Here is a 54420-nt window from a genome sequence, read left to right on the forward strand (position 1 = left end):
CCCGCGGAGCGGGTACCTGAGCGCTGCGCGCTCAGGAGAGAAACGGCCTCGCGGCGCTCGGCCGAGGCGCCTTCGGCGCCTGCCCCTCCGCTTCGCTCCAGGGCAGTGAACCGCCTCGCTGCGCTCGGCGGGCTCGGCTTCGCCGAGCTGGGGCCGGCCCTTCGGGCCGGGGTCCTGCGCTTCGCTTCGGACGGCCCGGGTTACGCTGCGCTCCACCCGGGCCGGGCCCGCTGCGCGGGCCTGGAACTCCCGTACTGCGCACGGGAGGTGACCCCGTTTCACGGGGTCCTGGCCTTCGGCCCGTTCAGGGTGTCCGCTTCGCTGCCACCCTGGTCCTTGCGGCTCCGCCTCCAGGACAAGGCCCGCTGACGCGGGCCCTGCCAGCAGTGACGCAGAGCCTAGAGCACGTGTACTTGTGAGGCCTGTGGCCCCCTGGGGCCCTGAATGATCTCGAACTCGACCCGATCTCCCTCCTGCAAGGCCCTGAACCCGTTGCCTTGGACGTCCACGTGGTGCACGAAGACATCCGGGCCACCACCGTCCTGCTCGATGAAGCCGTACCCCTTCACCGAGTAGAACGACTTGACGCTGCCCTGAGCCATCCCTGTTCCTCTCCTGCGTCCACAAGCTGATCGCCGCGGTACGCGCCGATCCTCCCCTTGCCCAGGGGAGGGAAACCCGGACAACAGATCTTGAACCCGACTGGGGGAACGAGAGGATGGAGCGGTACAGTCATCAGTATGCACCCGTTGAGATGTAGTGTGTAGCATACCGAGAATCTGGACACCACCGTCCGGCGGGCTTCCCGCCTCTCCGAATTTCGTGGAGTTGTCGAATGCAGAACACCGATGGAATTGTACTGCGGCCGCATTTCCTGCGACCGGAATTTATTAGAGCTGATGGTATTTGGTCTCAGTGCATGGATCGACGTCAGCGTTGTGAAGGTCAGTCAAGGAGGATGCCTGACACGCCAGTTATCCAGAGTTGCACCCGTTGGCGCTGGTGCTGTGGTAAACGCGCGCGTTTGAAGACAGAAGGGGAAGATGCTTCTGACCTGCGGAGATGCTGGGCTAAGAGGCAAAAAACCCCCGGATCAGCGGCAAAAAACCGCCGCTTAGGGAGAGGTACCCGAGCGGGAGACTCGACACGCTCCTGCTGGGGTCGCGAAGTTGGAGGCGGTTTCTCGGAGGCTGTCCTGTAGGTTTCCGTTGTAACCGGCGGTTCGTCGGAGCTAACCGGCGAAAAAGTGCCTCTTAGCGGGGCGATGGGAGCAGTACATGCCCACACGCAGAGGCCGCCTGGCCCTCGTCGACACCGGCACCGGCGAGGTGGTGGAGCCGAAGCCGAGGACGCCTCACCAGTTCGATGGCCAGGGGTACACCCTGCAGTCCAAGGGCGACGAGGTGCCGCTCTACTCCCTCGGACTCACCGCTGCGGAGTGGGCGGCGATCGACTGGCTTCGGGAGCACGACGCCGCGCACGCGTACGTGAAGGTGACTCCGGACGACTTGGCCGCGGACATCCTGTGCAACCCGACCACGGCTCGGAAGTCGCTGTCCAGGCTGGTGAAGTTGGGACTGGTGCTCAAGCCGAGTCCGCGCGCGTCCGCGTACCAGCTGACTCCGCGGCGATACTGGGAAGGAGCGGGAAGCACGCAGGCCACGGCCACCAAGCGGCTTGATCCTCCTCGTGTCACCCCAGATGAGAAGGCGACCGTCCGGGTCGCCGAGAAGACGGCGGCCCAGCGAGAGCGTTCGGCCGATGCACAACCGAGGCCCCCTCGGCCTCGCCGAGCTGCAGGAGAGGTGGAGTCCCGATGAGCGTGCTGGCATTCGACCCCGAGCGAGACCTGGCCTCGCCTCCGCTCTACTCCCTCAACCTGTCCGGCGGACAGCGCAGCGTCCTGGCCTGGATAGAGGACCACGGTGGCCTCTTCAGCGCCATCGAGGTGCCCGTCACGGGGGTCGCGGCGGACTGCGGTAGTTCCGAGTCCACCGTCTACGACGCGGTGAACAGGCTCACGGGCCTCGGCCTCCTGGTCCGGCACGAGAACGGGCTGTACCGCATCAACGCCCGCTACTTCTTCGCCACGAACCCCGACGTCCGCCGGCTTCTCGCCACCGCGCTCTCCGACCCGCCAGTCACCCCCGACGGGCGCGCCCGCGCCCCGCGCAAGGTCGGCAACACCGAAGCACGCCGCCGCCGTGTCATCAGGCCCGTGGAGTAGAAGCCTCACTGGCTGCACGTCATCCCTTTCCTCGAGGAAAAGTCGGCGGCGCTGTTCCCGAATTCGGGAACAGCGCCGTTCGCCTGTCTCGACGTCTTGTTCCAGAACTCTGGAACAAGACGCAGGGCGTGTACGAGTCTTGATCAATCTACGGGATTCGCCCCCGTGATAAGTGCGGTATCCGAATCGTGCCATCGCACGGCGAACCCCTCCGCGTGTTGGATCAGGCCATTCGTGCGAATGGGGCGTCTTCGGGAGGCGGGGCGGGTGTCAGCTGAGCTCGAACGAACTCGCCCGGTTAAAGCAACCGACCTGGGTAAGGTCCCAGTGCTTGTGGATCCACTGGTCCCCGCACTCACCTTGGTAATTGATGTCGGACGAGAACCAGACGTCGCAATGGGCGCCGGTCTGGGTCGACACCGAGCTGACCCGGTCGTTCCACCCGCTCGGCATGGACGCGAACCTGAAGTCCTTGTCGCCCAGGGTGGCCGTGCAGTCGCGGGAGACGTAGACGTCGTAGGTCGCGCCCGCTGAGTTGTAGTTGACCCAGTCGTAGAACCTCACCGCCCACACGGAGGCGGCGCCGGCGTACTCGTCAGCCTGCTCCAGGGTGGCGAAGCACCTCGGGGCGCTGCCGTCCAGGACCACCGAGCAGTGCTGGTTGGCGGCGGTCAGGTCGGCCGAACCGGGTTGGGCGGCTTCCGAGGTACCGACAGCCCACAGGCTCGTCGCCACTGTCAGACAGAACGTCATCCCGATCTTCGTCACCGCTCGGCGAATGCGCATCAAGGGCTCCTCTTCTCGTGAGATCAGGCCGGGTGTGCGAATAGTGCGTTTGGTTTTCCCTCGATCGAACCGGCTTAGTCTGGCAGCTCCAGGACACGCTCCTACGCCCTTTGCATAAGAACGACGTGAATCCTCTTCTTGCGCGCGATTTACTTCCGTGTTAGCACTCCAGCAGTTTTTCGGTATCTGGCCAGGCCGAAACACTGCTGGAGTGCAGGGCCTCGAAGACCCCGCCGCCGCGCCACTGGCGGAAGCGGTTGCGCACGGTGGGCCAGGCGCCGAACTCGGCTGGCATTTCCCGCCACTGCGCACCCGCGCGAGACAGCCAGATCACGCCCTCGAACTGCGCGCGCAGCCTTGCGGGATACGGCCCGTACTCGCCGATCGGCAGTTAAAACTCGACGTACTCTCGTCAGCTGTCTCCGCGTCATGCACTAGGAATTACCGGGTCCGCCCCTACCACCAGGGCGAATCCCACAAATTGATCAAGACTCGATACACACCCTAGAGCGAGCGCCGGGGCCGGCCCCAGGGGACTTACGTGAGCGTCTGCGACGAAGTCCAGCGGCCGCACCAGAACGGTGAGAAGTGGCTCCGACAAGCATTCGACTGCCGGGCTGGGAGGTGGCCCGCCCACAAGCGCAGCCAGCAAGCACCTCCAGCGTGGGCTCGCTGGCCGCCGCGCTAGTGCCCTACCTGTTCCAGAGCCGGTGAGTTCACCGGCGAACTCACCGGAAACCTCCCCACCGCAGGTCACCGCGAGGGCCAAAGAGGATGCCGGGCGGCGGCCGGGGTGAGCGGCCTGGGCCGCTGCTCCGGGATGTCGGGCGGGGCGCGAGACTGTTTGGGTGAGTGAGCAGCGTCGCCCCCTGGGATCCGGACCCCACCTGACCCCCGCACCGGACGGGCCGATGCGGCGCGGCCGTCTCGCCGCCGAACTCGCCGCCCCCGGCCCGGCGGTGCCCCCAGACGAGGAACAGGCGCCAGAGGCGGCCCTGAGGCCGCAGCGGCGGGTACTCGGCCCGGGTGGCACCGCAAGCGCCTAAGAGGGGCCGGCACCAGCGCCGGCCGGGCCGCCGCCCTGGACGATCACGACGCGGACAGGGCGCAGGCTCGCGCCGAGCGCGGCCGCGGTGAGGCCGTTCTGGATGGGGTCGCCCAGGGCTGGCACCGCATAGGTGACGGCCGCGACGGTGGCCGAGACGGCGGTGGCGCCGAGCGCCAGGAGCAGCGGTGCCCGGGCCGGGTCCTCCCTCTACGGGTGTGGCCGAGGCGGCCAGCCAGCGGACTTCGTCACTCCAGCGCCGTGGCGGCGTCGCGCCGCCGAAGGTCTTGCACCGCCAAGGCCACACCCCGGCCATCGGACAACAAGCCCCAGAGCCCGAGCGGGACAACAAGCCACCGCCACGCGGTATCGAAGCGCGTGACCACGGCGACTATGAAGATGAGCTGGATGACACAGAGCGCCAGGTTGCCCAGCAGGCGCAACGCCGGATGCAGTCTCTTGTGTGGCACCACTTGGTACCAGGTCTTCTTCTCCACTTTCCCACCCCTCATTCAGCCCACAGGCGACCCTCGCCGCCGGGGTACTGCCCTACGTGTCCCGGCGCCGGTGACCTCACCGGTTTCCTCCCCACCGCAGGTCAGGGCGTTGCGGTGAGGACGTCCAGCCGTCGCGAGAGCGGCTGGACCCTTGAGTCCGTCGGCCCCGGTATTCCGACGGAATACCGGGGCCGGGGCGGCCCGGTCGTACTGCCCCAGAGCGCTCTGGGCACCGGCCCTGGCCCGCGCGCCCATGTCGGCGCGGACTGCGCACGAACCTAGCCTGTCCCCGCAGCCGCTCACGCCGCGTGCAAGCCTCCCGAGGCACTGGCCGGCGGCCCGCCGCCCAACGGCGCGGAGCAGTACGGTTTTGCGTTCCTGCGGCCGTACAGTGCGAGCGGTCTGACCTGCGGAAACCTTTGAGTTAAGGTCCCCGGCTGTTTTGGCGCGAGACTGTGCGGGTGGATGATCAGCGTCGCCCTCTGGGCACCGGCCCCCGCCAAGCCCCCGCCCCAGACGGGCCGGCCCGCCGTGGCCGTCTGGCGGCCGAACTCGCCGACCCCACCCCGGAGGTACCCGCGGCCGGGGAACCGGCGCCAGAAGCCGCCGTACGGCCGCCGCTGCGGATCCTCGGCACTGGCAGCGCCCGCACCTAGGCGGGGCCGTCACCGGCCGGGCCGCCGTCCTGGACGACGACCACGCGGACGGGGCGCAGGCTCGCGGCGACCGTGACTGCGGCGAGCCCGGTCTGGATGGAGTCGCCCAGGGCCGGCACCGCGTACGCGACGGCCGCGACGGCGCCCGCCAAGGCGAGGTAGCCCAGGGCCAGGAGCAGCGGGGCGAACCAGCGCCGGGTGGACGGCTGCTGCGGCTGGGAGTCGATCGGGAGCGTGGTCATGACGGTGGTGTCCTTCCGGAGTGCTGCGGGATTTCCGCATGGCGGCACCGTGCTGGACCACGCACCAAGCAGCGCAACCCCCAACGGCCCACCCATCAAGACCCCGAACCCCGAGCCCATTCAAGGAACCGCAGCCCCTCCAGCAAAACCGGCCCTACCCCAGACCGCGCAGCCATTCAATAGCCAGCGCCAGCACACCAGCCCCGCCCGCCCCGACCCTCAACCACCCACACCCCCATAAAGAAAGTCCGGGCAATCACCAGCCGGAACAGGGGGTCTGAACAGGCACAACACGCCCGTACCGCCAGTGCACCTTCCCCCCATAGTTCCCCGGACACTTCCCCCCACCTGTCCCCTGATCCCTCCCCCGATACTTCCCCCCACGTGTACCCGCGCCGCCAAGACTGCGGACGGCGCCAACCGCCCGTCATTCCGGGCAGACAGGCTTGCCCGCCCCCGGCCGGGGACCAAGGGCGGGAGGCTTGCCCGCCCCCGCTCCGCGCGGCAGGTCTCTCTGCGTGCTGTCCGACGAGTTCCCGGTCGAGGTCGCGCCTCTGGTCGCACTCCCGGTCGCGTCTCTGGTCCCGCCTCTGGTCGCACTCCAGGTCGCATCTCTAGTCGCATCGGGCGATGCCCCTGGCGCGTACGAGTGCCGAGGTCAGCCCGGCGTTTCGGTCGAGTACCGGGCGCCGACTACTTCCTGGAGGGGCAGGGGCACTCGCCGCGGCCACAGCGGCTGAACCGGCCCGGGCCCGCCGGTCCCAGCGCCCCGCTGTTGCCCGACTTGGTGAGGTACTCGGCCCGGTGTCGCGCCGACAGACCGCCCCGCACGACAGGAGCCAGGCGACAGCTCGCGGTCGGTCTATTCGGCAGCCAACTGGCCGCTGCTCGACGCGCAGAGTTGGGGCGGCCCGGTGGTACTACCCCCGGTCGAAGCGGGCACCGGGCGTCGCCCGCGCACGCCATATCGGCGCGGGCTGCAACCGACCCTAGCCGCCCACCGGGACACGGCCCGTCGGCGGATGGAGGCTGGTCCTGGCACCTGACACCTGACACTGACACCGCCGCGCGCGGTGACCGCTCACCCCAGACCCGGCGGTGGAAGGCCCGCAAGGGCGCGAGCTCGTCAGGTGTCAGGACCCGAGAACGCCCCGGGAGCTCGGGGGGAAGGACCCCCGGGGCGGTATGCATCCCAGCCCGCCCAACGAGCGAACACGCCACCAGTTCCGCCCCGGCCGCCAGCGCCTTGTGTGCACGAGCACGTGTGCACGCATTTCGCGCGCGAGACGCGACCGCCCGCCAACGTCCCCAGGGGGACACACCTCAGGAGATGTCCGACCGTGGCGATCGCGTTCTCAACGGGGTTACCCAGGGATGGCGCCACGTACGTGGCAGCGGCGACGGTCAGGGCGAGGTAGCCGGCGGTCAAGAGGCTGGGCAGTTCGCTGTTTGGTGAGGGATCGGGTCCATCGTTTGGTGAGGGATCGCTCGCGTATAAGGAATGACCTATGACTGACTGACCTGATGATGAGCGAGTTTCGTCCCCCGCCGTAGGCGAAGTGCGGGTAGTCAAGGCGCTTAGCTGGCCGCACGGTTCTGGGCGTGCTGGGGGATGTCCCGACAGTTCGCGCGGACGAAGCCGGCCCCACCTGCAACAGGACGCCACAGACGGCCCACTGAGCGCCTTTTAGGAGGCTCCTCGATCAGGGGGGCCGAAGTGTCTCGAGAGGCGCTCAGCGGCGCGCACAGGCGGCTAGAACGGTGCTTCCACTGACTGCTGGGCACCGGTGCTCGGCCAGGCGCCGACGGGGCGGGCCGCGACAGCGGCCAGATCCGCGGCTTTGGCCTCTCGATGGCGTTCGGCCCGCCACGCGATCATGTGGCGGCGGAGCTCGTCGTCCAGGGCCGTTCCGTACATCCCCTTCGAGACCAGGGCGGCTCGTGCGCGCTGCTCTTCCGCTGCTTGGCGGCCCCGGCCGGCTGCTAGGGCATAGCCAGCGGCACCGTGGCGAGGTCCGGGGACGTCGGCGACGGTTTGTGCCGCAAGGGCCATCTCGGGGTGTTCAGCAGCCGTCTGTTCGCGCAGACGGGCGGTCTCCTCGGCCTCGGCTGCCCGGGCTGCCCGGATACGGTCCTGCTGCTCGTTCTGTGCGACCGCGTCGTCATACACGGCGTCAATCTCCGCCTGGTGGCGCTCTACAGCCGCAAGGTGCTCGCGATCCCTGGCCTCGGACAGGTCCGCGGTGTACCGGGCCGCCTGGGCCGTGCCGATGCGCTCGGCGGCCCGGTACCCGCACTGCTCGCACTCGGCCCCAGTGTCGAGAACGCCGAGCTCGCAGTTCGGCAGGCTGCAGTCCTGCTCGGTCAGAAGGCGGGCCAGGTAGCCGACGGGACGCCGGACCCGGTCCGACCCGGAGTAGCCCTCAGCTGCCCGGAGAGCAGCACCGGACCGGTGCCATTTCAGGTCGATCCGGGCCTGTGCGTGGGCGGGAGTCCGCGGGTACATCGAGAAGGCCGTGGGCCGGGCGTCGGCGCAGTGGCCCAGGAGCTCGCGCACCGCCCGCCGGACCGTCTTGATCCGGGACGCCGGAGACCCCAGCACCCCCAGGCTGTCCAGCATCGCGTACACCTCCTCCTCCCCCGCGACCGGAACCAGCTCACCGAGTTGCTGCGGCCCCCGCCGCCGAGACTCCTTGCTGGCGACTTCCTGCTGGATCGCGGCGGAGCCGCCCTGCGCTGCCGGAGTCTGGGCGCCCGAGCTCGAGCGCGCACCCGCACGTGTAAAACCACCCGCGCCTTGGCCTACGGCCGATCCACCAGGCTTTTCGGGTTCTGGATCAGGGTTATAGACAGGGCTATAGACATTGGGCAGCACGGGTGCTGCCACCCCAGCAGCACCCGTGCTGCTACCCCTAGCAGCACGGGTGCTGCTACCCCCCCTCTCTTCCGGGGACGGCTCGGCCGGGGCTGACGTCTGTACCTGATCGCCGGATTCGCTGCCCCCCGCGCCGCTGGACGCCCGCTCCGCGCGCAGCTTCTTCGTGTTGACGCCCTTGGCCACGCCGCCCTTGCGGACCTCGCCGGCCTCGCGCTTGGCCGCCCTGCGCTCGTAGATGAGCTGCTTGGCCATGTCCGCGGCGAGTACCCCTGCCGGGAGCGGATCGGTCCACTCGCCCTGGCCCGCGTACATCAGTGGCGCGTCGTGCAGCTCGTAGACGTTGGCGTCGTGCAGCTCGGGGTTGTCCGGGTTCTTGCGCTCGCGCACGGTCCACAGCCCCGCGACCTCGCCCTCGAACAGGGTGCGGTCCAGGGTGGACAGGGAGCAGCCGAGCTGTCGGGCAAGCTCGGGGCGGTACGGCCGGCCCCGGCGGGTGTCACGGGTACCGGTGTCGGCGTACGAGACCAAGATCCCGTAGAGGGTCCGGCAGTTCGTCGAGTACCGCGGATCACACATCCACTGGTTGCACGACTGGCCGAACGGCAGGTTTCCGCCGCGCCGTACCTCGGGGTACAGGCTCATCGCGCGCCCCCGGCCGAGATCAGGCCATCGGAGGCGAGGCGCTGCTGTGCCAGGGCGCGGCAGTGGTAAAGAACATGCAGGTCAAGCACGGGAAGGTCTCCCCTGGGAGGGGAGTCGTGGACGGCAGTGTGACCAGATAGGGCCCAGAGATGGTGGCCTCTGGATGAGAGCCCGCCTATCCTGGGTACTGGTGACCACGCGGGCCTAGGCCCACGGGCATCACCCCCGGCGAGGTCACCTCACCGGACAACGACTCGGATCTGTGATGAGTGGCGAGTCGAGCTGTATTGAGGCCGTTCCTGTTGGCGCAGGGGCGGCCTTCAGCGTTTCTAGGGGCTGGCTGTCGATGTCATGACGTCAGGATGTTGCTGTGCAAGTCCTTGGAGGAGTTGGCTGTAGGTCCGTCGTCGTACCCCACTGGGTTCGGCGCGGTCGGTTTCCCAGCGAGCTACCTGTACGCGCCCAACACCGAGGGCAGCTGCAACCTGGGCCTGGGTAAGGCCGGCAGCGCGCCGTAGCGCGCCGCGCGCGTTGCTGGCTGGCAGCCAAGTGGCTTGGGACAGCAGTTCATCCACCGCAGCTAGCGGGTCCTGGGCTGTCTTCACTGCGCACCTCCAACATCGACTTGGTCAAAAAGATACACACCGGCTACGTCACTCGTGCGGCGTTCTGCTTCCGCGTGTCGTGTCTCTATAGGGGGAGGTTGTCGTAGGAGAGGTGTAGACGGTCAGCTGGGGCGACAGCGCGGAGCACCTCGAGCGGCTTCCCGGAGGAGTCGAGCGTGAGGCGGGTAAGCGTGAGCACGGCGACGCGACCGCCGATGCGCAGCTGTGCAGCTTCATCCTCGGTCGGCATTCTGGCGCTGACCGTCTCTGTGGCGGATGCGGGGCGGTGGCCTGAGGCGGTGAGCGCTCCGTAGACACCGCCCATGATCTTTCCGGTGCTGTCGAGGCCGGCTTGTTCGGCCACAGCGCCTGGGTACCAGGCGTGCTGAAGCTGGACCACGTCGGTCGGCCGGATCAGGGCGTGACGGAAGCGATAGACCAGCGCATCCCCCTCGGACAGGCTCAAGAGTGCCGCCGTCTCAGCGTCTGCTTGGACCCGTTCTACCGATACGAGTTCCATGTATCCGTCGAGGCCCTGAGCGGCCGTCGCCGTTTCCCAGGGGCCCTGCGCGCCACCGGGCGAAAGGACCTGTCCGTAGCGACTCAGGGGGATCTGAACCGGGGCCTGCGAGCGCACGACCGTGCCTGCGCGCTTCGAAGAGAACAGCAGTCCCTCGTCGGCGAGCACGGAGACCGCCTTGGTGACGGTCGCCTTTGACACGCCGTACGCGGACATGAGCTCGGCGTTCGTCGGAATCTTCTCGCCCTCGGACCACTCCCCCGCGCGGATGCGCTGGCGAAGGTCGGCGGAGATGTCTCCCGAACTGGTCATGTGCGTCACCTCCTGCGGTCGGCCCCGGCGGGGCTACAGCCCCACCTTATCGCCTAGTCGTTATTGACAACGCGCGCCCGTCCCGGCATTCTCATTAATGCCTAGGCAATAACGTCGGGGTTCGCCCCGGCTCTGCCTCGGTTGAAGTACCCGCCTGCAAAAGCAGGTGCCCGGTTGGTGCTGACACACCAACCGGGCGGCGGGCGCGGGGCTGGAACCCCGTGCCCGCTGTCGGGTGGTCCCTCTGAGAGGACGCCGACATGGCGATGGTGACAGAGGTAATGCGCAGGTGGCGGGTTCAGCGCGGTGTGCGTTGCGCCGTGGTGCGGACCCGGACGGTTTTGCCGTCCCGGTGCCGTACCGCGGCGCTGATTACGCCCATCTCGGCGGTGTCGGAGGCCCTCGCCCCGGGTGGGGACGAACTGCGTGTCCGCGCGGGCCTGCGTGCGCTGGGAGTTGAGCTGTGAGCCGGGCGGGCGGGATTCCCCCGCTTCCGCCGGGATGGACCCCGGCGCGGCCGGCCGACTGGCTGGACCGGCTGTGGGCGTACGAGGACCTGGCCCCCGCTCCGGTGACGCGCCGGCTCCGCGAACTGGGCGTCGAACCCGACGCCTTCACCGAGCACCCGCACTGCGCCGGCCAGACGGACCTCTTCTTTCCCGCCCCCGGCATGCAGGTCATGACGCCGTACGAGGAGCGGGGCGCGCTGCGGATCTGCTACGCCTGCCCGGTCCGTGACTGGTGCTTGGCCGACGACCTCGACCGCGCCGAGTCGGTGTACGACGTCATCGGCGTACGCGGCGGCATGATCCAGTCCGCCCGGCGCGCGCTCTACCGGATGCTGCACCGGAGGCCGGCATGAGCACCACCAACATCCCCCCGGTGCCCGCCGAACCTCCCACGGTCCACCTGGAGCAGGAGCAGCCGGAGCACCAGGAGCAGCAGGAGGAGACCGCCCCCGGCCGGGCCACGGTCTTCATGGACAACATCACCACCGCGATCACCGCCTCCTCCCCGGAGAAGAAGCGGCGGAAGAAGACCCCGAAGAAGGTTGCGGCTCTTCAGGCGGACCGGGTGCGCCGGTTCCGGCGGTGGGTGCTGCTGACCGGCGTCTCCGGCTATCTCGGCTGGTGCGCACACCTGCCCCAGGCTGCTGCCTCCCTGGACGCTCCCCTGCCCGTTCAGGTCTTCGGCCTCTTCATGGCCTGGGGGCTGGATCTGCGGATGCGCGGCTGGGGTGCGGTGACGGTATCCCAGGTGCGCGGCCCGTTCGCGCTGGCCCTGGTCGTCGTCACCCGCATGCCGTTCGCTTCGCTGCTGCTGGTCACCGGCCAGCTCATCCCCGCCCACTCCTGAGAGGAGCACCCCGTGTTCGGAACCATCGGCACCGGCGGCGCGATCCTGCTGATCATCGTCGCACTCGTCGTCTACAAGAAGGGCGGGGGGAAGTTCAAGCCGGTCAAGGACCACACCGTCGTCTACTGGGCGTTCGCCCTGGGGCTGCTCTCCGCGAGTGCTGGTGAGTCGTTCCGGCAGGTGGGCACCGTGTCCGAGACGATCAGCCAGGCCGTCACCTCCCAGTCCTCCACCGTCGGGTTGATCGGCGCCGGTGCCGTCGCGCTGCTGCTGCTGCTGGTCGCCTTCGGGTTCAAGCCCGCCATGGCCAAAGACCTGATCGTCGGGGTGTCCCTGCCCGGTGCCCTGTCGGCGGCCGGGGGCGTGCTGGCCCTGCCCGTCACCATCTGCGGAAGCCTCCTGCGCGGACTGGTCGGCTGATGCGCTACCTCGAGGGGGTCAGCCTGGAGGCGTTCGGCCGGGGGAACCGGCGGATGCTGGCCCCGGTGTTGGCGTGGGCGAAGGAGCCGGTGCCCGTGCCGGTGCCGGAGGCCGGTGCCGAGGGGCCCAAGGCGGCCGAGGCGGCCGAGGGGGAGAAGCCCGTCAAGGGCGCCCCCGCCGGGAAGCCGGAGAAGACGCCGAAGATGCGCCGGAGGGTGGGTGTTCGCCACCTCGGCTACGCCGCCGGCGGCGCGTTCTTCCTGTGGCCGGTGGTTGGGGGATGGGTGCCGACCGTGCTGACCACGGTCCCGGCCGTGTGGGTCGTGGTCGCCCTGGTCGCCGGTCAGCAGGGCGAGGACGACCCGGGCGCCGAGGGCGACGGCGACCAGGAGCAGCCGCAGGACGCCGAGACGGCCGAGGCCGACCGGGGTACGGCGCTGCTGCTGCACGTGGTGGGCGCGCTGGCTGAGGCGGAAGGCGCCGGGAGGGCCGGGGTGCACCTGGACGTGGTGCTGGACTCCGCGGCCGCCGCCGGCCTGCTGCCGCAGGGCACGGAGCTGAGCGTGCTCCGTACCTGGGTGGAGGGCTGCGGCCTGCCGGTAGAGCCCAAGTTGGGCATGCGGATCGAGGGCAAGCCGGTGACCCGGGTGGGGCTGCGCGTGGACGCGGCCACCACCGCCCTCGGGATGGCCCCCGCGGCCCTGCTCGCGGCCCGCTCCCAGGCCCCCGTCCAGACCCGGGGGGAGACCCCCGCGGCGGCCGCTGCGGCCCCCGCCCGGGTGCCCGCTCAGGCGGTTGGGGAGTGGGCCGCCGAGGCGGCCGCCCACACCCCCGCCGAGGCCCCCGCACCGGCCCCCGCCAGCACCCCCGCACCGGCCCTCCTGCGGCTCATCCCCGGGGGTCTGTAGCCCCTTCCGGAGCCTCTCCCCTGGGGTCTTCCCAGGGAGGGGCCCAGGGAGCCCGTCAGCCCGGCCTATCGCCGCTGTGACCTGCGGTTCTATCGGCCGCCCTAACAGCCCCTGACGGCCCCCCTTACGGCCGTCCAGACACCCAAGACCCCGGATCCCGAGAGGGGTTCGGACCCACCCCGGGCCACCTACCAAGCACCCCGGGACCACCCCAGAAGGAGTACCTAATGATCATCGCTACCAAGGTCGCCGGAACCGTCCTCGCCGCCGCGCTCGGCACCGGAGCCGCCGTCACCGCCCTGCCCGAGAGGGCGCCGGCGCCCGGCTACGTCCACTACGAGGGCGCGACCGTTGACCTCACCCCGACGCCGGGCACGGGCGGCCTGCTCCTCCGCGCCGAGGACGGCACGACCATCCTCGGCGCCATGGGCACCGAGGACGAGGCCAGCATCCAGGGATGCCACCCCTCGGACCCCGAGCTGGTCTGGGTCCGGCAGATCACCACCGGCACCCACAGCGGCGGCTGGGGCGCGTCCGCCGGATACGTCCGGCACCGCTTCGCCGACGTCGACGGCATCTTCCCCTGCGGCGGCTGACGCTCCGACCAACAAAAGTGCCCGTCCCGGGCCACCTACCAAGCAACCCCGGGACGGGCGACCACCCCAGAAGAGATGGAGCCCACATCATGGCATTCCACCTGAAGATCTCCCAGGGCGGCTGGGTGAAGTCCGAGCCCAAGCCGACCCCGGCCGCGGACAAGGACAGCAGCGGCAGCCGGCTGTGGGACCGGCGGTGAGCCGGGCAACGGCGCCCCGCTGCCACGGCAAGCGGATGAAAGCCGACAATGGCGCCCGCCAGTACGTGTGCGCGCGCTGCGGTGGCTGGACGATCCGCCTGCTCGCCCTGGCTACGGAGGTACTGCGGTGAGGCGGCTGTTGGGCGTGATCGCGCACCTGTGGCAGTGCTCCAAGTGCGGCGCCTGGGTTGAGACCCCGACCTGGGGCAGCAACTGCGGGGCCTGCTGATGAGCAAGCCCCTGCCGCTCCGGCCGACCCCGCATGAACGTGACGGACGTACCGAGTCGAAGCCGCCGCCGTCCCGGCCGCACCCGAAGACCGGGTCCTGACCCTGCACATCAGCTGCGGAAGAGCACCCCTGTTGGGGCATCGCCACCGCCAACCCCTTACTCACTGCCCCGGGCGGGTCACCACGGCCGCCCGGGGCCCGCTGGAAGGACTTCCTGATGACCCCAATCGACATCGAGACCCTCACCCCCGCCGACCTGAACAGGATGGCCGCCGAGTTCGAGGCCGCGGCCGTCCAGGCGGACGAGGCCGCACGCGATGGCCTCGCCGCCGCCTCCGACCCCGACGAGTCGCCGGCCGCCCGCGCGCTGGCACGCCGCTGCGTCGCGATCGCCCGCCGGCACGCCGCCGACTACAGGGCCGAAGCCGCCATCCTGCGCTCCGGCCACATCCCCGACTCCTGGGCCTGACTCCGCCCCTGAACTGCACCACCCCGCACGCTCCGGTGGGCAGCCAGGCACCATGGGGCATCGCCACCGCAGCACCAGCAGGACTCCGGGCGGGACTCCGGTCCCGCCCGGCCACCCACGAGCAAGGAGAGAAATGACGACCACCATCGCGACGGGAACCGTCCCGCCCCAAGGGGCAGGCCCAGCCGCACCGGTGACTCCTCCGCCCACCACGGAGCCCGCTCCGGTCGCACCGGACGCCGCTCCGGTGACCGGGAAGACGGCTCCGCCCGCCGCTGAAGCTGCTCCGGGGGCGCCTCGGGCGTGGTCCGCGAAGGCGATGCGCGCACTGGTCGTCGCCGCGGTGGTGTGCGGCGTGGTGATCGCCGGCATCGGGTTCGTCGGCTCGTACGACGCACTGCGCGGCCTCGCCGAGCGGCGGGGATTCGGGACGTTCTCCTACGTGTTCCCCATCGGCATCGACGCCGGCATCGTCGCCATGTACGCCATTGACCTGATCATGGTGTCTCGCCGGATGCCCAAGCCGATGCTGCGCTGGATCGCCCACGTGCTGACCGTGGCGACCATCGTGTTCAACGCCAACGCGGGCCAGAAGACACCGGCCGAGGACCCCCTCGCCGCCGCCATGCACGGCGTACTGCCCGTCCTGTTCGTGGCCGTGGTCGAGGCCGCCCGCCACCTGATCATCAAGACCAACCGCCTAAACATGGCAGCCGAGTCGGACCGTGTCCCGCTGCACCGGTGGCTGCTCGCCCCCTGGCCGACCTGGACCCTGTACCGGCGCATGAAGCTCTGGGAAATCCCCTCGTACGCGCAGATGGTGACCCTGGAACGGGACCGCACCGTCTACAAGGCCTGGCTCCAGCACAAGCACGGACGGAGCTGGAAGAAGAAGGCCGGCGCCGAGGCACTGCTCCCCTTCACCATGGCTTCCTACGGCCTGAGCGTGGAACAGTCCCTCGCGCTGCCCCAGGAGCAGAAGGAAGCCGAGGCCGCACGGAAGGCCGCGGAACGGGAACGCGAGGCCGAGGCCGCCGAGCGCGAGGAGCAGCTCAAGCTCACCGCGGAGGAGCGCAACGCTGCTGCCCGGGTGCGACGCCTGGAGATCGCCGCGCAGGTGACCACGGCGGAGCACCGGATCACGGCGGAGACCACCGTGGCGGGAGCGGAGTCCCGCACCGCGGAGGCGACCGCGCAGGCGCAGGCCGAGGTCGCCCGCGCGACCGCGGAGGCCGAGGCGGAGGCCGCCGCGCACACCGCCCGGCTTACGGCGGAGGCAACCCGCCGACAGGCGGAGCGCGCCGCGACGGCGGCGGAGCGCACCGCGGAGCGCGAAGCCGAGGCCGAGCAGAGCGCCGCCGAGGTCGAGGCCGTTGCCCGCGCCGAGGAGGCCCAGCGCCGTGCGGCGGAGGACCGCCGGAAGACCGCGGCCGCGACGGCGGAGGCCGAGGCAAAGGAGCGGAGCGCGGCCGAGGAACGGCGGAGGACGGCGGAGGCCGACCGCGAGGCGGCGGCACACCGGGCCCGGACCCGGCAGGCTGAGGAGCAGGCGGCGGAAGCCGAGCGCCGGACGGCGGAGCACCGCGCGGCCGAGCAGAAGGCCGAGCTGGCCGCGCAGGAAGCCGAGGATATGGCCCGCCTGTCCCCGCGTGAGCGAGCGGAGCGGAAGGTGGCCCGGATGATCCTGGCCGCCGGCGGTGACATGTCGATGGTCCCGCTCGCGGCCGTCGAGGCCGAGCTGAACGTGGGCCGCACCGTCGCCGGCGAGCGGCGCCAGGCCGCCGCCGACCTGATCGCCTCCGGCTACACCGGCTGACGGCGAAGGCCACCACGTGAGTGATCGACGCAGCAGCGATGCCCGGGGCGCTGATATCGCCCCGGGCATCGCCCGTTTCTACCCCACCAAGAGGTGGATCATGAAAAGCATCCTGTACGCGGAGCAGAACAAGAAGGGGGACTGATGGGCATCGTCGGGGACAGCCTGGACCGGGCCGGCCAGGCCCACGCCACCCGCCCCATCCCCAAGAGTGCAGGCGCCCAGATGCGCTACCTGGTCAAGCAGCACAAGGGCGCCACCAAGCAGGTCGCCTCCCTGCTCGGCATCTCGCAGCGCACCGTCGAGCGGTACGTGAAGGACCAGATCAAGACGCCCAAGCAGGCGCTCGCGGTCCGGATGGAGACCGAGGTCCGGCGCCGCTGGCAGCCCCTGGTCCGCAAGCGAGCCCGGGAGAAGGCGGCGAAGCAGACCGGGCTGGTGATCGAGACGAGGGCGCGGTTCGGGTTCACCGCGGCTCCCGGCACGACGGACGACGGACGGATGCGCAGGATCACCCAGCACCTCCCACCCGAGTTCGCCGGCCGCCTCCTGGCCGCCCAGGACGCCGGGGCCGCCGAGGCCGAGCTGCAGCAGATCGCCGCCGAGGGGCTGCAGGAGGTCTACTTCAAGGACGGCGGCGGCCGCGCGGACGGGCTACTCGTCGAGTTCACGGACATCGACTACGTCGAGTTCAACCTTTGATCATGGAGAAGGGCCGCTACCCGGTAGCGGCCCTTCTCCATGATCAAAGCTCTACAGCTGGCCCTTGGGCTGGGTGGCCAGGACCTGGAGCAGCAGGTTCTTCAGCTCCTCCTGGCCCTTCTCCACACGGTTCAGGGACGCGGTGTGGTTGGCGAGCGCGACGGTGTGCTCGGTCTGCTGGTCGATCACACGCTGCAGCTTCTCGTTGATGATGCGGGCCATCTCCTGGCCGATCACGTCTTCGGGCATCAGGGACGTCCCCCCTCGTCGTCGGTGTCTGTCCAGTGTGACTCATCCAGCCCGCTCTCCGGGTCCCCTCCGTGGCGGGCCCGGACGAGCAGCTACTTGCCCTTGGGCTTGGGCTTGCGGTCGGAGTGGGCTGCGATCCCGCCTGAGACGTTGTTTGGGCTCTTCTGGGTGCCGATGCTGCTGGAGCGCCCGGCGCCGCTGCCGCGTTCTCCGTGGGCGCTGATCCCGCGCATGACGCCCGTCGCGGCGGAGGCGGAGCCGGGGCCGGCGACCGCGCGGGTGGCGCCGCTGGCGACCCGTCCGGCCGTCCTGGCGACCTTCACGGCGTCTCCGACACCGGGGATCTTGAACATGAGGAAGACGGCGGCGCCGAGCGCGACGACGGTGATGCCCAGGCCGGTGGTGACCTTGCTGTTGTCGGGGCCGGTTTCCAGGGCTGCGGCGAGCCCGATGACGATCACGATGACCGGCTCGACGGCGATCAGGGCGAACATGACGCCGGCCCACTTGCGGGTGTGGCCCCACCAGTCCCGGTCGACGAGACCGGCGTAGATGACCACGGAGAACAGCGCGCCGACGTAGAGGGCGAGCGCCCGGATCACCAGGAGCAGCCACAGGGCCCCGCACAGGGCGATCGTGGCGAGGGAGACGAAGAACAGGACCAGCGGGCCGCCGCCGATCTTCCCGGCTTCGAGGTCGGCGCCCAGGCTGTCGAACAGGCCATTGGGGTTGCTGCCGAGCGCGGTGACGAGGACGTCGGTCACTGCGGAGGCGGCGCCAATGATCGTGTAGAGGACGAGGGGCGTGAAGGCGCTCGCGGCCACGGCGATCCACAGCAGGCCGACCGCCTCGGACATCGCGGTGGTCATCGGCACGCCGCGGATCGCCCTCTTGGCGACGGCGAAGAGCCAGAGCACCAGGACCAGGATCGTGGAGGCCGCGAAGACGATCGCGTACTGCTGCAGGAAGGACTTGTTCGTCAGGTCGACGGAGTCGCGGTTGCCGACGATCGCGCCGAGCTGCTGGGAGGTCCAGTGCGCGGCTTTGGCCGTCGACTTGGCCAGCGCGGTCAGCGGATCGAGATCACCGCCGACTGGGTCGATGGGAGCGACCACCCCGCCGGGGAGCGTCGTTCCGGTTCCCCCCTCGCCGGGCTTGCAGATGTCCGCGACGGGGCCCGTGATGTTGTCGCAGGGGTCGTCGAACAGCATCAGGCCCCCACGGTGGCGTTGGTGGTGGACATCAGGGTTCCCCCTCGGATGGTGACGGTCAGTGCAGGGTGCGGCGGGCGTTGCGGAGGTTGGTGGCGGCGGTGACTGCGGCCTGGCCGGCCAGATGGAGGGCGGCCGCGGACTGCCGGGTTGCCGGGGCGCGCGGGTCGAGGGCGGCGGACATCTGCTGGAGCGTGGTGGCCATCGCGTCGGCCAGGCGCACCAGGTCCTCGGCGGTCTGGCGGACGGCGTGCGGGTGGGCCCACTCGGCCCGGCCCGTTCGTACGTCCGCGACGAGCCGGTCGAGTGAGTCGGCCGCGACCCGGGCGTACTGAGCGGGATTGTGCGTCACAAGCCCTCCAGAGGGGGGTGTCGAATTGACCTACCTGGCCTGTCATAGCAGGTCACGACCTGTTTTCTGTCCTGCCGAAGTCCGGTTGGTCGGCAGGACGTTCGGCAGGTCGGCAGGGTGCTGGGCAGGCTGGTTGGTAGGCCATGACAGGAGCGTGGCAGGTCGTGGGCAGGTCACGACAGGGCGTCTCGGATATCCGTGAGGCGGTATCCCGTCGGGCGGCCGGGCAACTCGTCGATGCGCTGGCTGGTGATGGTGATCCCTGCGGCCTTCAGCTCGGTCTTGATCCGGCGGCCGGCAGCCGCGAGCCGGTCCCTGCGCTCCCGCCCGTCCCATTGCCTCCAGACCGCCGGGTCGACGGTGGCCAGGTGCTCGGTGATCTGCTCAACGGACATGGCAGCCGGGTTACTTTGCGTAGCGAACGCGGTGAGGATCTGCTCGACGATCCGCGCGAGCGGCTTCGTGGTCGCCTGCGTGGCCGGTCCGTTCACAGCGGGCCAGGACAGGACCGGCAGGCCGGCGGCGACGCGTTCCCGGGCGCGTTGGACTGCGACGTCCGCTGTGAGGTGGCTGACGTAGCGCAGGATCGGCTCCCGGTGGCGGGGCGTGATGCAGTAGTACTGACCGGCGTCGGCGATCTCCCACTCCCCGGGGGAGGGCACCAGCAGGTGCGGCAGCCAGCCCTTGGCGACAGCGTCGTTCTGGCCGACGACGAGCGGGACATCGGCCTGTCGGCAGGACATCAGGATCCGGATGCCCAGCGCGTCGCCGATCGCGTCGCCCATGACATCGGTGGTGGCGTCCGTGGTGCAGATGACCAGCGTCACGCGGGACTTGCGGGCCACCCGCAGTAGCTCGATGGCGGTGGCCTTCCCACGGTCGCTCAGCTCGGGGAACTCGTCCACGAACGCGATCACGGCCGGCGTCGCCGAGCTGACGGTCATGTTGTCCTCGGTGGGGCCAAGAGCCGCGATGCGGGCCTCGGCCAGCGCCTTCAGGTAGGCGAGTTCGTCCTCGGCGTCCTGCCGCGTGAGTGCGCTGCGCACGGCGACTGATGCCAGGGGGCCGAGTCCTCGGCCCATGGGGTCGATGTCGACCACGACGGCGTCGAAGCAGGCGCTGGCGTAGTCGGCGAGCGCGCGGACCATCGCGCTCTTGCCACCGCCGGTCCGGGCGACGATCAGGGCGCTCTGCCCGGCCAGCACGATCGGCGTGTGTTCCCCGTCGATCGAGACTCCGATGGAGAAGGGGTCGGTGATCGAGCAGGACCGCGGTGCCCGCACCGGATAGGCCGGCGGGTTGGCGAAGGGATCGCGGGTCAGGATCTGGATGTTGACGAGGGCGGCGTCGTTCGGGTCCACGGCTCGGGCCAGGACCCTGGACGTGCCCACCCGCAGGGTGGTGGCCACGTTCTTCAGCGTGCCGATCAGCTGCCCGGCGGTGCCGGATTCCAGAACGACCGGGACGTTCCACCCGTAGGCCGTCTCCTCCGGTACGTGTACCTCGGCGACCCTCGCCTTCTCCTTGAGCAGGGCCAGGCGCACCGCCTCGCGGGCTTGGCGCGGGTCCCGGCCGGCTTCCCGGATCGGGAACGGCTGCGGCTCGGGGTCAGCGGCGAGCTCGGTGTGCGCCGGCACGTTGGGCGGGATGAACAGCAGCTTCGGCACGGGCGGGCGGCGGGGCTTGAGGCCCCGGCCCGCCGAGGCTGCGGCGATGGCGAATACCGCGGCGGCGAGGAGCACCAGGACCAGCGCGGTGGTCACCGAGGCCCACCACAGGCCGACCCAGGCGGCGCCCAGGCCCAGGATCCAGGCTGCGGCCGCCTTGTGCCGGTGCGAGCGGACGTGGCCCCGACCGATGTGCAGTTGGGAGGGGGTGATCTCCAGGTGCCGGAACTCCTGCTGGCCCATGCGCATCTGGAGGCTGGCCCACTGCATCATCTTGTACGAGATCATCGGGGAAGCGCCCCCGCCGCCGCCGTACATCCCGCCACCGCTGCGGCCCTGGCGGTGGCGCGTGCGCTCCCGGTTGATCTGCATGATCTGCGCCTGCCGCGCGTACTTCTGCTGTTCTTTCAGCAGGCCGATGTTCTGCTGCACCTCGGCCCGGTTCCGCTGCTGGAACCTCTGCCAGGTCCTGAACTGATCATTGAGGACGTAGTGCGCGACGTGGGTGTCGGTCCAGTCCTCGGTACGCCACCAGCGACCCCATTCCGCGCGCAGGTGCGCCGCCCCCGCGCCGAACCCCCCACCGGTGCTGCCTGCTCTCGCCACTGCTCTCAGTCCCCAGTACTCAGATCGTGTTGATCAGGATGTCGCCAAACGTGTTGCCGCTGGTGCGGATCAGCCCGAGGGCCATTCCGATGAGGCCGGCGGAGGCGCCCAGCCACACACCGACCAGCGCACCGCGGATCACGGGCTCCTTGAGGTCGTACCTGCCGGACTTGATCAGGCCCAGGTACAGGGCGAGGAGGCACAGGCCGACGATCGCGCCGGAGACGCCGACCCTCTCGCCTCCGGTCATCGGCGGGTGAGAGCCGGCCGCGGCAACCGCGCCCGTAGCGCCCTCCAGGGCGAAGCGGCCCACGCCGTCGCCGAGGGCGGCGGCGGTGCCGCCCATCACGCCGAGGATCCCGCCGCCCAGGAGCAGCAGGGCAGCGATCGCGACCCCCGCGAAGAAGTGAATCTTGGGGGTGGGGTCCCCACCCTTCCACCGACCGATTTGGTAGAAGAGGCAGACGAGGCCGAGTGCGACCGCGCCGATGCCGCCGGCGGCGGCCCCCGTGGTGTTCATCGTGCTCACGCTCCAGTGATCCAGTTGAGGGCCGCGCGCCCACCGACGCGCAGCAGGGCGATGACGAAGCTCCACGCCGCGATGGCGACGAGCAGGCGCAACAGGTAGCCGACGTAGGGGGCCTTCCAGGCCCGAACGGTCAGGTGGGCCACGCCGCGGAAGAGCGAGGCGAAAAGCTCGGCGAGGACGTTGCCGAGCGGCAGGACCATCACGGCCAGGCCGAAGAGGGCGAACAGCAGCACCCAGCCCAGCGGGGCGAAGATGCCGTTCTCGGTGACCGAGCGGGTCATCCCGTCGACGGCGCTCTGCCCACGCCAGGTCGCCAGTAGCGCGAAGAACACAGCCGGCACGTTGTACTTCAGGCCCAGCCAGCTGAGGTCGAGTCCCCGCCAGCCCTCCTCGGCCGGGGTCGGAGGCGGGCCGGGCGGGGCGGGCAGGTGGGCGGCGACCGCCTCACCGATCTGCGCCCCGATCTCCCAGGCCGTCTCCCGCGCCTCCTGGCCCTCGCCTGCCCAGGTGTCCTGCCACTCCTGGCGGACGTCCGGGTAGCGCCACCAGTCCGTCGTGGCCGGGTCCTGGCCCGGGTCGGCCGATTCGGGCTCGGGCTGGTAGGCGGGGCGCGGCGGCGGGATCTTCGGCGCGGGCGGGTACGGCGCGGACCCGTCCACCGGATCCCATGCGCCCTGGCCGTCACTCATGCGTCCCCCTGACCTCACCCAATCCGCCGAATCTACGTCCCCACCGGGAGGCCGACACGGCACTTGCGCAGGTCAACAGGCCTTCACCGGACACTGATTCGCGGCAGACCGGGCGAAACCAGAACGGATCGGCCAGAGGAGTTGGCCGGATGACGTCAGGTCGTGAGGTTGACCAGCAGCGGTGCCGCCCGCTCCCCCGTGACGGAGTCGAGTGAGAGGACCGCGTGCCCGGGCGGCACCGCGTGGGCGAGGTCGGAGGCCGACCACCGCTCACGCTCCACCTGCCGCACGGTCACCGCGTCCGTGGTGACGGCCTTTCCGGTGACCAGCTTGCGGAAGGAGTGGATCGCCCGGGTCAGCGGCTGATCGGCGAACACGGTCCGGTGGGTGACGTCGCGGGTCTCCACCCACTCGGTGCCCCAGGCCTCGGCGAACCGCTTCCCGTCCCACGTGGTGACCCCCGCGAACGCCATCCGGCAGCCGACCGCCCCCAGCAGCGGCGTCCGCAGCGCCTCCGGCACCTCGTCCAGGCTCCGAAGCGTGAGCAGCACGCCAGCGTTCGCCGAGCGCAGCCGCTGGACGCCCCGCAGCGTGCCGGGGGTCACCGTGTGCGAGGCGTCGTCGAAGGCGAGGAACGCGAACAGCGAACGGTCCCTGCGGGCCACGGCAGAGGCGTTGAACTGGGCGAGCAGCAGCCGGGCCAGCATCCGCGACGCGTCCGCGTGAGAACGCTCGGGAAGGTCGATCCGGACGCGCAGCGGGTGCTCCAGCGCGGCCATCGAGAACGGCCGCCCGGCCCCCGTGGTGTCGAAGAACGACGCGAAGGCCGGCCGGTCCAGCAACGCCACCCGGTCCGCGAGAACGTGGCCGGGGTCGCCAGAGCCGCCGTGCTGGCGCACCCGGGCATCCAGCTCACGCAGCATCGCCTGCGCCCCGGCCGCCTCCAGCGCCCGCCGGAGCGCGTCGAGCGGCGCCTTCAGCTGCTCCAGGAGCTCCCGCAGCTCGGGCACCGCGGGGAAACGCCCGTACGCCGCGCGGAACGGCCCCAGCAGCTGCGCCAGGGCGGTCGCGGCCCGGCGCACGTCCATGCCGGTGAGGTCGCCGACGAAGGCCTCCGCGAGGAGGGTGGCGGCCTCGTCCGCGTCGTTGGCCCCGCCGTACAGGTCCAGGTCGTAGACGGAGGCCGGGTCGCCGATCCGCACGACCACGTCGAACGCGGCATCCGGCCCGAGCCGGGCGTCCGCCGAGGCCACCGCGACGACCGCGGCCTGCCCCGCCAGGGCCTGCAGGGCGAGCGACTCCACGACCGGGCGCACGAGCCGGCCGGTCTTGCCGGCGCCGGACGGGCCGACCGCGAGCATCGAGGTGCCGAGCACACGCGGGTCGAGGGCGAACCGAGTGCCGCGGCGCGCGTAGGGGGTGCGCACGCCAGAATCGACGGTACCCAGGAGCACCTGACGCTCCAGGAGATCGTGCCGGGCCGCCCGCACGGGAAGGTCCCGAGCGCCAGACGGATGCAGGCAGGCACCGGCGCCCTTGCCGCGCACGGACGCGTCGAAGGGGCCCAGCCGGGTCGAGTCGGTGCGCGCGTTGTCCCATGCCCGGCGGATCCGGACGAAGTCCACGTCGTTCATGCGCCCGTCCCCGGCCTCGCGCACCAGGAGCTCGGCCACCTCACCGAGTCCGGCGGCCCGCAGCTGCGGCCAGGCCGCCACGTCCTCGGACTCCCCGACGGCTGCGGCCGGGACGGGTGCCACGGCGCCGGGGGCGGGGCGCCGTGCGATCCGGCGCAGCAGTTCGGGCCACCGGCCGAGCCGGCCGAACCCGACCACCAAGATGGTGATGACGATGCCGTACCAGATCCACCCGGCCACCACGAAGGGCGTCGTTCCCCGCCAGGAGTCGGGGGTGAACATCAGCAGCGGCCAGATCCAGAAGGTGCCGAGGTAGCCGTTCCATAGCATCGACCACAGCATCAGCCCCGCCACCAGCGAGATCAGCGCTCCGCTGACCAGTTGCCGGGTGGGGGTCACCTCGGGCTCCTCGGCTGCCCGCGGTACGTGCCCGTACCGCCACACCCCGACCTCGGCGGCGGGCCGGGGCACCCGCAGCCAGTCGGCGAGCGTGGGACTGGCGCCCGGCGCGCGGGACGGCGGGGGAACCGACGTACCGCTTGGTGGGGGCGAGGCCGGCCTCGGTGGCGGTCCCGCCGGTCGCGGAACCTGATGCGAAGTGTCGTGAATGCCGTCGGCGTCCATAGCCCCCCTGCCCGTTGCTGTGCAGCCGCTCAATCTAGTGCCGCCTCCCCCGCGTTCGGCTCGCCGTGTGGCGAGAGGGCATCTTCAGGACCATGCCTGGAGGTCAGCTCTTGCGCTGGGCCCACCGCAGCAGCCGCACTCGGATCGGCGGTGCGCCCTCAACCTGGTGAAAGTCGCCTTCGCGGTCGGCGCCACGCCGAGGAGGGAGAGTGTCGCAGCTAGTCCCGGTGCCCAACTCCGCTTCTTTGTATGAGAGGAAGAGCCTGTCCCCGGTGGCTGCTGCGCCCGCCGCCATCTCTGGGCAGACGGCCATACCAGGACACCGGACGATCTTCTGACAAGCTGGCCCAGATCCGAGTAACCGCGACTCAGCGGTGAAACCACGGAAGGGCACCACATGAGCACCACCTTGAGAACCGCCGAGAGCGCTGAGGACACCGGCGACCGGCCCAAGGTCGTCATCGTCATTCAGCAGAAGGGCGGCACCGGCAAGACCACCATCGCCATCAACGTGGCGGCCTGTGCTGGTCGGTCGGCGGTCCTGCCGCAGCAGAAGTCCGACGACGAGGAGCCCCCCTCGCCGGTCGTCGCCACTGGCATCGACGTCCAGGGCAGCATCGAGAAGTGGTGTGCCCGGGTTCGCGAGGCGAAGCTCCCCTTCGACTACCTCGTTACCAAGGGCAAGACCGGCATCCTGCCGCTGATAGTGCAGGACCCCACCCGCCGCAGGATCATCGCGGACACCCCCGGCTTCATGGACGTCGACCCTGACGCCGAGTGGGACGCCGATCCGCTGGGGGACAGCCGTACGGCCGATGCCCTGCGCGAGCTCCTGTCCATCGCCGACCTCGCCCTCGTCCCGATCACGCCGTCCCGGATCACCTGGGACGAGGCCGAGTTCACGATCGAGCGGATCCTCAAGCCCAGGAAGATCCCGTTCCTCGTCGTGATCAACATGCACGACCCGGGCAAGGACAAGTCGGAGAAGCAGCTCGGCAAACTCAAGACGTGGATCGACGAGCGCCAGTACCCGCGCGTCGCTGATCCCATCCGCCGGTACACGATCCATGAGCACGCTCATGAGAACGGCACCCTGGTCACCGAGTACAAGATGTCCGGCACGGCGCTCAACGCCCGAGAGGACTTCATGAAGGTGGCCCTGACGATGGAGCAGATGCTCTGATGGGACAGCAGATCAATCTGCCCGGCGGGCCCCAGGGCCCTGGCAAGCCGCACACCGCGCTTCAGTTGGCCCGCTCAATCGGTGTTCCTCCGGCCCGGGCCGTCACCGACAACCCGAAGCTGATCGCACAAGAGCAGCAGAAGCTCACCGCCTGTGAAGCGGCCCTGGAGAACCTGCGGATCGCCTTTTTCGCGGCCGGCAAGGCGTTGCAGGTGATCCGCGACGCGAAGCTCTACCGGGAGAGCCACACCACGTTCGAGGAATACACGCTGGAGCGGTGGGACATCACACCGCAGTACGCGGGCAAGCTGATCCGCTGTTGGCGCGTCGCCGAGATCGCATTCGAACAGGCGGCGGGAGGTTCGAACGATCTAGAAACTAAAGTTTCTAAAAAGCTCGGTTTCACCCACGCCTGGGAACTCGTCGTCCTGGCCGAGAAGCACAGCGTGGAAGCGGCGGCCGCCCTGTACCTGGCCCTGCTGAATAAGAGCCGCAAGGTGACGGCGGAGCTCGTCGCGGCCGCCGTTGAAGCGATGCCCGATGGTGTCGTGGGACACCCGCGCAAGCTGGAGGCGTTCGTCGAGCGGTTCGTGCAGGACTGGGCGCCCCAGGCGAAGGCTGCGGCCCTGGACCCGGCCAAGGCGGTTCTCGCGCTACGGAAAGCGACGACCACGTTCGGCCCGGACGTGGTGCGGGCCGCGCTGGAACACGATCCCCGAGCGACCCGCCAAGCAGCCCGGGACCTGATCCTGTCGCTGTCGGAGTCGGCGGGCTTGGCCGTCATCGTCGAGGATCTGGACGAGAGTGCCGATGCGGTACCCGGCCCTCGCCTCGTGCAGGAGACCCCCGCCGCCTAGCGGGCGCAACGCACGGCATTGCCCCCTTCACCAGGCATCTGATGAGGGGGGCAACGTCATATCAGGTGAGTAGGGCCGTCACCTTGCCGGTGCGTACTGGGTGTGCGCGATAAAGGCGGCGAACGCAGTCGGGCCGAGTTGGACGATCGGGCCGTCAGGCCTCTTCGAGTCCCGGACGGCGATGCCGTCCTGGCCGACGGTCGCGAGGGGCGCGACCTCCACGCACTGGCTCTCGTTCGCCCCCGAGTAGCTCGACTTCCGCCAGGGCAGTGAGGCCCTGGCGTCCGGGTTGAGCGTCGTCATGCGTTCAGCCTTTCGATGTGGTGCTCCAGCAGGTCCCGGGACTGGTCTGCGGGGAGTGCGGCCTCGGCGGTCTCCTCGAACGCCGCTCGCAGGAACGCGACGTCGCCGGTGTCCTCGCTGTGGCTGCCTCCGGTGGGTGTGTCGATGGAAGCGACCGGCAGCCACGGGTGCCCGAAGTCCAGGATCGTGTACGCGCCGTTGGCGGCGAGCGCCGGGTGGGCCGACAGGGGAAGAACCTGCACCACGACGTTCTCCCGTGCGGACAACTCCAACAGGTGGCGCACCTGGTCCCGCATCACCAGCGGCCCGTCACCGACCTCCGCGTGGAGCGCGGACTCGGGCACCAGCGCGTGAAGGGTGGCCGGAGGAGCGGTCCGCGTCAACACCTGCTGGCGTCCCATCCGCAGCGCCACCAGGAGCTCCATGCGGTCAGGGCCGACGTCTTTGACCGACCGGGCCAGCAGTGCCCGCGCGTAGCCGGGTGCCTGAAGCAGTCCCGGCACGATCACCGGGTGGAGCATGCGGATCTCGACCGCGTCGGCTTCCAGCTCCGTGTAGTCGAGGTAGCTCTGGCCGACCAGGCCGCCGTAGGGGGCCCACCAGCCGGTGCCCGGCGGTATGGCCGCCGCGGCGGCCACGGCTTCCACCGCCTTCTCGTCCGTCACCCCGTACGCGGTCGCGAGCCGCCGTACGTCCTCGGCCGGCACCCGGTAGACCCCGCGCTCAAGGCGGGACAGGCGGGTGAAGTCCACCCCGGCCCGCCCTGCGGCTTCCCGTAGTTGCAGGTCGGCATCCTCGCGCCAGCGCCGCAGTGCGGCCGCAACACGACGCACCTTGACCGTTGTTGTTGCGCGCTTCTGCGTCATGAACGCACCTTCCCACGTCACCGACGTGTGCTCCAGGGGAACAGATTTTCCTGTGGCCACGAATTGGGTGCTCCTTGTTGCGGTCATGGAGCAACAAGGAGCACTCTAGGCGGGCAGTCGGTGAATGCTCATCAGAACCGGCATGCATGATCACGCTCAGTCGTGTCCATCCCCGGCCTGAAAGCCGAAGCCCATGACCCTTGCGCGCCCCATCACCCACGCCACTGGCCTGCCCGCCTACACGGAGACCTTCCCGGCGCTCCCCGAGTCGGTCCGCAAGGCCCGCCGTCTGGTCGTGCTCGCTGTTGCCGCGTGGGGCCTGGGACACCTCGCTGACGACGCCGCCCTGATCGCGTCCGAGTTGGCGACCAACGCCGTACAGCACGCCCGGGTGGCCAGCTTCCGCGTGACCGTCGTCCGCCTGGAACCCGGCCGCGTGCGGATCGCTGTCATAGACACCCGCAAGGGCGCCGTCCCGCAGCCGCACCAGGCCAAGCCGGATGCCGAGCACGGGCGCGGCCTCGCCCTCGTTGCGGCCCTCTCCCACACCACCGGCCAGGACCCCCTCACCTGGGGCAAACGCATGTGGGCCGACATCGAGGACCAGGCCGCCTGAACCGCACCTTTGGCGCCCCTCAGGGGGCGGGGCTCCAGCCGTCCGCTGGTCGGCGGGCGACCGCACTCTTACCTGCTGCAAGGAGATGGAGAACGATGATGTCTGCCCCGCATAGTCTGCCCGGCGCCCGCCCGTACCCGGCGCCCGTCGAGCAGTTCGTCCCACGGCCCCACCGCGAGCGGGGTGTTGGCGAGGTGGCCGGGCTGGGCGCGCTGATCCTGGCGTCCGCGGCCCGGCCCGTGACCTCGGTCTAGCGGACGCCGGCCATGGCGTCGGGCTGGGCCAGGCGCACCGCGGTGTGCTCCAGCCCGACGCTGTGGGAGCCCTTCACCAGGACGATGTCCCCCGGCTCGATCAGGTCGCGGGCGAGCGTCAGGGCGTGGTCCCGGTCGGAGGCGCTGACCACCTGCAGCCGCGGGTTGCTCTCCTGGGCGGCTTCGGCCATTGCCTGGGCGTCGGCGCCGCCGACCGCGATCAGCACGTTGACGCCGGAGGCGGCGACGAGCCGGCCGACCTGTCGGTGCCCGTCGGTGCCGTCGGCGCCGAGCTCCTTCATTTCTCCCAGGACCGAGAGGATCCGCCGTCCGTCGTTCATGGCCTCCAGGGCCGTGAGTGCTGCCTTCATGGAATCGGGGTTCGCGTTGAACGCGTCGTTGATGACCCGCACGCCGTCGTTGCGGTCGGTGACCTCCATGCGTCCCGTCGCCACCAGTACCGCGCGGGACAGCGCGGCCGCTGTCTTCTCCACGTCGGCGCCCAGCCCGATTGAGACGGCGGCCGCGGCCAGCGCGTTGGACACGTGGTGGACGCCGTGGAGGGCCAGCTCGACGCGCGCATCGCTGCCGGCGGCGACGAGGGTGAAGGAGGCCCGGCCCGCCGAGTCGAGCACGACGTCCACCGCGCGTACGTCGGCGTCCGGCCCGGTGCCGAAGGTCAGCACCTGGGCGCGGGTCCGGGAGGCCATGGGGGCGACCAGCGGGTCGTCCGCGTTGAGGATGGCCAGTCCCTTCGCGGGGAGGGCCTCGACGAGCTCGCCCTTGGCCTGGGCGATCTGCTCGCGGCCGCCGAACTCGCCGACGTGCGCGGTCCCCACGTTGAGGACCAGGCCGACCGTGGGCGGAGCGATGCGCGTCAGGTGGGCGATGTGCCCGACCCCGCGGGCTCCCATCTCCAGCACGACGTACCGCACCCCGCGGTCCAGGTGGGTCACGGCCAGCGGCATACCGATCTCGCCGTTGAACGACTTCACCGTGGCGATCGTCGGGCCGAGCTCCGGGAGCACCTGGGCGATCAGGTCCTTAGTGCTGGTCTTGCCCGCCGAGCCGGTCACCCCGATCACCATCGCCTGCGGCACTTCGGCCAACACGGTGCGGGCCAGCGCGGCGAGCGCGTCCAGCACGTCTTCGACGACCAGGGCCGGGACACCGACGGGACGGGTCGCGAGGACGGCCACGGCGCCGGCCTTGACCGCGTCCGCCGCGAAGGCGTGGCCGTCGGCGTGTTCTCCGGGCAGCGCGGCGAACAGACCACCCGGCTCGGCGGCGCGCGAGTCGACGACCGTCGGCGCGGTCACCAGCACGGACGCATCCGGCACGTCGACGAGACGGCCGCCGACGGCGGTGGCGAGGGCTTCCAGCGAAAGGGGGATCACGTGACGCACTCCGAATCGGCAGGGCTCACCCGGCGCGACAGAGGGCCGCCCGGTTCAGTCATTTCGACCGTAGCGCCTACAGGCGCCGGCACAGCCGAGACCGGCCCGTCCCCCTTCCAGGAACAGGAGCACTACCTGATGACGTTCAAGTCCATCGAGTCCGCCCGCATCGCTGTCGTCTCCGGCGGCAGATCCACCGAGCGGGAGCGGTCGCTGATGTCCGGCCGCGCCGCATGGGGGTCTCTCGACCAGCAGGGCTACACCACGAGGTTCCTCGACGCCGCCGACCAGCAGTTCGCCGAAGACGTCCGCGGCGCCGACGTGGTGTTCCTGGCCATCGCCGGGCAGTACGCCGAGGACGGCAAGCTCCAGGGGTTACTGGAGTCGCTGAACATCCCCTACACCGGCTCGGGCGTGACGGCCTCCGCCATCGGCATGCACAAGACCCTCGCCAAGACCGTCGCGGCCGGCGCGGGGGTGGCGGCCCTGCCCACCGTGACCATCCCGGCCCGCGACCGCGAGACGATCACGCAGCACATCAGCGGCACGATCCCGTTCCCGGTGATCCTCAAGCCGCTGTCCGAGGGCGGCTCGATCGGCATGACGGTCTGCCACACCACCACCGAGCTCGCGAGCGCCCTGTGCACGCTCGACCCTGGCGCCGGCTGGTTCGCCGAACCGTTCACTACCGGCACCCCGGTGAGCTGCGGAATCCTTGAGGTCGACGGCTCGCCCATGGCGTTGCCGCCGCTGGCGACGATCCCAACCGGCGCCGAGTTCTACGACTACGACACCAAGCGCGACAAGACCAAGTACCGGTACCAGTGCCCGGCCGACTTCTCCAGCGGCACCCTCGACGCGATCACCACGGCCGCGCTCACCGCGCACGACGCCCTGGGCTGCAAGGGCTACTCCCGCTCCGACTTCATCGTCACCCCCGACGGGCGCCCCCTCTGGCTGGAGATCAACACCCTCCCCGGCCTGTCCCACACCGGGAACCTCGCAACCATGGCCGCCGCAGCCGGCATCGACTACGACCACCTCATCCGGATGATCCTCGCCACCGCCCACACCAGCGAGGGGTACCGGCCATGACCGAGCTGACCGCCCGCGACGTCCAGGACGCCGCCGCCAACCTCGAACCGGTCGCCGCCCGAACCCCGGCCCTCTCCGCCCTCTCCCTCGACCAGGCCGCCGGCTGGCCCGTCGTGTGCAAGGCCGAGAGCCTCCAGCGCACCGGCTCCTTCAAGTTCCGCGGCGCCTACCACCACGCCTCCTCCCTCCCCGCGAAGGAACGCGCCCGCGGCCTGATCGGCGCATCGTCCGGGAACCACGCCCAGGCCCTGGCCCTCACCGGCCGGCTCCTGGAAGTACCGGCCACGGTCGTCATCCCCGCCGACGCCCCGGCCCCGAAGGTTGAAGGTGTCCGCGCGCTCGGCGGCCGCGTTGTCACCTACCGCCGCGGCTCCGAGGACCGCGACGCCCTTGTGGCCGACATCGCCGCCCAGGGCGATCTAGCCGTCGTCCCCTCGGCGAACTCCCGGCACATCATGGCCGGGGCCGGGACCGTAGCCCTTGAGCTGCTGGCCGAGCACCCTGAGATCGAGACCCTCGTCGTTCCGGTCGGCGGCGGCGGACTGGCCGCCGGATCCGCCACGATCGCCAAGCACCTCCACCCCGGCATCAAGGTCATCGGCGTTGAACCCGAGGAAGGGGCCGACACCCTCCTGTCGATGCGCTGCGGCCAGCGCATCGCACTGCCCGAGGCCCCCGTCACCATCGCCGACGGACTCGGCCACAGCAGCCCCTCCCCGCTGACCTGGGCCGTGAACTCCAAGCTCCTCGATACGGTGGTGACCGTGACCGACCAGGACATCACCACCGCCATGGCGTTCGCGTTCCGGCACCTGAAGCTCGTCGTCGAACCCAGTGGCGCCTGCGCCCTCGCCGCCGTCCTCAGCGGCCAGATCCCCCACCAGTCGGGGACGATCGGGGTGGTGATCTCCGGCGGCGGCGTGGACCTGCCCACCTTCCAGCGGCTGATCGACCATCCCGCCCACCGGAAGGACCGCGTCCATGTCTGAACTGCAGTTCCCCACCGTCACGCAGTACGCCAGCCCGGACCTGATCACCGCGATCGCCTACGAGGGCCACGACCGCGGAGACGATCCCCGCTGGGCCGAGTCCGGCGCCCCCGACCTCGACACCTACCGCCGATGGTGCGGCCACATGTGCGGCATCGCCTGCCTGCGCATGGCCATCCTCGCCCGCCACGGCGACGCACCCACCCTGTTCGAACTCCTCGACGGCGCCCGCAAGTACGGCGCCTACACCGAGGACCCGGACACCGGATCGATCCGCGGCCTGATCTACGCGCCGTTCGCCCAGTACGTCGCAGACGCCCACCACCGGGTCGACGCTGAGGTGCACCCGTCCCTGACGGTGCCCGACCTCCTGGCCCTGCTCGACTCCGGACGGCTCGTGATGACCTCCGTCCACAAGGAGATCCGCCGTCCCGAAAACCCGGCCCCCGGCAAGGGCGGGCACCTCGTCCTCGTCACCGGCCATCACGGCGACACGCTGTACTTCCGCAACCCCTCCGGCCACACCGAACAGGCCCGCACCGCGACCCTGCCCGTGGCCGAGTTCGCCGAGTTCTTCGCAGGCCGGGGAGTATCCCTGACCTGATACTCCGCAACGCGCTGCAACATCGCTGGGGGCGCGTCGCACACGCCCCCAGCGGTGCCCTCCAGCGGTGCGGAACGGGGGTGTGGTGGTGCGCCGTCACCTGGTTTCGCGTAGGTGCGCTTGCCGGGTGGCGACCAGGGTGCGCCAGCGCTGCTGAACGGTTTGCTCGTCCTCAAGCCACCGTACGGGCGAGGCGGGCTGGGGGAGGTCGCCGAAGGCGGCGGCGATGTGGGCGCAGTAGGTGTAGCCGCCGGTAGTGGTCGACTCGTTCAGCCGGTGGACGGTGGTGGCCAGGTCGTGGTGGTTGCCGAGGACGGCGTGATGGAAGGCGAGGGCGACGTCCAGGGTGGGGCCCAGCCAGGTGAGTCCGGCGACGGTGAGTTCGGTGCGCAGGGTCTGGGCGCGGTCGGTGACGTCGGGGGAGCCGGCGTCGCGGATGAGGGCTGCGATGTGGGTGATCAGGGTGGTGGCGCGCTGGGCGAGGCCGTCCAGGAGCTGGGTGGCCAGTGTGATCTCGTCGTCGGCGCGGGCGGGGTCGGTGAAGGCGACGGCGAGGGTGAGGCGGGCCTGGGAGATGGCCTGTTCTCCGGCATTGCCGTGCTGTTCGGCCTGCTGCCGGGCCCTCTCGCAGGCGGTGATGGCACGGTCGAGGTCCGCGTGGGCCCACCAGATGTCGCCCAAGACGCGCTGCTCGCGGCCTTCGAAGCCCAGGCCGTCGGCGGCGGCGAGCGCGGTGGGGAAGTCTCCGTCGATGCGGGCGGCGTCGGCGAGGCCGCGACGGGCGCGAAGGGCGAGCCGGCCGCCGCCGGCCGCGACCTGCGCCATGCCCTGGCGGGAGACCTCGTTGCGACCGATGTCCCGGTTGGCCTTGGCCCGGTAGTACTCGGCCATCTCGGCGAGTTCACCGGGGAGCAGGCCGGTGGCGAGGACGGTGGTAAGGCGTTCCACGGTGAGTTCGCGGTGTTCGCGCTGGCGGCGGGCAAGGGCGGTCAGCAGCTCGGCCAGCGCGCCAGCCGGGGTGTCCAGTGGCGTGTTGGAGCCCTGGCCGATGGTGGCCGTGTCGGTCTGGGTGGGGGCGGGCGGGGCGAGCGGTTCCCAGACGGCATCGCTGTCGTACGCGATGGCGGCCTGGGTGAGCCACAGAAGGTCGGTGAGCCGGTGGTCCCGAGCCAGACGAAGGCCTTGGCGCAGGCAGGCGACGAGCAGGGTGCGGCCGCTGGCGGCGGTGGGGGTGCTCTGCCATTGGTCTCCGAGCGCGGCGAGGGCTCGTTCGGCGGCGCGCTGCCAGTCGGTGTGGGTCCAGCCGTCGTCGGTGTGGTCGTCGGCGGTCTGCAGCGCGGAGCGGATCGCGCCGTGGAGGTGGTAGGGCCAGATCGCGTAGGGGTCCTCGGTCACCATGGGCCGCTCGGTGAGCCGCCGGGCCGGTGCCTGGTGGGCCATGCCCGCGGAACGGGTGGCCAGTTCCAGATCGAAGGCGTCCAGCAGGGACACGCTGCGCAGGACGTGCCGTTCCTCGGTAGTGAGGTCGGAGAGAGTGCGCGCGATCAGGGCGGGGAAGGTGTGGTCGAAGTCGCCGGGGGCGGGGACGAGGCCGGTGCGCCTGATCTCCAGGAAGCGGGCGACGGCCAGGTCCAGGTGGAGCGGCAGGCCGTGCGAACGCTCGCCGATCACGGCACGGATGGCCGGGCCGATCAGGGGCTGTCCGTCGTGGCTGAGGCGGCGGGCAAGGTAGGTGTCGCAATCCTCGGGAGAGAAGTCGCCGATAAGGACCTGACGCCCCTGCCCGGGAGCGGGCCGAGCAGCGCGGGCGGCCGGGATACCGGTGGCGGGCAGGTTCAGGCCCGGCCACGCGCTGGCGCCCGTGTAGTCGAGCTGGCCTTGCAGGCCCTCATCGGCCCACTGCAAGCGTGAGCGGCCGGTGATGACGAAGAAGGCGTTCGGCATCAGCCACACCACCCGCTGGATGAGCCGCTCCAGGTCGCGGTGGGTGCGGTCCCCGACGTCCTCGAAGGTGTCCAGCAGGATGACCGGCACCCGCCGTCGGTCCGCAGGTAGTTGGGCGAGCTCCCAGGCCAGCAGGTGCGGGTAGAAGGACAACGCCTCTAGACTCGGCTCGGCCTCCAACAGCCCTTGCAGCCGGGCGCAGCCGGCCAGCGCCCTAACGGTCTGCCGGTGCTCGCGCAGCGCCTTCGTAAGGGAGCTGGTCAGCTGGCCGATGGCAGACCCGACGGTGCCGGGCAGCAGCAGCGTCTGGGCGACATCGGCGAGCGCGGACTGGACCTGCTGCCCCATGCCCTTGCCGAACCGGGCGGCAAGGCCACCGCGGCGCAGGTACTCCTCCAGGCTCTCGCCGGGGTGCTGGGCATCCCAGTAGCGGCGCAGCGCGATGTCGAAGGCGGGCAGCGGGCGCCCCAACTCGGCCAGGGCGGCGCGGATCGTGAGCACCAAGTCCTCGAACGAGGTACCGATGGAACGGGAGAGATCGATCCGTACGGGCAGGATTCGTTCCCGGGGCCAGGCGGGCTCGCCCCACTGCACCGGGCGCTGGGCGGCGCTGGCGAGCGCGGCCTCCAACTTCCGAGACAGGGTCGTCTTGCCAACGCCGCCGACCCCGTGGAGGACGATCACATTCCGACGGGGGGCTTCGAGATCCTCGACATTGAAGGCTTCGCTGGCCACGTACCGCAGGTGTTCCTGGAGCGCCGCGGAGACCAGTTCCCACTGGCGTTGGCGGTTGGTGAACGCCTCGGTGGCGTTGACGGGGTCGTTGGAGCTGAACAGCGCACGAAGATCCATGGGCCCCCCAAGGTCGATCATGAGGGCGTCAACCTATGCCGCCCGGCCCCCGCAAGGCAGCCACCCACCACACACAGACTCATATCAGCCGGGGACCGGCCGGTTCTCGGCCATCGCGTGGCACCCAGGCTCCGCGGCCCCGCCTTGCCGGGGCGCGCGACGGTCACCGACAATGATCCATTTGCCCCTACTCCAGAGCCCGAGGCGGTTGGCGTGAACGACAACGAACAGGCATCTCCTTCCCCGGACGCATCCCGGCACGGCCTTGCCGGGCAGAGCGCCGGCGCCGACTACGAGACCGCGCTCGAGACGGTGGGACAAGTGATCACTTGGTACACCGAGCGGATCCTGGCAGAACGCCGCTCGGACAGGCCGGACGAGCAGCTCCTGGAGCAGATGATGTCCCGCCGCCAGGCGTGCGTTGACGACCAGGAGAGGCTGGAGGACGCCGGCGCCGAGGAGACCGCCCGGATCGCGGCCGCCTACGACGCCCTGCTCGATGAACTGGAGTCGGCCGGACCCTGACAGCCGCCCGGACCGGATCGCACGGGCAGGGGCAGAGCAGCCGGGACGGCTCCCTGAGCCAGACTGTGCGGCCGCAGGTGCACCGGCATCAGCGGCGCGGCCAGACGGCTGATAGCCCCCAGCTCGTCCCGGTGCTGGGGCAGCACGCTCCGCAGCCGGCGCTGTACGGCGAAGAACCGGGACGCCTCCTCGGCGCCGTAGGGGCGCAACTGCTCATCGGCCAGGGCCTGGGCAGCGCCGTACGGCAGCAGCCCGCCGACGCGCTCGCCGCGGTGGACTGCGTGGCCGTCCGCGCGCATCACCACCACCGAGTCCACCGCCCCGCTCTCCTCCGCGGCCGCCACCACCTGACCAAGAACGGCGAGGCAGTCGTCGTGACGGTCGGCACGGACCAGAGGGGCGGGCCTGCTCCCGTGCCGGCTCACCTCCGCGTAGCGGGCGAGACCGGCCTGCCGGGAGTCCGCGGCGCGTACCGCCAGGACCGCCAGTTCCACGCGGTATCCCGCCTGCCGGTACAGGGCCGCGCCGGCGAGGAACTCGCCCACGGTGTCCGGGGCGGTCTCGATGACCACGTTGCCCCGCCGCGCGCGGACGTCGGCCTCGGCCCGGGCCTGCCAGGCGCGGTAGTCGCCGCGGATCCGTAGCTCGGCGGTGTACGGCTCTGTCCGCAGCAGCTGCCGGTAGTCCGGGTGCGCCTCCATGAACCGGGCAGCGCTGATTCGCAGGGCCCGCCCGGTCAGCGCCTGGCGGACCAGCCGGGCAGCGCGGGTCTTGCCGGCCCCCGGCTGCCCCATCACGTACACAGCAACCGGCCGTTCCCGCGACTCGAAGCACAGGGACGGCGCGATCAGCTCGTCGTAGATCCACCGGTGCTCCTCAGCGGAAAGCCGGTGATAGTCGACCCCGGGCAACTCCCGCCGCGGCTGCGCCACGCGCCTGACCGGCTCGGCCAGGGCGGCGGCGCGCTCGGCATCCCGCTGCACGGCCAGCCCCCAGTCCTCGGGCACGTGCCCGCCCGGCGCGGTGCGGTGGGCACGCCGGTCAGCTTCAGCCAGCCGCCGGCGGAACAGCCCGGTCTCCACAGCACTCCACGGGCGCGCCCGCTCCGCAACGACCGCCTGCCCCGCCCCCGCCGGACCGTGCTCGCTGGAGACCGCGCCGCTGTCGTACAGGGCCGGCCCCACCGCCGCATTCCGCCCCACCACGACCACACGGTCCGCCAGACGCTCGGCCTCGCAGGCCTCCAGGGAGGCCACCAGGCCTGCCGCGCACCGGTCGTGGTTCTCCCACGACACGTACCGGGCCCGCCCAGCCACGGCCAGCCGCAAGTACCGGTCCAGCACACCGAGCTGGCTCACCGCCTCCGGCACGGCCAGGGCGACGACCTCGATCCTGTAGCCGGCCTGCCGGTACGCAGCAGCTGACCCGCGGAACACCTCGGGATCGGCCAGGGGAGTCTCCACCACTACGTCGCACCGCAGCGCCCGTGCCTGCGCCTCGACTTCGGCCTGCCACCAGTACGTCTGCGGCCGCACCCTGACCCCGGCGGTACGCACGTCCTCCTCGAGGAAGGTCCGGTAGTGGGGGTGGACGGCCTTGTACTCGTCGTGGTCCACCCGCACCGCACCGCCCCGCTGGCCCAGTGCCGCGTGCACCAGGTCCGCCACGAGCGACTTGCCGCTGCCCGGCTGTCCAGCGACGAACACCACCACAGGCTGCCGCTGGGGCACCGCGCCCTGCACGGCGCCCGGGAGCACGGTCGCCGTCAGGACCGACTGGCTCCAGTCACCGGCCAGGTCCACGGCTGACTGCAGGTCTGGTAATGGCGCCTGGGGCTGGGATGACGAGCTCACGTACTCCTCCACGGACAGATCACGGTGCGGGCTGAGGCATGTGCAAGATCACGTGGCCGGGTCTGGCCAGGCAGGAGGCGCACACGCTCTACTCGGGCTGGGTTCCGGCCGGACAGCGCTCGTCGAACCAGGTGAGGAACTCGGTGACGGAACCGATCCGGGCGATCCGTTCGTGGATGGCCCGCTGGTCGTGACCGGCGATGAAATGGCTGGCCCCCGAGACGGCCTCACCGCAACCGCATCCGCACACGCGGCCGTCGAAGTGGGGGTCGTAGTGGTACTTGATCGGGTTCCTCAGGCCGACGACCGGAGATGGCTTATCGACGTAGTGCTGCCAGACGGGGTGCTTCTCGGTGAGAACCTCCCCCTCGATCACCCGCCGGCCGTCCGGGTCCCGCTGGTCCACGCCGTTCGAGGCGCGGATCCGGTGGATCTCCACCGCGGCCTTCACGAATCCGTCCACGGTGAACAGGACATAGTGCTCGCGGTCGGCGGCCACACCCAGGACCCAGCGGCCCCGGTTGACCTCGTAGATCTCCTGCTCGCTCATGCCCGGCGCGTAACCGACCCAGGTGCGGCCCATGGGGCAGGGCAACTCCGCTTCCGTGAGGATGCGCATATCCGTCAAGGTGATGTGCAGCACGAGTACCCATCCATCCCGGGATTCTTGTGTATCCCGGGATGGAATGTATATGTCCTGAGTGGAAACCCGCAAGGCCCGGGATCGTTGGGTATTGCGGCCGGTAGTCCAAGAGCGCGAGAAGGCGAGAGCAATGCTCAAGACCTGTGGATCGGGCTCGGGTTGGCATGCGAAGGGCGTACCTTCCCGAATGATCCTGTGATGGTCATCGAGTAGGCCGACGTTGGCGCGTCGGTCGGGAAGGCACGCCCGTGCTCACGGTAGTCAACGAAGACGGCACGACGCCACATGGCTCTCTGATTGACGAGATCGTCCGCGAGGGCGCGAGGCGGATGCTGGCCGCCGCCCTGGAAGCAGAAGTCAACGCCTACATATCCGAGTTGGCCGATGAGCGGGACGATTCCGGCCGCCGTCTGGTCGTGCGCAACGGCTTCCATCAGCCGCGGAAGGTGACGACCGCGGCCGGGGCGATCGAAGTGAAGGCCCCGCGGGTCAACGACAAGCGCGTCGACGAGGCCACCGGCGAACGCAAGCGGTTCTCCTCGGCGATCCTGCCGCCCTGGGCCCGTAAATCCCCGAAGATCAGCGAGGTGCTGCCGCTGCTCTACTTGCACGGCCTGTCGTCCGGTGACTTCGTGCCCGCGCTGGAGCAGTTCCTCGGCTCCTCCGCCGGCCTCTCACCCGCGACGATCACGCGGCTGACCGCGCAGTGGCAGTCCGACCACAAGGCGTTCATGGACCGCGATCTGTCCGCCACGGACTACGTCTACGTCTGGGCCGATGGCGTTCACCTGCGCATACGTCTGGAGGAGGCGAAGGCCGCCGTCCTGGTCATGGTCGGCGTGCGGGCCGACGGCACCAAGGAACTGATCGCGATGACCGACGGCTACCGCGAGTCGTCCGAGGCCTGGGCGGGACTGATGCGGGACTGTGCCCGCCGGGGCATGCGGGCCCCGGTCCTGGCAGTCGGCGACGGGGCGCTCGGCTTCTGGAACGCGTTGAACGAGGTGTTCCCCCAGACCCGCCACCAGCGGTGCTGGGTGCACAAGACCGCGAACGTCCTCGACGCGCTGCCGAAGTCGGCCCAGCCCGCGGCCAAGCGCGCGATCCAGGAGATCTACAACGCCGAGGACAAGGAGCGTGCGGCCAAGGCCGTCGCCGCGTTCGCCAAGCAGTACGGTGCGAAATACCCCAAGGTCGTCAAGCGGATCACCGACGACGAGGAAGAACTGCTGGCGTTCTTCGACTTCCCCGCCGAGCACTGGATCCACCTGCGGACCACGAACCCGATCGAGTCGACCTTCGCCACCGTCCGGCTACGCACCAAGGTCACCAAGGGTGCCGGCAGCCGGGCCGCCGCCCTCGCCATGGTCTTCAAGCTCATCGAGTCAGCCCAGGAACGCTGGCGGGCCGTGAACGCACCCCACCTCGTCGCCCTGGTCCGGGCCGGCGCTTGCTTCGAACGCGGCCACCTCGTCGAACGCCCCGAGGCGATGGCGGCATGAACCGGCCCACCAGCGGCATGTTGCACCACGTCGAGCTGTGGGTGCCGGACCTCGACCGCGCGGTCGCCTCTCTCGGCTGGCTCCTGGAGGCACTGGGCCACACCCTCTTCCAGAGCTGGAACAGCGGACGCAGCTGGCGGCTCGGGCCGACCTACCTGGTCCTCGAGCAGTCCCCCGCCCTCACCGCCGACCGGCACGACCGCTGCCGGCCAGGGCTAAACCACCTGGCCTTTCACGTCGAAGACGACACCGCGGTCGACCAGCTGGCCACCGACGCGGCACGGCACGGCTGGCATCTGATGTTCCCCGATCGGCATCCGCACGCCGGCGGCGCCCAGCACTATGCCGCCTACCTGGAGAACGACGACGGCTTCGAGATCGAACTCGTCGCGATCAACCCATCACAACGAAACTGAGATCAACCGATCCACAGGTCTTGACGATTACTCAGAAGGCGAGGCAGGTGTCGTCTGCCACGAGAACGTCAGTCGTTGCCACAAGAAGTGTCAGTCCCTGGTGTTCGTCAACACCCTCATGCTTCAAGTGGCCCTGGCCGAACCCGAGTGGTCCGACCTGCTCACCCGGGCCGACCAGCGCGGCCTGCCCCCGCTGTTCTGGGAACGCGTACGGCCCTACGGCGAGGTGAAACTGGACATGGGCGCCCGGCTTCGGATCGGCGGCACTGACCTGGGCGGCCTCTGAAGCCACCCACCAGGTGGGGCAGGGGCGCCGACCTGCCCCACCTGACCGCGGAACTACCCGCACCGCGATCCGCTGTACCGCGGGTTTCGAAGAGGCGATCAGGCCAGCTGGTAAACGGCCTGACCGGGATCCGGCCTCACGATCAGGCCGTCATCGGCGAGCGCGCGCAGGTGCCCGCGGGCTGCTTTGCCCGCGGCCTCGTCACTTGTCTGCTCGTACCCGGCGACACGCAGAGCCAGTACGGCGCGTTGCGTGTCCCAGATGCCGTCCAACGCCTGGATCACTGCGGCCAGCGCCTGCTTGGGCGGCAGCTTCTCAGTCATCTCATTCTCCTTTTCGGTATGCGCCACGGCGCGGTGTCTGCCGTGGCTTTGTAGGCGAGAGTTGACTCCAGTCGTAGGTGAGTTCTGACTCCGCTGGATCTGCTGGGAAATCGAGTGGAGATATCCAGTTCGGTGTTGCCCAGTGGGCAGCCCGGATGCCCGTGCTGCACGTACGGGCCTGGGTCCTTTGCACGGCCGGATCTTGGGGCGATAACATGATCGCCAGAAGCAGTCGTGGTTCCGAGCCGCTGCTCGCCCGTGATCGCGGTCACGGGCGTCTCACTGTCCGGGACTGCAGTCGGGCGATGCCGGTCGGGTACGGCGGTCGCATAGTGCGGGCGCCAGCGGCTGCGCACGTCAAGGAGAACAGTATGGCTACGGGCATCGTGAAGTGGTTCAACGCCGAGAAGGGCTTCGGTTTCATCGAGCAGGACGGTGGCGGCGATGACGTCTTCGCCCACTTCTCCAACATCGCCACCGAGGGCTTCCGCGAGCTCAACGAGGGCCAGAAGGTCCAGTTCGACGTCACCCAGGGCCTCAAGGGCCCGCAGGCGGAGAACATCCGCCCGATGCTCTGAACCGCCCACACCCCCGGCGCCCCGCAGGCGGCCCTCAGGCGCCGGCGGGGCACCGCCACGTTCATTCATGACGGTCCGGTTCTCGTACAGTTGCCGCCGCAGGTAGCGGAGCCAGAACCCACCTACAAATGGAGCCGGTTGTCACCTACGAAGCCACTGCCGGGTTCTGCGACGAGCGTTCCCCAGTGTGAGTGGTTGCGGTGCAGGGAAGTAGCGCCGAGATTGATCAACGTCGTCGATGGGGGATTCGGCGTTGGCGTGGCCTTCGGACCGACGACACTGCGGTTGGCTGTAGTGAGGTCAGCGGTCGCGGTTCCACCAGTCCACGGTTTCCATCGCCAGCACCTTCTTCTCCAGGGCTATGGCTGTCTCGCGGTTGTCGGTGGTGGCCCAGCAGACATGGAGGTCCGCCCACGCCAGCGCGGCCTTGCCCCAGCCGGTTGCTCGCATCGGTTTGCCGGTCTCGACCTCCGCCAACCTCTCCCGCAGCCAGACGGGATCCGCCAGGGCTCGGTCGAAGACCGCTTCGCCGAGTCCGGAGGCCAGCGCCTTGCCGCTGGTGTAGCGCCGCAACCGGCCGTTCAGCCCTTTGCCTTGGCGTTCCCCGGCCATGCCGACGTACACCACTGGGCCGCTCGTCCCCCGCCGGGCGAGGTAGACGCCCGGGGACGTCGGTGCTTCGGCGGCGGCCAGCGGAACCCAGTCCGACCAACTGGCCACAGCCAGCACTTCCCGACTGATCATCAGATCCCCCCTTCGAATGGTGCTGGCCTGAGTGTCGCCGATGGCTCTGACACCCCTCCCGCTGGGCCGAGACCCGACCTCGGAGTCGTTGGTGCCTCGATGCCGTGCGTGCTCTGGACGGCTGGGTAAGCCTGTGGCCTGGCTTCTGGCCTCTGGTTCTTCCCCTGCGGTTCCCCCTTATGTTCCCCCTGCGGTAAGTGTTGGGCTCTGCACGGCTCTTTTCGCAGGCCAGAGCCCGTTTCTAGCGCAATTTGGTGGCTCGACACCTCTCTTTCCTTGATCCTTGGTGGATCTGGAAAGTTCGGTGGGGCGTGGGAGGGCTGGATGGCCGGGACGAAGGCACGGAAGTACGGGTCGACGGAGAAGACCAGGACGCAGGTGCTGGAGGCGTTGGGTGTGGTGAAGGTGGCCACGGCGGCGCAGATTCGGCTGTTGATGTGTCCGGGGACGGCGGACGCGGCGACGGCGCGCGGGGGCTGCAAGGACCTGGAGGCCGAGGGCCTGGTGTTGTCGGCCGGCCGGACGTCGCGGCTCGAGGCGGATGGCCGACGGATCACGGAGAAGCTGTGGTCGTTGACGCCGTCGGGGCTGGAGGCGGCCGCGGTGGTGTTGGACCGTCCTGTTCGGGAGATGGGGGGTACGGCGAAGGCGGCGGCTGCCTCGGGTGCGAAGCACGCGGGGAAGGTGACCGACACCCTGGCCGCGCTCCTGCAAACTCCGCCGGAGACGACCGCGCCCGTCGTCCGCAAGGACACCGTGCCCGCCCAGGCCCCGGCGCCGGAGCAACGCCCCGCGGGGCTGGGGCCGATCGCGGCCTGGTCGACGGAGGTCTCCTTGCCGGTCACCGGATCCTTCGCCGCGCCGCAGAAGGGCAGTGTCCGCGCCGACATGGCGTTCGCCGCGACGGGCACCGAGTTGCCGTTGCTGTTCGTCGAGGTCGACAACGGCACCGAGTCCCCGCCGATCCTCGCGGAGAAGATCGCCCGCTACCGGAAGTTCTTCGCCCGCACCGTCACCCAGGGCAAGCGGGACGTGGTGCTGTGGCGCACCGTCTGGTCGGTCCCCGACCCCGGTAGGCACGGCGGAGGTTCGCATCCACCGGTGGCGGTCGTGTTCACGAAGAAGATGGGCGCGCAAGCGATGGCCGACCGGATGCAGAACGTCGCCGATCTGAGCCAGCAGGCGTGGCGGGGCCGGTGGACCATCGGCCGCGGCGGCATGTACAACCCGCAGGACCGGGATCAGGACGGCTACTTCGACTACGAGGGCACCGTTCCGGTCGTGATGACCGTCCTTGACCGCTTGGAGCGCCACGGCCCGCACGGCCCGATCTGGTGGCGCTGCGGCCGCAAGCCGGCCCTGCAGACCCTGGCCGCAGCCTTGGACAACCCGAACGACGTCCGCGCCTACGACGTGCGCGCGGAGGCCCGCCGTGCGGCGCAGGAGGCGAAGTACGCGCAGGAGCGGGAGAAGCGCGACGAGGAGCGCCGGCGCCGGGAGGCGGCGGCCTGGCCGTGCCCGGAGTGCGGCCGCCAGGTCTACCCCGACGGCGCGGACGACGGCTGGAGCGAGGGCGGTGCCGTTCAGGGTGGACTGTGCCGGATCTGCCGCTCGGCCGCCGAGGAGGCCGCTCGCCGGGCGGCGGATGAGCAGGACGGCGACGGGAAGCGTCGCCGCGGCTGGTTCGGGCGCTGAACACACCGAGCCGGGGCCCCGGTCGGGCTGGGTAAGCCTGAGGGACCCCTGGGCAAGCCTCCCGTGCGGAGGGCTTGCCCAGGCCCCCGACTGAGTAGCTGGCCGCTGATTCGTAGGTGGTCAACCCCTTGTCCTCCTGCGGATCGTTGGCGGACAAGGGGTTGACCACCTACGAATCTCTGGCCGCCGGTGGTTCCACGGGGCCGAGGAGGGTGTGGTGCGCGCATCACCAAGGGCGGCGGGCTGGCCGGGGGATGTGCGGCTCGGGAGGCGGATTATCAGAGAAGCGGGAGCGGGAGCCTGGGGACAAGAGGCGGTCGGGGTGTACGGATCCGACTCGCTTCGTACCGCCGACAGGCCGGCACACCGCGCCTGGGTCTGCTCCGCACCAGCAGCGTTCACCCAGAGCCCACACCTCGTACTCCTCCTCCAGTTCCAGCTTCTCCTCGAGCCGGGTTCGGATCGCGGTCAGGGAGTCTTCCTCCGGATGCAGCTTGCGCAGCCGGGCCAGGTGGGTCAGCCCGGAGCGCCTGGGTGTGCCGGCCACCGGCGTGCACGCCTCCCCAGCGTCGGCGCCGCACACCACACAGGGCCGTGCCTCCATCGCCTCCAGCAGGTCGCTGGTCAGCGGCTGAGCGGGACGTGCGAATGTGGCCCGGGTTCTACCCGGAGCGAGTCGGCTCTCCAGGAACGCGAACGGGTCCAAGGAATCAACCCGATCCTGCTCCCGATCCCGCGCCTCTCGCTCACGGGCCTCCCGAGCCCACGTCTCACGCTGCTCACGCTCGTACGTTGCGATCTTGGCCGCCGACCACCGCTCCACCGCCGCCACCTCCGGTCGTCCCCGACGGGTACCCGCCCCTCATCAACCGATGTCCACCCCGAAGGGTGCGCACACGGGAGGCTGGGCCGATCCGCCGGACCTTGGAGCGGTCAGCGGTCAGCCATCGGTGGCGCGGGAGCGCGGGCTGGCCCAGCGGATGCCGCCCGGCTGCCCGAACGCGACGCTGGCCTTCGAGCGGGCATTCTGACGGGGAGGGCAGAGTGAGCCCGCTCGGTACGGATGGGCGCTTGGAGCGCTGTTTCGGGCCCCGCATTGTCAGACCCACTCCCTACGATCTGCCGCCGAATCGTCGCAGAAGGTGACGGTCGTCTGGAAGGATCTGTGGATGTCTATCCCCGTTCAGCACTCAACCGTTGTTGACCTGCGCAAACTCGTGGATCAGGTTCCTGTGTGGGCGGCGGAGAAGGGCATGAACCCGCTCGCTGCGGTTCCTGAGGCGCCCGGCCGGCACGTACTCCTGGAGGACGAACTGGTCAACGCGGAGGCGTTCATCGGCCTCGCCCACACGTGTGGTGCCCGGGTTCTGTACTACGACAGCGAGACCTTCACCGCCGAGGGCTTCGTAGTCCTCGACGAGAACGACGAAGAAGACGGACCCACCGCCGAGCAGCAGCTCGACACCGAGGCGAAGCGGGAGCTGAAGAAGCTGCGGCGGGCCACCCAGAGCTGCGACGGGCAGATCACCTCCGTCCTGATGTGCTTCATGGCCGAAGGCGTGGCCCACTTCTGGGGCCACGTGGCACGCTGGTACACCGAGCTCACCGAGCAGCGCGATGAGTTCCTCCAGCTGCACCGCGTCTCCCAGTCCGACCGTGACGAAGATGACCGGGCCCGGACCGCGGCCGAGGTCGAGCGGATCGCGGCCGAGCTCGCCGCCGGCCCGGAGTTCCGGGCCGCGACCAAGCGCTCACATCACCAGGACATCGCCGCGAACGCCTACCCACCACCGGTGGACGGCAACGACGACCAGCTCGAGGAACACGAGCGCCTCATCCGATGGGCGGTGAACCAGGCGGTAACCGTCGTCGAGGTCGCCACCCGCCGGGTCTACGCCGGATATGAGCGAGACCTGGACGCCCTCGCACAGGAGATCGCCGCGGCACGCATCCTCGACGGCGCGACCACAATCGCCGCCCGCACCCTGCTTGTCAGCGAGCACCTCACCGCTACGTCCGGCGGGTACACCCCGCCCAAGCGCTTCCTTGACCTCCTCATGCTCCGCCCCCACCTGCGCAAGCAACCTGCGGCGCGCACCATCGTGAACGACACCCTTCCCCTGGACTGACCGACCAGGACGGCGCGGTGAGGACCTGCCAGGTCCTCACCGCTTCCCACCCTCGGTGTCAGCGTGCGTGCGTGGGGTGGCCCAGCCGGCGGGGGTGGGGCGTGGGGGGATGGTGTCGGGGACGGGGTGGAGCGGGGGCTGGATGAGGGGGCGGTCGTCGCCGGTCAGCGCGTGGGCGGTGAAGCCGGCGGCATGGAAGCGGGTGGAGGCTTCGAAGGTGATCAGGGTTCCCACGGGCGCGGCTGCGGCCTGCTCGATGATCCGCAGCAGTTCGTCGGCCCAGTCGATCAGGCGACCGTTGCGGCCGGTGCGCTCCGCGCTGGCGGGCAGGTACAGGGTCAGTCCGTCTCGGACACCGGTGATCTGGAGGTGGAGGTAGTCGTTTCCGGGGGTGACGGCAGTGACCTTGTCCGCCCGGATCCGCGTCTCGCCGATCCGCAGCCAGACCCGGGACCGCCCGGCGCTCACCATGTCAGGTCCGGTCGGGACGCGGCCTGTTGGGGGCCGCTGGTGGTCGTGTTCATGCGTCCACGGTCCCAGGGGGCTTGGGGGCGTGGACGGGATTCGTGCTGGAAGCCACTCGGGCGTGGGCCTGGCAGCGCGCTTCTCCTGGGTGGGTCTTTCGGGGTTCTGCTGCTGCGGGGTCGGCGGTTGCGGGATGTTGGTGTGTCCGTAGCCGGGTGAGCGCGGGGTTGTCGGCGGCAGGGTGGAGGGGTCCGGATATGCGGGACGAGTTGTGGAAGACGGACGAGTTCGGGAAGTCGCACCAGGGCAGGGTGGGCGTGCTCCTGGAGGACGGGACGGTGCCGGGGCCGGTGTACTTCGACGGGAACTCGACGTACGGGCACACGAGCTCCTTCTGGGCCGGGTACAGCGGGCAGCCGTTCTACGGGCCGCGAGCGGAGCTGTTGCGGGCGGTGTGCTCGTGCGGCTGGACCGGTACGGACTACCGGCTGGACTGGGAGCGCATCGGCGATACACCGATGCATAAGGACGAGTCGACCTGGTCGGACTCGGAGAAGTGCCGGACCGACTGGGACCGGCACATCGAGACCGCCGAAGCATCGACGATCGCGTTCCCCGAGGAGGTCGCCGACCTGCTGACGAGGACGAGCCAGGCCCTGGACCGTCTGGCGAGCGAGTCGCCCGCCGCGGCCCTGAAGGCGGCGGGACGGCTGGAGATCCTCGCGAGGGTCATCGGCTACCACGCGGCCAGCGCCGCGTGGTCGATGGAGTCGGACGAGCTCGGTGCCGCCCTGGGCATCACCGGACATCAGGCCGAGGAACTCCTGGACCGGTACCGGCGCATGTAGCACCGCGACGAGACGCAGGCTCCTCGGCTGCTCGTGGTGGTGCTTCGGAGTCCTCCTGTGGATGTGGGGAATGGTCCTACTACCGGGCGGTGACTACCGAGGATGACGCGGCTCTGCTCCTGGTCTGGGTACATGGGCAGGTTGATGGGATCGCCTACGCCGATGCGAACGCCCGTGATGACCCTCAGTGGAGTGAGCGGGGGGAAGAGCGGTTGCACACGCTCGTCGAGTACCTCAAGGACAAGGTCGCGGTCGGGACGACGCACACCATGGGGGACCAGACGAGCTGCTACCTCCTGCCGGCGGGCGTTGCCGAGGCGGAACGGCTGATGCGGATCCGTGACGTCAGGCTGGAGCGGTTCGACATCGCGGCGAACGGTTTGATCAGCGCTGGCATGGACGACTTCCCGGACTGCGTCGTGACGGTCCGGGACTTCGCCCTCTCGCCCGGCGCCGTCATCCTCTACACCGTCCTGACCCCGCAGGAGATCGACAAGGCGGTGTCCTACCTGGTCGAGCAGAAGCTGGCCACCACGTTGGCCATGGCGGAGTCCAAGATCGTGGCGATCAAGCTCACCCCGCAGGGGACCATCTGTGGGTCCGCCGACACCATCGACGTGAGGAAGTTCGTCATCGACCAGCAGGCAGGCATCAAGAACCAGTTCAACGTCTTCGGCAACGGGAACCAGTTCGGCGACGGCAACACCCAGAACAACACCTTCGGCTATGACCCGAACCAGCTGACACAGTTCGCCAGGGAGCTCCTCGCCGCGGCGAACACCGCGGACATTACCGACACCGCCCGTACCCGGGTCACCGAGAGCGTCGCCGTGCTCGAGGGCGAGCTCGCCGAGAACAGCCCCGACCCGGGCAGGGTGCGCCACGCTCTGGAGAGGGTGAGGGAAGTGGCGTGGGAGACGCTGCCAGCCGCGATCATCCAGGCCGTGTTCACCGCTGCCGGCCTCATGTGAGAACGGGGTTCCGGGTTCCTCGAACCGCTGGGGACCGGACCGCCACCCACCCCGGTCGGTACGGAGGGGGTGAACGAACCATGCGGGCGTATGAAGGTTTGTTCACCCCTGAACGAACCTTCAACGGCCTCCGTCACGTGAGGTCTGTTCACCCCTGAACGAACCGCCTTGCAGGTGGGTAGGGGAAGGGTATGAGTGAGACCCGGTACGGCTTCGAAGCGCCCAGGTTCCGTGCCGCCCGGACGGCCGCTGGCACGTCGGTGGCCCGGATCGCGCGGACGGCCCGGGTGTCCGAACGGGCCGTGAGCCTCTACCTGGCTGGCTCCCGCACCCCGCGCCCCGGGGTGCTGGTGCTGCTGGCGGAAGCCGTCGGGGTCGAGCCATCGGACCTGTGCGCTGTCGATCGGGTGACGCTGGCGCATCTGCGGGTCTTCACCGGCCGCAGCCGGGCGGCGATGGCCCGGGAGCTCGACATGGCCGAGGAGACCTACCGGCAGTTGGAGACCACCGGTAACCGTGGCCGACTCGCCTCCAGCCGCTACAGCTACCACGAGGAGCGGTGGATCGCCTGGATGGAGTGGGCGCCGCCGAAGTTCGGCGTCACCGCGGCCAGGCTCGCCGCCGCCGAGCAGCACACCCGCGAGGATCACCAGGCCGACCTGGAGAGGCGATGGCAGCAACTGCGCCAGACCGACCCCGCCTTCGCCGCCAGGGTCGAGGAGCTCGGGCGGCTGGGACGGGCCCTGCGGGAACAGTGATCAGACCGGTCACCCTGCCGATTCCCAAGATCCCCGACAGCTACAGGCGCTGGAACACCCGGCCGCGGCCGGACCCGACCGCCTGGACAGCCTGCCCGCCCAGTTCCGGCCACATCGCCGATACCAGCGCCGAGGGCCTGGCGCTGTTCTGAGTGGGTGGTAGTCCGGTTTAGGGGCAGTCGGGGAGCGGGTTGCCGTCGTTGTCGAGGGCTTGGTTGTCGCCCCAGTTTTTGAGGTAGTAGGCGGAGACCCAGCCTTGGCGGGCGCCGGTGTCGAGGTCGGTGAAGAGCCAGTAGTTGTTGACACCTTCAGGGCCGGTGACCTGGCCGCCGAGCTTTTTGCACCAGACGTAGTTTTTGCCGGCGCTCAGGGTGCCGACCTGGGCGGTGTCTTTGGAGGGGCCAGCGCGGCCGGGTCCGTCTTTGAAGGTGTCGACCCAGTATTTGACGGGCTGCGGCGCGGGCGCGGGCGGGCGCGGCGGCTGGGGGCTGGGAGCCCGTGATGGGGCGGCGGGGGACTCGGCGGGGCTGCTCGCTGAGGGTGCGGGTGGGGTGCTGGGTCCGCTTCGCGGGGTGGGGGTGGTGGCCGGCGGCGTGGTGGGGTCCGGGGCGGGGAAGGTGGGTTCCGGCTGGACTGGGGTGGTTTCCGTCGGTGTCGGTGGGGCGGGGAGCGTGGCCTGCGCCTGGGGTGGGGGAGAGAGGGCGGGGGCCTTCGGGTCGGGCCAGATCAGTGCGGTCAGGGTGACGGCGACGGCACCGAGGACCACGGCCAGGACGGCTGTGCCCCGTGTGAAGACCGTTGGGGCCCGGCCGGTGCGGCTGTGCGAGCGCGGGGCCGCGGCTGACCGTGGCGCGGGCCCGAGGCCACTTGCTGGGAACCCGGGTCCCGCCCCCGCCGCTGTTCCTGCCGTGCCTGCAGCCTGTGACGTTGCCGGGCCCACCGCGTCTGCCGCGGGTATCGCCTCCTCGGATTTCGACGTGCCGGCCGCGGGCGCTGCCGGGACGGTGGGCGGGGTGTGCCAGCCGGTTCCGTCGCCGGGCGGGCGTCCGGTCCGGGAGGGGACTGCGTCTGCCGCGGCCGGGGTGGGGCCGGCAAGGCTCGGGGCCTGGGAGGTGGGCGGGGTGTCGGGTTCCCAGTCGCTGTCGAAGATGACTTCCACGTCGAGGATCGCGTCGAGGTCTGCTTCGCCGGTGTCCTGCATCCACTGGCGGAACCGTTCCGGTACGGCCAGGGTGTCCTCGCCTCTGATGGCCGGTGCGGTGGCTCCGGCCCGTATGACGACGGGCAGGTGCGGATCCACTTGGGGCAGGTAGTGGTTCCGGGCCCATCGGACGGCACGTCGTACTTCCCTGGCCCGTTGCGCCCAGTGCTTGGTGTCGCACGTCTCGCCGCAGATGTTCAGGCAGTAGGCGGCGATCTCGGCGACCAGCCGGTCGTTGAGGATGGCTGGCGCCTGCCCGTTCAGGGCAGCGCCGATGGTACTGCGCCGGGAGAAGACGGTCCCGGACTCGGCCATCGTGGAAAGTGACGCCGGTCCCTTCCGCCCTTGCTTGGCTCCCGCCGCAGTCGCGCGGTCCTGGAGGTTCTTCAGGTCCTGGCCCAGGCAGGCGGCGAGCTGGTCGGCTCGCTGCCATGCCGGGGTGGTCTTGTCGTTGCCGGCCACAGTCCCCCTGCCCGTTGCTGTCCGGCGGATCATAACCACGGGCGCACGCGTGTTTGAGGGCCGGTCAGGGACGGGTGCCGCGGTGGGCGCAGGGTTTGCCCCAGGCCGTACCGCGGCACCGCTTCTGTCCCCCTGAAGGTCAGTCAGGTATTGCTACCAGCGGAAGGAGGACGGCCCCGGGTTGTCGGTCGAGGGGCCGTAGCCCTTGGCGCGGACAGCCGAGTAGTAGGTGTTCGCCCACTCCGGGCAGGTGCCCCCTGAGTGGCGTGCCAGGATCTCGGTCGAGCTGAGGTTGCGGCAGACACTCATCATGTCGTCCAGGAAGTTGTTGTCGACGCGCTCGCGGTTGCGGCCGCTCTCGTTGCCGTCGAGGGTGTCGCCGTCGGGTCCGTTGAGGCGGTTCTGCTTGCGGTAGTTGCGGTAGCCGAAGTCATGGCGCTCGCACGACGGGCCGAAGTCGTAGCCGTTGGGGCGGTCGCCCGTGGGGCTCGAGCACTGGTCGGACCCCCAGGTGAGCATCCGGTCGTAGGGCTTGTCCGCGCGCAGCTTCGCGAACTTGTCCGCAGGGGTGTCGTACAGGTAGTGGTCGGCGATCTTGCGCATTTTGCTGTTGTCGGTGGATACGTACCAGGTCTGATGGGCGTGCGCCGAGGCCGGCCGCAGGACGAGCGCCTTGCCAGATCCGTCACTGGTCCGCGAGACGGCCAGGTTCGGGCTGCCGGTGGGCACCAGCGTCACGGCGTCCCCGCGCCGCTGGAGGTAGAACCGCTGCTGCGCCGCCGAGGAGCACACGCCGAGCTCTATCGGAGCCCCGTCGCCGGTTGCGCCGGCCTGGACGCAGGTGCTGGTGTCCGGCGTGGAGGCCACGTGCACGGGGTGCAGCTCGTAGGCGCAGCCCAGCGCGGCGTCCAGCGGGCCGACCAGGCGGAAGAACTGGTTGTTCTGAGCGCCGAGCTGGGAGGCGATCAAGGCCGATCCGGGCATGCTGCCCGCGTTGTACACGTCCATGACCTGCCGGGAGGTGAGGCTGCCGCCGCGGAACTGGAGCTCGTAGCCGGTGTAGTTCCCGCACGCGTTGACCGTCGCCAGCCGGTCGTTGTTGCCGCCGCCCCCTGTCGACGGCGAGGTGGGCGTGCTCGGGGTCGTGCCGGCGCAGTCCGGTATCTCGCGGCCGGTGTTGTCCTTCGCCTCGTCGTTGTTCCACTTCGAGAGCGCGAACGCAGAGACGAACTGGTCCTTCGACGGCGACCCGCTATCCAGGTCCGTTTTCAGCCAAAAATGGTTGAACTCGGATCCTTCGCGTACTTCGGGGCCGCGTACTTTGCAGAACACATAGTTCGTGCCGGCGTTCAGCGTGCCGGTCACCGCGCCCTGGCCCGGCGCCTTGTAGCCGGGCATCGCCTTGAAGGTATCGACCAGATACCGGGCCGGCCGCTCGTCCGCGGAAGCCGACGACGGGACCAGCTGGCCTCCGCCCACGACGCCCGCGACACCCAGGACGGCCATCAGGACCAGCACCACGCCGAACACCCGGCGCACTATTCGAGCTCCACCCATTACCGGAACCTCCTGTGGATTGAGGCACCGTCAGTCCGGCGCCCCGCCCCTCCAGAAGACCACCGGACTCCCGGGGGAGGGGAGTCGTAACTGTCCTGGCCTGCGACGACACCGCTCCGTGGACACTTCGCCCCCCTCGCGGCCGGTCGCGGACACTTCCAGGGCCACCGCGGACAGTTCGCACCCCTTCCGTGGATGTGGCCCACCCCATCCTGGATCCGCGTTCCGCCGCATCCGGCGGCAGGGACCGGAAGGGAGACGAACATGAGGGCGCCACCCCATCAACCCGACCGCCCGCCTGGCCACTCGGCGTCCCGCCGCACACCCCGTCCGCCGGCCAGCCGCGTCTGTCTGCCGGTCGCCCACACCAGCCAGCGCAGGCCGCACTGGTGCGGGCCCGCGACCGCGCGCATGCTCCTTGAGGCCAGGCTCGGGCCGGACGCACCCGGCCAGGAACAACTGGCATGGATCGCCGAGAACGAGGGCGGCACCTGGCGCGGCGATCTCCAGCAGGTCCTCAACGACCACCTGGACACCGCCGGCTACCAAGTCCGCGAAGGCGCCGGCCGACTGGGCCCGGACCTCCGCGACGGCATCGACCACGGCTTCGCCCTCGCCCTCAACATCCGTTTCACCCTGTCCGGCCCCCACCTGGCGCCGTACACCGGCGGGCCCATCGCCCACTGGATCGCCGCAGTCGGATACGACGACACGACCGGCGACGTCCTGGTCCTCGACCCCGCAGCGGGCAACCCCGGATTCGAAGACATCCCCCGCACCCCCTTCCCGCTCCCCCTCGGCCAGCTGGCCCCCTTCACCCCCCGCTACCTCGCCCCCGCCCGCTCTGCCCCCGACCTTCCCGCCGCTCCTCTACCCACCACTGGCGGAGGCCCTGCTGGCCCCCGTCGCCTCCTACCCCACCGTGATGACCAGCCAGGGCAACTGTCCGCGAAATCAACATCTGTGCAGCTCACAGCCGTGCGGACTGTCAGCTCCGAAGCCGTGGACAGCTTCCCCCTCCCCGCCGACCGCGGGTCCTGGTCCAGTGATCTCCACCACCCCCGCCCCCTCGTGGGGCGCCGACGAAGGGACCCGCGCATGCCCCGTCCGACCACCGGCCACCGGCCGCGCCGCCGCCTCTGGCGCATCACCACCACCGTTCTGGCCCTCGCCATGGCCGCCCTCGCCACCGCCGCGGGCGCCTTCGACCTCACTCTCAGCCCGGCCTCCGCCGCTTCCTCCACGGGCCAGCCGATCTCCCGCACGGAGGTACTGGCCCGCGCCGAGTCATGGATGAACCAGGGCCTCCAGTACACGTACAACGGCGGCACCGCCCCCGACCCCGACGGCAAGGCCTACCGCCGGGACTGCTCCGGGTACGTGTCGATGGCCTGGCACCTGGACCGCAGCCGCGTCGTCTCCACCGACCCGGGCAACGCCCTGGTGGACCCCGCCGTCTCACACAAGATCGCCAAGGACGAACTAGCGCCCGGCGACGCGCTGGTCGCGTGGGACACCCACGTACGCCTCTTCGACCACTGGATCGACGCCGCCCACACCCGCTACGTCGCCTACGACTTCGGCTCCACACCAGTCCGCCACCAGGAGTACAGCTGGAACGGCGCGTACGACTTCCAGAATCTCCTGGCCTACCGCTACAACAACATCACCGACGACGGCACGGTGCCTCCCACCTCCCCCGCGGCGGTGGCCCCGCAGCCGGTGAAGTTCTGGGTCGACACCTTCCAGACCGGTCCCGGCCGCGCCGGCCCCTCCCGGGACACAGCCCAGACCGGCGTACTGAACGCGGGCACCAACTACGTGTGGTGCAAGAAG

The 54420-nt window shown here is 70.2% G+C and carries 58 protein-coding genes and 1 pseudogene (1 of these 59 only partly in view); 33 read left to right on the forward strand and 26 right to left on the reverse strand.

Annotated features, from left to right (window positions below; genetic code table 11):
* Positions 1 to 105 precede the first annotated feature (105 nt).
* Positions 106 to 369: a hypothetical protein gene (locus tag MTF69_RS39110; RefSeq protein ID WP_243341475.1), complete on the forward strand. Its 264-nt coding sequence runs from the start codon at positions 106 to 108 to the stop codon at positions 367 to 369.
* A gap of 29 nt (positions 370 to 398) precedes the next feature.
* Here MTF69_RS39110 and MTF69_RS39115 read toward each other — a convergent pair whose 3' ends face one another.
* On the reverse strand, positions 399 to 602 hold the full coding sequence (locus MTF69_RS39115; RefSeq protein WP_243341476.1) for a cold-shock protein: 204 nt from the start codon (positions 600 to 602) through the stop codon (positions 399 to 401).
* 675 nt (positions 603 to 1277) lie between these two features.
* Here MTF69_RS39115 and MTF69_RS39120 point away from each other — a divergent pair.
* Together MTF69_RS39120 and MTF69_RS39125 are read left to right on the forward strand one after the other, a co-directional pair.
* Complete coding sequence (locus MTF69_RS39120) at positions 1278 to 1820, forward strand: MarR family transcriptional regulator (protein WP_243341477.1); 543 nt, start codon at positions 1278 to 1280, stop codon at positions 1818 to 1820.
* Positions 1817 to 2227, forward strand: a complete 411-nt coding sequence (locus MTF69_RS39125) for a helix-turn-helix domain-containing protein (protein ID WP_243341478.1) — start codon at positions 1817 to 1819, stop codon at positions 2225 to 2227. Before MTF69_RS39120 ends, MTF69_RS39125 begins: the two co-directional genes overlap by 4 nt.
* A gap of 270 nt (positions 2228 to 2497) precedes the next feature.
* Here the strand turns inward: MTF69_RS39125 and MTF69_RS39130 are convergent, their stop codons facing one another.
* The 3 genes and pseudogenes from MTF69_RS39130 to MTF69_RS39140 all read right to left on the reverse strand — a co-directional run bounded on the left by MTF69_RS39130 (position 2498) and on the right by MTF69_RS39140 (position 4555).
* The gene (locus tag MTF69_RS39130; protein ID WP_243341480.1) at positions 2498 to 3013 is read right to left on the reverse strand and encodes a hypothetical protein; all 516 of its coding nucleotides are present in this window, start codon (positions 3011 to 3013) and stop codon (positions 2498 to 2500) included.
* A gap of 214 nt (positions 3014 to 3227) precedes the next feature.
* Positions 3228 to 3404, reverse strand: a pseudogene (locus MTF69_RS39135) (transposase); the annotation flags it as partial.
* Positions 3405 to 4306: 902 nt separating this feature from the next.
* Positions 4307 to 4555, reverse strand: coding sequence for a hypothetical protein (locus tag MTF69_RS39140; protein WP_243341482.1), 249 nt, complete (start codon positions 4553 to 4555; stop codon positions 4307 to 4309).
* Between the two features lie 461 nt (positions 4556 to 5016).
* Here MTF69_RS39140 and MTF69_RS39145 point away from each other — a divergent pair, with 461 nt between their 5' ends.
* Positions 5017 to 5211, forward strand: a complete 195-nt coding sequence (locus MTF69_RS39145) for a hypothetical protein (protein ID WP_243341484.1) — start codon at positions 5017 to 5019, stop codon at positions 5209 to 5211.
* On the opposite strand, the gene MTF69_RS39150 is transcribed toward MTF69_RS39145, so the two are convergent.
* The 4 genes from MTF69_RS39150 to MTF69_RS39160 all read right to left on the reverse strand — a co-directional run bounded on the left by MTF69_RS39150 (position 5208) and on the right by MTF69_RS39160 (position 10410).
* The gene (locus MTF69_RS39150) at positions 5208 to 5453 is read right to left on the reverse strand and encodes a hypothetical protein (RefSeq protein ID WP_243341485.1); all 246 of its coding nucleotides are present in this window, start codon (positions 5451 to 5453) and stop codon (positions 5208 to 5210) included. The two genes, MTF69_RS39145 and MTF69_RS39150, sit on opposite strands and share 4 nt — an antisense overlap.
* Before the next feature lie 1753 nt (positions 5454 to 7206).
* Positions 7207 to 8973 carry a hypothetical protein gene (locus MTF69_RS39155; protein ID WP_243341487.1) on the reverse strand — a complete coding sequence of 589 codons (1767 nt, stop codon included), beginning with the start codon at positions 8971 to 8973 and terminating at the stop codon, positions 7207 to 7209.
* 329 nt (positions 8974 to 9302) lie between these two features.
* The gene (locus MTF69_RS43955) at positions 9303 to 9578 is read right to left on the reverse strand and encodes a helix-turn-helix domain-containing protein (protein ID WP_374325389.1); all 276 of its coding nucleotides are present in this window, start codon (positions 9576 to 9578) and stop codon (positions 9303 to 9305) included.
* Between the two features lie 85 nt (positions 9579 to 9663).
* Complete coding sequence (locus MTF69_RS39160; RefSeq protein WP_243341488.1) at positions 9664 to 10410, reverse strand: GntR family transcriptional regulator; 747 nt, start codon at positions 10408 to 10410, stop codon at positions 9664 to 9666.
* A gap of 463 nt (positions 10411 to 10873) precedes the next feature.
* Here MTF69_RS39160 and MTF69_RS39165 point away from each other — a divergent pair, with 463 nt between their 5' ends.
* The 9 genes from MTF69_RS39165 (at position 10874) to MTF69_RS39200 (ending at position 17107) form a co-directional block, all read left to right on the forward strand.
* Entirely contained in the window at positions 10874 to 11272 is a 399-nt protein-coding gene (locus MTF69_RS39165) for a WhiB family transcriptional regulator (RefSeq protein WP_308401511.1), read from the forward strand.
* Positions 11269 to 11766, forward strand: coding sequence for a hypothetical protein (locus MTF69_RS39170; RefSeq protein WP_243341490.1), 498 nt, complete (start codon positions 11269 to 11271; stop codon positions 11764 to 11766). The genes MTF69_RS39165 and MTF69_RS39170 overlap by 4 nt, the downstream gene beginning before the upstream one ends.
* Before the next feature lie 12 nt (positions 11767 to 11778).
* A complete protein-coding gene (locus MTF69_RS39175; protein WP_243341492.1) occupies positions 11779 to 12186 on the forward strand; it encodes a hypothetical protein in 408 nt (135 codons plus the stop codon).
* A complete protein-coding gene (locus MTF69_RS39180) occupies positions 12186 to 13094 on the forward strand; it encodes a hypothetical protein (protein ID WP_243341494.1) in 909 nt (302 codons plus the stop codon). Before MTF69_RS39175 ends, MTF69_RS39180 begins: the two co-directional genes overlap by 1 nt.
* A 227-nt stretch (positions 13095 to 13321) precedes the next feature.
* A complete protein-coding gene (locus MTF69_RS39185; RefSeq protein WP_243341496.1) occupies positions 13322 to 13690 on the forward strand; it encodes a hypothetical protein in 369 nt (122 codons plus the stop codon).
* A gap of 647 nt (positions 13691 to 14337) precedes the next feature.
* Positions 14338 to 14589: a hypothetical protein gene (locus MTF69_RS39190; protein ID WP_243341497.1), complete on the forward strand. Its 252-nt coding sequence runs from the start codon at positions 14338 to 14340 to the stop codon at positions 14587 to 14589.
* 133 nt (positions 14590 to 14722) lie between these two features.
* Positions 14723 to 16405: a DUF2637 domain-containing protein gene (locus tag MTF69_RS39195; protein ID WP_243341499.1), complete on the forward strand. Its 1683-nt coding sequence runs from the start codon at positions 14723 to 14725 to the stop codon at positions 16403 to 16405.
* 16 nt (positions 16406 to 16421) lie between these two features.
* Positions 16422 to 16550 (forward strand): hypothetical protein, encoded by a 129-nt coding sequence (locus MTF69_RS43210; protein ID WP_279346812.1) that lies wholly within the window; start codon positions 16422 to 16424, stop codon positions 16548 to 16550.
* The gene (locus MTF69_RS39200; protein WP_243341501.1) at positions 16550 to 17107 is read left to right on the forward strand and encodes an XRE family transcriptional regulator; all 558 of its coding nucleotides are present in this window, start codon (positions 16550 to 16552) and stop codon (positions 17105 to 17107) included. The genes MTF69_RS43210 and MTF69_RS39200 overlap by 1 nt, the downstream gene beginning before the upstream one ends.
* 51 nt (positions 17108 to 17158) lie before the next feature.
* On the opposite strand, the gene MTF69_RS39205 is transcribed toward MTF69_RS39200, so the two are convergent.
* The 7 genes from MTF69_RS39205 to MTF69_RS39235 all read right to left on the reverse strand — a co-directional run bounded on the left by MTF69_RS39205 (position 17159) and on the right by MTF69_RS39235 (position 24668).
* Positions 17159 to 17356, reverse strand: coding sequence for a hypothetical protein (locus MTF69_RS39205; protein WP_243341503.1), 198 nt, complete (start codon positions 17354 to 17356; stop codon positions 17159 to 17161).
* A gap of 92 nt (positions 17357 to 17448) precedes the next feature.
* Positions 17449 to 18567 (reverse strand): hypothetical protein, encoded by a 1119-nt coding sequence (locus tag MTF69_RS39210; RefSeq protein ID WP_243341505.1) that lies wholly within the window; start codon positions 18565 to 18567, stop codon positions 17449 to 17451.
* A gap of 58 nt (positions 18568 to 18625) precedes the next feature.
* Positions 18626 to 18919, reverse strand: coding sequence for a hypothetical protein (locus MTF69_RS39215; protein WP_243341506.1), 294 nt, complete (start codon positions 18917 to 18919; stop codon positions 18626 to 18628).
* A 173-nt stretch (positions 18920 to 19092) separates the two neighbouring features.
* Positions 19093 to 21192 (reverse strand): ATP-binding protein, encoded by a 2100-nt coding sequence (locus MTF69_RS39220; RefSeq protein ID WP_243341507.1) that lies wholly within the window; start codon positions 21190 to 21192, stop codon positions 19093 to 19095.
* Positions 21193 to 21211: 19 nt separating this feature from the next.
* Positions 21212 to 21721, reverse strand: coding sequence for a hypothetical protein (locus tag MTF69_RS39225; RefSeq protein WP_243341509.1), 510 nt, complete (start codon positions 21719 to 21721; stop codon positions 21212 to 21214).
* Positions 21718 to 22410 carry a hypothetical protein gene (locus MTF69_RS39230; protein WP_243341512.1) on the reverse strand — a complete coding sequence of 231 codons (693 nt, stop codon included), beginning with the start codon at positions 22408 to 22410 and terminating at the stop codon, positions 21718 to 21720. Before MTF69_RS39230 ends, MTF69_RS39225 begins: the two co-directional genes overlap by 4 nt.
* 155 nt (positions 22411 to 22565) lie before the next feature.
* Positions 22566 to 24668 carry an ATP-binding protein gene (locus MTF69_RS39235; RefSeq protein ID WP_243341514.1) on the reverse strand — a complete coding sequence of 701 codons (2103 nt, stop codon included), beginning with the start codon at positions 24666 to 24668 and terminating at the stop codon, positions 22566 to 22568.
* Between the two features lie 397 nt (positions 24669 to 25065).
* On the opposite strand from MTF69_RS39235, the gene MTF69_RS39240 reads away from it, so the two are divergent.
* On the forward strand, positions 25066 to 25851 hold the full coding sequence (locus tag MTF69_RS39240) for a ParA family protein (protein WP_243341517.1): 786 nt from the start codon (positions 25066 to 25068) through the stop codon (positions 25849 to 25851).
* Positions 25851 to 26708 (forward strand): hypothetical protein, encoded by an 858-nt coding sequence (locus tag MTF69_RS39245; RefSeq protein ID WP_243341518.1) that lies wholly within the window; start codon positions 25851 to 25853, stop codon positions 26706 to 26708. Before MTF69_RS39240 ends, MTF69_RS39245 begins: the two co-directional genes overlap by 1 nt.
* A 78-nt stretch (positions 26709 to 26786) precedes the next feature.
* Here the strand turns inward: MTF69_RS39245 and MTF69_RS39250 are convergent, their stop codons facing one another.
* Together MTF69_RS39250 and MTF69_RS39255 are read right to left on the reverse strand one after the other, a co-directional pair.
* On the reverse strand, positions 26787 to 27011 hold the full coding sequence (locus MTF69_RS39250; protein ID WP_243341520.1) for a DUF397 domain-containing protein: 225 nt from the start codon (positions 27009 to 27011) through the stop codon (positions 26787 to 26789).
* Complete coding sequence (locus tag MTF69_RS39255) at positions 27008 to 27877, reverse strand: helix-turn-helix transcriptional regulator (RefSeq protein WP_243341521.1); 870 nt, start codon at positions 27875 to 27877, stop codon at positions 27008 to 27010. The genes MTF69_RS39250 and MTF69_RS39255 overlap by 4 nt, the downstream gene beginning before the upstream one ends.
* 193 nt (positions 27878 to 28070) lie before the next feature.
* Here MTF69_RS39255 and MTF69_RS39260 point away from each other — a divergent pair, with 193 nt between their 5' ends.
* Complete coding sequence (locus MTF69_RS39260) at positions 28071 to 28493, forward strand: ATP-binding protein (RefSeq protein ID WP_243341524.1); 423 nt, start codon at positions 28071 to 28073, stop codon at positions 28491 to 28493.
* A gap of 95 nt (positions 28494 to 28588) precedes the next feature.
* Complete coding sequence (locus MTF69_RS39265; RefSeq protein ID WP_243341526.1) at positions 28589 to 28747, forward strand: hypothetical protein; 159 nt, start codon at positions 28589 to 28591, stop codon at positions 28745 to 28747.
* On the opposite strand, the gene murF is transcribed toward MTF69_RS39265, so the two are convergent.
* Entirely contained in the window at positions 28744 to 30144 is a 1401-nt protein-coding gene (gene murF, locus MTF69_RS39270; RefSeq protein WP_243341527.1) for a UDP-N-acetylmuramoyl-tripeptide--D-alanyl-D-alanine ligase, read from the reverse strand. The genes MTF69_RS39265 and murF overlap by 4 nt on opposite strands.
* Positions 30145 to 30282: 138 nt before the next feature.
* Here murF and MTF69_RS39275 point away from each other — a divergent pair, with 138 nt between their 5' ends.
* The 3 genes from MTF69_RS39275 to MTF69_RS39285 are packed head-to-tail and all read left to right on the forward strand — an operon-like array spanning position 30283 to position 32832.
* Positions 30283 to 31239, forward strand: coding sequence for a D-alanine--D-alanine ligase (locus MTF69_RS39275; RefSeq protein WP_243341530.1), 957 nt, complete (start codon positions 30283 to 30285; stop codon positions 31237 to 31239).
* Positions 31236 to 32228, forward strand: a complete 993-nt coding sequence (locus MTF69_RS39280) for a threonine/serine dehydratase (protein ID WP_243341532.1) — start codon at positions 31236 to 31238, stop codon at positions 32226 to 32228. The genes MTF69_RS39275 and MTF69_RS39280 overlap by 4 nt, the downstream gene beginning before the upstream one ends.
* Positions 32221 to 32832 (forward strand): C39 family peptidase, encoded by a 612-nt coding sequence (locus MTF69_RS39285; protein ID WP_243341534.1) that lies wholly within the window; start codon positions 32221 to 32223, stop codon positions 32830 to 32832. Before MTF69_RS39280 ends, MTF69_RS39285 begins: the two co-directional genes overlap by 8 nt.
* A gap of 96 nt (positions 32833 to 32928) precedes the next feature.
* Here MTF69_RS39285 and MTF69_RS39290 read toward each other — a convergent pair whose 3' ends face one another.
* A complete protein-coding gene (locus MTF69_RS39290) occupies positions 32929 to 35628 on the reverse strand; it encodes an ATP/GTP-binding protein (RefSeq protein ID WP_243341535.1) in 2700 nt (899 codons plus the stop codon).
* A 213-nt stretch (positions 35629 to 35841) separates the two neighbouring features.
* Here MTF69_RS39290 and MTF69_RS39295 point away from each other — a divergent pair, with 213 nt between their 5' ends.
* Positions 35842 to 36153 carry a hypothetical protein gene (locus tag MTF69_RS39295; RefSeq protein WP_243341537.1) on the forward strand — a complete coding sequence of 104 codons (312 nt, stop codon included), beginning with the start codon at positions 35842 to 35844 and terminating at the stop codon, positions 36151 to 36153.
* On the opposite strand, the gene MTF69_RS39300 is transcribed toward MTF69_RS39295, so the two are convergent.
* Both MTF69_RS39300 and MTF69_RS39305 read right to left on the reverse strand, forming a co-directional pair.
* A complete protein-coding gene (locus tag MTF69_RS39300; protein WP_243341538.1) occupies positions 36111 to 37955 on the reverse strand; it encodes a zeta toxin family protein in 1845 nt (614 codons plus the stop codon). The two genes, MTF69_RS39295 and MTF69_RS39300, sit on opposite strands and share 43 nt — an antisense overlap.
* Positions 37956 to 38094: 139 nt before the next feature.
* Positions 38095 to 38625: a hypothetical protein gene (locus MTF69_RS39305; protein ID WP_243341539.1), complete on the reverse strand. Its 531-nt coding sequence runs from the start codon at positions 38623 to 38625 to the stop codon at positions 38095 to 38097.
* 272 nt (positions 38626 to 38897) lie between these two features.
* Here MTF69_RS39305 and MTF69_RS39310 point away from each other — a divergent pair, with 272 nt between their 5' ends.
* The 3 genes from MTF69_RS39310 (at position 38898) to MTF69_RS39320 (ending at position 40853) form a co-directional block, all read left to right on the forward strand.
* Positions 38898 to 40151 carry an IS256 family transposase gene (locus tag MTF69_RS39310; protein ID WP_243341540.1) on the forward strand — a complete coding sequence of 418 codons (1254 nt, stop codon included), beginning with the start codon at positions 38898 to 38900 and terminating at the stop codon, positions 40149 to 40151.
* Positions 40148 to 40567 (forward strand): VOC family protein, encoded by a 420-nt coding sequence (locus tag MTF69_RS39315; protein ID WP_243341541.1) that lies wholly within the window; start codon positions 40148 to 40150, stop codon positions 40565 to 40567. The genes MTF69_RS39310 and MTF69_RS39315 overlap by 4 nt, the downstream gene beginning before the upstream one ends.
* A gap of 100 nt (positions 40568 to 40667) precedes the next feature.
* The gene (locus tag MTF69_RS39320; RefSeq protein WP_243341542.1) at positions 40668 to 40853 is read left to right on the forward strand and encodes a hypothetical protein; all 186 of its coding nucleotides are present in this window, start codon (positions 40668 to 40670) and stop codon (positions 40851 to 40853) included.
* A 98-nt stretch (positions 40854 to 40951) separates the two neighbouring features.
* On the opposite strand, the gene MTF69_RS39325 is transcribed toward MTF69_RS39320, so the two are convergent.
* Positions 40952 to 41176 carry a hypothetical protein gene (locus MTF69_RS39325; RefSeq protein WP_243341543.1) on the reverse strand — a complete coding sequence of 75 codons (225 nt, stop codon included), beginning with the start codon at positions 41174 to 41176 and terminating at the stop codon, positions 40952 to 40954.
* Positions 41177 to 41547: 371 nt separating this feature from the next.
* On the opposite strand from MTF69_RS39325, the gene MTF69_RS39330 reads away from it, so the two are divergent.
* On the forward strand, positions 41548 to 41754 hold the full coding sequence (locus MTF69_RS39330; protein WP_243341544.1) for a cold-shock protein: 207 nt from the start codon (positions 41548 to 41550) through the stop codon (positions 41752 to 41754).
* 300 nt (positions 41755 to 42054) lie between these two features.
* Here the strand turns inward: MTF69_RS39330 and MTF69_RS39335 are convergent, their stop codons facing one another.
* Complete coding sequence (locus MTF69_RS39335; RefSeq protein ID WP_243341545.1) at positions 42055 to 42498, reverse strand: hypothetical protein; 444 nt, start codon at positions 42496 to 42498, stop codon at positions 42055 to 42057.
* A gap of 324 nt (positions 42499 to 42822) precedes the next feature.
* Here MTF69_RS39335 and MTF69_RS39340 point away from each other — a divergent pair, with 324 nt between their 5' ends.
* The 3 genes from MTF69_RS39340 to MTF69_RS39350 all read left to right on the forward strand — a co-directional run bounded on the left by MTF69_RS39340 (position 42823) and on the right by MTF69_RS39350 (position 46322).
* On the forward strand, positions 42823 to 44193 hold the full coding sequence (locus tag MTF69_RS39340; RefSeq protein WP_243341547.1) for a replication-relaxation family protein: 1371 nt from the start codon (positions 42823 to 42825) through the stop codon (positions 44191 to 44193).
* Between the two features lie 872 nt (positions 44194 to 45065).
* Positions 45066 to 45224: a hypothetical protein gene (locus MTF69_RS39345; protein WP_243341549.1), complete on the forward strand. Its 159-nt coding sequence runs from the start codon at positions 45066 to 45068 to the stop codon at positions 45222 to 45224.
* A 138-nt stretch (positions 45225 to 45362) separates the two neighbouring features.
* Positions 45363 to 46322, forward strand: coding sequence for a hypothetical protein (locus MTF69_RS39350; protein WP_243341551.1), 960 nt, complete (start codon positions 45363 to 45365; stop codon positions 46320 to 46322).
* Between the two features lie 36 nt (positions 46323 to 46358).
* On the opposite strand, the gene MTF69_RS39355 is transcribed toward MTF69_RS39350, so the two are convergent.
* Positions 46359 to 46793, reverse strand: coding sequence for a hypothetical protein (locus tag MTF69_RS39355; RefSeq protein ID WP_243341553.1), 435 nt, complete (start codon positions 46791 to 46793; stop codon positions 46359 to 46361).
* Positions 46794 to 47044: 251 nt separating this feature from the next.
* Here MTF69_RS39355 and MTF69_RS39360 point away from each other — a divergent pair, with 251 nt between their 5' ends.
* The 4 genes from MTF69_RS39360 to MTF69_RS39375 all read left to right on the forward strand — a co-directional run bounded on the left by MTF69_RS39360 (position 47045) and on the right by MTF69_RS39375 (position 49516).
* Positions 47045 to 47635: a hypothetical protein gene (locus MTF69_RS39360; RefSeq protein WP_243341556.1), complete on the forward strand. Its 591-nt coding sequence runs from the start codon at positions 47045 to 47047 to the stop codon at positions 47633 to 47635.
* Positions 47636 to 47847: 212 nt separating this feature from the next.
* Positions 47848 to 48606 carry a hypothetical protein gene (locus MTF69_RS39365; RefSeq protein WP_243341558.1) on the forward strand — a complete coding sequence of 253 codons (759 nt, stop codon included), beginning with the start codon at positions 47848 to 47850 and terminating at the stop codon, positions 48604 to 48606.
* A gap of 191 nt (positions 48607 to 48797) precedes the next feature.
* Positions 48798 to 49364 (forward strand): helix-turn-helix domain-containing protein, encoded by a 567-nt coding sequence (locus tag MTF69_RS39370; protein ID WP_243341560.1) that lies wholly within the window; start codon positions 48798 to 48800, stop codon positions 49362 to 49364.
* Positions 49361 to 49516: a hypothetical protein gene (locus MTF69_RS39375; protein ID WP_243341562.1), complete on the forward strand. Its 156-nt coding sequence runs from the start codon at positions 49361 to 49363 to the stop codon at positions 49514 to 49516. The genes MTF69_RS39370 and MTF69_RS39375 overlap by 4 nt, the downstream gene beginning before the upstream one ends.
* Positions 49517 to 49533: 17 nt before the next feature.
* Here the strand turns inward: MTF69_RS39375 and MTF69_RS39380 are convergent, their stop codons facing one another.
* Together MTF69_RS39380 and MTF69_RS39385 are read right to left on the reverse strand one after the other, a co-directional pair.
* The gene (locus MTF69_RS39380; protein WP_243341564.1) at positions 49534 to 51027 is read right to left on the reverse strand and encodes a hypothetical protein; all 1494 of its coding nucleotides are present in this window, start codon (positions 51025 to 51027) and stop codon (positions 49534 to 49536) included.
* Between the two features lie 153 nt (positions 51028 to 51180).
* Positions 51181 to 52584: a phospholipase gene (locus tag MTF69_RS39385; RefSeq protein ID WP_243341565.1), complete on the reverse strand. Its 1404-nt coding sequence runs from the start codon at positions 52582 to 52584 to the stop codon at positions 51181 to 51183.
* A gap of 264 nt (positions 52585 to 52848) precedes the next feature.
* Here MTF69_RS39385 and MTF69_RS43215 point away from each other — a divergent pair, with 264 nt between their 5' ends.
* Positions 52849 to 54420: the 5' portion of a C39 family peptidase gene (locus MTF69_RS43215; protein ID WP_279346814.1), read on the forward strand. It continues 168 nt past the right edge of the window; the window shows 1572 of its 1740 coding nt (coding positions 1–1572); the start codon lies at positions 52849 to 52851; the stop codon falls past the right edge of the window.

The organism is Streptomyces sp. AP-93 (genome assembly GCF_022808175.1).
GTDB lineage: Bacteria > Actinomycetota > Actinomycetes > Streptomycetales > Streptomycetaceae > Streptomyces.

Bases quoted from the DNA above. Each gene is read 5' to 3' on its own strand.
- MTF69_RS39115 (WP_243341476.1), bottom strand. From the start codon at position 602: ATGGCTCAGGGCAGCGTCAAGTCGTTCTACTCGGTGAAGGGGTACGGC.
- MTF69_RS39120 (WP_243341477.1), top strand. From the start codon at position 1,278: ATGCCCACACGCAGAGGCCGCCTGGCCCTCGTCGACACCGGCACCGGC.
- MTF69_RS39125 (WP_243341478.1), top strand. From the start codon at position 1,817: ATGAGCGTGCTGGCATTCGACCCCGAGCGAGACCTGGCCTCGCCTCCG.
- MTF69_RS39130 (WP_243341480.1), bottom strand. From the start codon at position 3,013: ATGCGCATTCGCCGAGCGGTGACGAAGATCGGGATGACGTTCTGTCTG.
- MTF69_RS39150 (WP_243341485.1), bottom strand. From the start codon at position 5,453: ATGACCACGCTCCCGATCGACTCCCAGCCGCAGCAGCCGTCCACCCGG.
- MTF69_RS39155 (WP_243341487.1), bottom strand. From the start codon at position 8,973: ATGAGCCTGTACCCCGAGGTACGGCGCGGCGGAAACCTGCCGTTCGGC.
- MTF69_RS39160 (WP_243341488.1), bottom strand. From the start codon at position 10,410: ATGACCAGTTCGGGAGACATCTCCGCCGACCTTCGCCAGCGCATCCGC.
- MTF69_RS39170 (WP_243341490.1), top strand. From the start codon at position 11,269: ATGAGCACCACCAACATCCCCCCGGTGCCCGCCGAACCTCCCACGGTC.
- MTF69_RS39180 (WP_243341494.1), top strand. From the start codon at position 12,186: ATGCGCTACCTCGAGGGGGTCAGCCTGGAGGCGTTCGGCCGGGGGAAC.
- MTF69_RS39185 (WP_243341496.1), top strand. From the start codon at position 13,322: ATGATCATCGCTACCAAGGTCGCCGGAACCGTCCTCGCCGCCGCGCTC.
- MTF69_RS39190 (WP_243341497.1), top strand. From the start codon at position 14,338: ATGACCCCAATCGACATCGAGACCCTCACCCCCGCCGACCTGAACAGG.
- MTF69_RS39195 (WP_243341499.1), top strand. From the start codon at position 14,723: ATGACGACCACCATCGCGACGGGAACCGTCCCGCCCCAAGGGGCAGGC.
- MTF69_RS39200 (WP_243341501.1), top strand. From the start codon at position 16,550: ATGGGCATCGTCGGGGACAGCCTGGACCGGGCCGGCCAGGCCCACGCC.
- MTF69_RS39205 (WP_243341503.1), bottom strand. From the start codon at position 17,356: ATGCCCGAAGACGTGATCGGCCAGGAGATGGCCCGCATCATCAACGAG.
- MTF69_RS39210 (WP_243341505.1), bottom strand. From the start codon at position 18,567: ATGCTGTTCGACGACCCCTGCGACAACATCACGGGCCCCGTCGCGGAC.
- MTF69_RS39230 (WP_243341512.1), bottom strand. From the start codon at position 22,410: ATGAGTGACGGCCAGGGCGCATGGGATCCGGTGGACGGGTCCGCGCCG.
- MTF69_RS39235 (WP_243341514.1), bottom strand. From the start codon at position 24,668: ATGGACGCCGACGGCATTCACGACACTTCGCATCAGGTTCCGCGACCG.
- MTF69_RS39240 (WP_243341517.1), top strand. From the start codon at position 25,066: ATGAGCACCACCTTGAGAACCGCCGAGAGCGCTGAGGACACCGGCGAC.
- MTF69_RS39245 (WP_243341518.1), top strand. From the start codon at position 25,851: ATGGGACAGCAGATCAATCTGCCCGGCGGGCCCCAGGGCCCTGGCAAG.
- MTF69_RS39250 (WP_243341520.1), bottom strand. From the start codon at position 27,011: ATGACGACGCTCAACCCGGACGCCAGGGCCTCACTGCCCTGGCGGAAG.
- MTF69_RS39255 (WP_243341521.1), bottom strand. From the start codon at position 27,877: ATGACGCAGAAGCGCGCAACAACAACGGTCAAGGTGCGTCGTGTTGCG.
- MTF69_RS39260 (WP_243341524.1), top strand. From the start codon at position 28,071: ATGACCCTTGCGCGCCCCATCACCCACGCCACTGGCCTGCCCGCCTAC.
- MTF69_RS39265 (WP_243341526.1), top strand. From the start codon at position 28,589: ATGATGTCTGCCCCGCATAGTCTGCCCGGCGCCCGCCCGTACCCGGCG.
- MTF69_RS39275 (WP_243341530.1), top strand. From the start codon at position 30,283: ATGACGTTCAAGTCCATCGAGTCCGCCCGCATCGCTGTCGTCTCCGGC.
- MTF69_RS39280 (WP_243341532.1), top strand. From the start codon at position 31,236: ATGACCGAGCTGACCGCCCGCGACGTCCAGGACGCCGCCGCCAACCTC.
- MTF69_RS39285 (WP_243341534.1), top strand. From the start codon at position 32,221: ATGTCTGAACTGCAGTTCCCCACCGTCACGCAGTACGCCAGCCCGGAC.
- MTF69_RS39290 (WP_243341535.1), bottom strand. From the start codon at position 35,628: ATGGATCTTCGTGCGCTGTTCAGCTCCAACGACCCCGTCAACGCCACC.
- MTF69_RS39305 (WP_243341539.1), bottom strand. From the start codon at position 38,625: ATGCGCATCCTCACGGAAGCGGAGTTGCCCTGCCCCATGGGCCGCACC.
- MTF69_RS39315 (WP_243341541.1), top strand. From the start codon at position 40,148: ATGAACCGGCCCACCAGCGGCATGTTGCACCACGTCGAGCTGTGGGTG.
- MTF69_RS39325 (WP_243341543.1), bottom strand. From the start codon at position 41,176: ATGACTGAGAAGCTGCCGCCCAAGCAGGCGCTGGCCGCAGTGATCCAG.
- MTF69_RS39330 (WP_243341544.1), top strand. From the start codon at position 41,548: ATGGCTACGGGCATCGTGAAGTGGTTCAACGCCGAGAAGGGCTTCGGT.
- MTF69_RS39335 (WP_243341545.1), bottom strand. From the start codon at position 42,498: ATGATCAGTCGGGAAGTGCTGGCTGTGGCCAGTTGGTCGGACTGGGTT.
- MTF69_RS39340 (WP_243341547.1), top strand. From the start codon at position 42,823: ATGGCCGGGACGAAGGCACGGAAGTACGGGTCGACGGAGAAGACCAGG.
- MTF69_RS39345 (WP_243341549.1), top strand. From the start codon at position 45,066: ATGTCCACCCCGAAGGGTGCGCACACGGGAGGCTGGGCCGATCCGCCG.
- MTF69_RS39350 (WP_243341551.1), top strand. From the start codon at position 45,363: ATGTCTATCCCCGTTCAGCACTCAACCGTTGTTGACCTGCGCAAACTC.
- MTF69_RS39355 (WP_243341553.1), bottom strand. From the start codon at position 46,793: ATGGTGAGCGCCGGGCGGTCCCGGGTCTGGCTGCGGATCGGCGAGACG.
- MTF69_RS39360 (WP_243341556.1), top strand. From the start codon at position 47,045: ATGCGGGACGAGTTGTGGAAGACGGACGAGTTCGGGAAGTCGCACCAG.
- MTF69_RS39370 (WP_243341560.1), top strand. From the start codon at position 48,798: ATGAGTGAGACCCGGTACGGCTTCGAAGCGCCCAGGTTCCGTGCCGCC.
- MTF69_RS39385 (WP_243341565.1), bottom strand. From the start codon at position 52,584: ATGGGTGGAGCTCGAATAGTGCGCCGGGTGTTCGGCGTGGTGCTGGTC.